49 protein-coding genes and 1 riboswitch (1 of these 50 running past the window's edge) are annotated in these 57671 nt (G+C 73.1%); of the genes, 28 read left to right on the top strand and 21 right to left on the bottom strand.

Features of this window, described 5'->3' with window-relative positions; all coding sequences use genetic code 11:
• Window positions 1–258 precede the first annotated feature (258 nt).
• The 6 genes from FHS13_RS00785 to ptsP all read left to right on the top strand — a co-directional run bounded on the left by FHS13_RS00785 (window position 259) and on the right by ptsP (window position 6121).
• On the top strand, window positions 259–1020 hold the full coding sequence (locus FHS13_RS00785) for a DeoR/GlpR family DNA-binding transcription regulator (RefSeq protein ID WP_184285796.1): 762 nt from the start codon (window positions 259–261) through the stop codon (window positions 1018–1020).
• Between the two features lie 121 nt (window positions 1021–1141).
• Entirely contained in the window at window positions 1142–2245 is a 1104-nt protein-coding gene (gene mtlA, locus FHS13_RS00780) for a mannitol-specific PTS transporter subunit IIC (RefSeq protein ID WP_184285793.1), read from the top strand.
• Between the two features lie 10 nt (window positions 2246–2255).
• Window positions 2256–2564 (top strand): PTS lactose transporter subunit IIB, encoded by a 309-nt coding sequence (locus FHS13_RS00775; RefSeq protein WP_184285790.1) that lies wholly within the window; start codon window positions 2256–2258, stop codon window positions 2562–2564.
• The gene (locus FHS13_RS00770) at window positions 2554–3012 is read left to right on the top strand and encodes a PTS mannitol transporter subunit IIA (protein WP_184285786.1); all 459 of its coding nucleotides are present in this window, start codon (window positions 2554–2556) and stop codon (window positions 3010–3012) included. Before FHS13_RS00775 ends, FHS13_RS00770 begins: the two co-directional genes overlap by 11 nt.
• A gap of 292 nt (window positions 3013–3304) precedes the next feature.
• A complete protein-coding gene (locus FHS13_RS00765) occupies window positions 3305–4345 on the top strand; it encodes a zinc-dependent dehydrogenase (protein ID WP_184285783.1) in 1041 nt (346 codons plus the stop codon).
• Window positions 4346–4423: 78 nt separating this feature from the next.
• A complete protein-coding gene (gene ptsP / locus FHS13_RS00760) occupies window positions 4424–6121 on the top strand; it encodes a phosphoenolpyruvate--protein phosphotransferase (protein ID WP_184285781.1) in 1698 nt (565 codons plus the stop codon).
• A 49-nt stretch (window positions 6122–6170) separates the two neighbouring features.
• On the opposite strand, the gene FHS13_RS21825 is transcribed toward ptsP, so the two are convergent.
• Window positions 6171–6500 (bottom strand): toxin-antitoxin system HicB family antitoxin, encoded by a 330-nt coding sequence (locus tag FHS13_RS21825; protein ID WP_184285778.1) that lies wholly within the window; start codon window positions 6498–6500, stop codon window positions 6171–6173.
• Between the two features lie 143 nt (window positions 6501–6643).
• Window positions 6644–7798, bottom strand: a complete 1155-nt coding sequence (gene argJ / locus FHS13_RS00750; RefSeq protein ID WP_184285775.1) for a bifunctional glutamate N-acetyltransferase/amino-acid acetyltransferase ArgJ — start codon at window positions 7796–7798, stop codon at window positions 6644–6646.
• A 153-nt stretch (window positions 7799–7951) separates the two neighbouring features.
• Between argJ and FHS13_RS00745 the strand changes: the two genes are divergently transcribed.
• Window positions 7952–8983, top strand: coding sequence for a serine hydrolase domain-containing protein (locus FHS13_RS00745; RefSeq protein ID WP_343064851.1), 1032 nt, complete (start codon window positions 7952–7954; stop codon window positions 8981–8983).
• 51 nt (window positions 8984–9034) lie between these two features.
• Here FHS13_RS00745 and otsB read toward each other — a convergent pair whose 3' ends face one another.
• Window positions 9035–9862 (bottom strand): trehalose-phosphatase, encoded by an 828-nt coding sequence (gene otsB, locus FHS13_RS00740; protein ID WP_184285772.1) that lies wholly within the window; start codon window positions 9860–9862, stop codon window positions 9035–9037.
• Window positions 9863–9996: 134 nt separating this feature from the next.
• Window positions 9997–10281 (bottom strand): DUF3263 domain-containing protein, encoded by a 285-nt coding sequence (locus FHS13_RS00735; RefSeq protein WP_184285758.1) that lies wholly within the window; start codon window positions 10279–10281, stop codon window positions 9997–9999.
• Window positions 10282–10489: 208 nt separating this feature from the next.
• Between FHS13_RS00735 and FHS13_RS00730 the strand changes: the two genes are divergently transcribed.
• Together FHS13_RS00730 and FHS13_RS00725 are read left to right on the top strand one after the other, a co-directional pair.
• A complete protein-coding gene (locus FHS13_RS00730; RefSeq protein ID WP_343064850.1) occupies window positions 10490–11623 on the top strand; it encodes a S8 family serine peptidase in 1134 nt (377 codons plus the stop codon).
• A gap of 184 nt (window positions 11624–11807) precedes the next feature.
• Complete coding sequence (locus tag FHS13_RS00725) at window positions 11808–12395, top strand: GrpB family protein (RefSeq protein ID WP_184285752.1); 588 nt, start codon at window positions 11808–11810, stop codon at window positions 12393–12395.
• 80 nt (window positions 12396–12475) lie between these two features.
• Here the strand turns inward: FHS13_RS00725 and FHS13_RS00720 are convergent, their stop codons facing one another.
• The gene (locus tag FHS13_RS00720) at window positions 12476–13912 is read right to left on the bottom strand and encodes a trehalose-6-phosphate synthase (protein ID WP_184285749.1); all 1437 of its coding nucleotides are present in this window, start codon (window positions 13910–13912) and stop codon (window positions 12476–12478) included.
• A 408-nt stretch (window positions 13913–14320) separates the two neighbouring features.
• Window positions 14321–14463, top strand: a riboswitch (SAM riboswitch).
• 13 nt (window positions 14464–14476) lie between these two features.
• Here FHS13_RS00720 and thrC point away from each other — a divergent pair.
• The 3 genes from thrC to groL all read left to right on the top strand — a co-directional run bounded on the left by thrC (window position 14477) and on the right by groL (window position 18046).
• Entirely contained in the window at window positions 14477–15736 is a 1260-nt protein-coding gene (gene thrC, locus FHS13_RS00715) for a threonine synthase (protein ID WP_184285746.1), read from the top strand.
• Window positions 15737–15787: 51 nt separating this feature from the next.
• Window positions 15788–16066, top strand: a complete 279-nt coding sequence (locus FHS13_RS00710) for a ubiquitin-like small modifier protein 1 (RefSeq protein ID WP_184285743.1) — start codon at window positions 15788–15790, stop codon at window positions 16064–16066.
• A 348-nt stretch (window positions 16067–16414) separates the two neighbouring features.
• Complete coding sequence (groL, locus tag FHS13_RS00705; RefSeq protein WP_184285740.1) at window positions 16415–18046, top strand: chaperonin GroEL; 1632 nt, start codon at window positions 16415–16417, stop codon at window positions 18044–18046.
• 86 nt (window positions 18047–18132) lie between these two features.
• On the opposite strand, the gene FHS13_RS00700 is transcribed toward groL, so the two are convergent.
• Both FHS13_RS00700 and FHS13_RS00695 read right to left on the bottom strand, forming a co-directional pair.
• Window positions 18133–19899, bottom strand: coding sequence for an ABC transporter ATP-binding protein (locus FHS13_RS00700; RefSeq protein ID WP_184285736.1), 1767 nt, complete (start codon window positions 19897–19899; stop codon window positions 18133–18135).
• The gene (locus FHS13_RS00695) at window positions 19896–21620 is read right to left on the bottom strand and encodes an ABC transporter transmembrane domain-containing protein (protein ID WP_184285734.1); all 1725 of its coding nucleotides are present in this window, start codon (window positions 21618–21620) and stop codon (window positions 19896–19898) included. The genes FHS13_RS00700 and FHS13_RS00695 overlap by 4 nt, the downstream gene beginning before the upstream one ends.
• Window positions 21621–21793: 173 nt before the next feature.
• Between FHS13_RS00695 and FHS13_RS00690 the strand changes: the two genes are divergently transcribed.
• Entirely contained in the window at window positions 21794–22624 is an 831-nt protein-coding gene (locus tag FHS13_RS00690; RefSeq protein WP_343064849.1) for a CPBP family intramembrane glutamic endopeptidase, read from the top strand.
• Here the strand turns inward: FHS13_RS00690 and FHS13_RS00685 are convergent.
• Window positions 22617–23033 (bottom strand): NUDIX hydrolase, encoded by a 417-nt coding sequence (locus FHS13_RS00685; RefSeq protein ID WP_184285731.1) that lies wholly within the window; start codon window positions 23031–23033, stop codon window positions 22617–22619. The two genes, FHS13_RS00690 and FHS13_RS00685, sit on opposite strands and share 8 nt — an antisense overlap.
• 171 nt (window positions 23034–23204) lie before the next feature.
• Between FHS13_RS00685 and FHS13_RS00680 the strand changes: the two genes are divergently transcribed.
• Window positions 23205–24548 (top strand): glycoside hydrolase family 6 protein, encoded by a 1344-nt coding sequence (locus tag FHS13_RS00680; protein ID WP_184285728.1) that lies wholly within the window; start codon window positions 23205–23207, stop codon window positions 24546–24548.
• 246 nt (window positions 24549–24794) lie between these two features.
• Here the strand turns inward: FHS13_RS00680 and FHS13_RS00675 are convergent, their stop codons facing one another.
• A complete protein-coding gene (locus FHS13_RS00675) occupies window positions 24795–25763 on the bottom strand; it encodes a R2-like ligand-binding oxidase (protein WP_246404266.1) in 969 nt (322 codons plus the stop codon).
• 178 nt (window positions 25764–25941) lie between these two features.
• On the opposite strand from FHS13_RS00675, the gene FHS13_RS00670 reads away from it, so the two are divergent.
• Complete coding sequence (locus FHS13_RS00670; protein ID WP_184285721.1) at window positions 25942–26178, top strand: hypothetical protein; 237 nt, start codon at window positions 25942–25944, stop codon at window positions 26176–26178.
• Window positions 26179–26184: 6 nt separating this feature from the next.
• On the opposite strand, the gene FHS13_RS00665 is transcribed toward FHS13_RS00670, so the two are convergent.
• The 5 genes from FHS13_RS00665 to FHS13_RS00645 all read right to left on the bottom strand — a co-directional run bounded on the left by FHS13_RS00665 (window position 26185) and on the right by FHS13_RS00645 (window position 31834).
• Window positions 26185–27831, bottom strand: a complete 1647-nt coding sequence (locus tag FHS13_RS00665; RefSeq protein WP_184285719.1) for a DNA repair helicase XPB — start codon at window positions 27829–27831, stop codon at window positions 26185–26187.
• A gap of 96 nt (window positions 27832–27927) precedes the next feature.
• Window positions 27928–28347, bottom strand: a complete 420-nt coding sequence (locus tag FHS13_RS00660) for a CD225/dispanin family protein (protein ID WP_184285718.1) — start codon at window positions 28345–28347, stop codon at window positions 27928–27930.
• Between the two features lie 44 nt (window positions 28348–28391).
• Window positions 28392–28841, bottom strand: a complete 450-nt coding sequence (locus FHS13_RS21820; RefSeq protein ID WP_343064848.1) for a hypothetical protein — start codon at window positions 28839–28841, stop codon at window positions 28392–28394.
• 89 nt (window positions 28842–28930) lie between these two features.
• Window positions 28931–29326, bottom strand: a complete 396-nt coding sequence (locus FHS13_RS00650; RefSeq protein ID WP_184285716.1) for a CD225/dispanin family protein — start codon at window positions 29324–29326, stop codon at window positions 28931–28933.
• Window positions 29327–29368: 42 nt separating this feature from the next.
• On the bottom strand, window positions 29369–31834 hold the full coding sequence (locus tag FHS13_RS00645) for a helicase-associated domain-containing protein (RefSeq protein ID WP_184285714.1): 2466 nt from the start codon (window positions 31832–31834) through the stop codon (window positions 29369–29371).
• A 107-nt stretch (window positions 31835–31941) separates the two neighbouring features.
• Here FHS13_RS00645 and FHS13_RS00640 point away from each other — a divergent pair, with 107 nt between their 5' ends.
• The 4 genes from FHS13_RS00640 (at window position 31942) to FHS13_RS00625 (ending at window position 37800) form a co-directional block, all read left to right on the top strand.
• Window positions 31942–32673, top strand: a complete 732-nt coding sequence (locus tag FHS13_RS00640) for a hypothetical protein (protein ID WP_184285712.1) — start codon at window positions 31942–31944, stop codon at window positions 32671–32673.
• Window positions 32674–33192: 519 nt separating this feature from the next.
• Window positions 33193–33576: a cold shock domain-containing protein gene (locus FHS13_RS00635; protein WP_184285710.1), complete on the top strand. Its 384-nt coding sequence runs from the start codon at window positions 33193–33195 to the stop codon at window positions 33574–33576.
• Between the two features lie 209 nt (window positions 33577–33785).
• Window positions 33786–34538: a DUF3027 domain-containing protein gene (locus FHS13_RS00630; protein WP_184285708.1), complete on the top strand. Its 753-nt coding sequence runs from the start codon at window positions 33786–33788 to the stop codon at window positions 34536–34538.
• A gap of 139 nt (window positions 34539–34677) precedes the next feature.
• A complete protein-coding gene (locus FHS13_RS00625; RefSeq protein ID WP_184285706.1) occupies window positions 34678–37800 on the top strand; it encodes a sacsin N-terminal ATP-binding-like domain-containing protein in 3123 nt (1040 codons plus the stop codon).
• Between the two features lie 18 nt (window positions 37801–37818).
• Here FHS13_RS00625 and FHS13_RS00620 read toward each other — a convergent pair whose 3' ends face one another.
• Genes FHS13_RS00620 through FHS13_RS00610 form a run of 3 tightly spaced genes read right to left on the bottom strand, consistent with a single transcriptional unit; the run spans window position 37819 to window position 40526 of the window.
• Complete coding sequence (locus FHS13_RS00620; protein ID WP_184285704.1) at window positions 37819–38679, bottom strand: MOSC domain-containing protein; 861 nt, start codon at window positions 38677–38679, stop codon at window positions 37819–37821.
• A 42-nt stretch (window positions 38680–38721) separates the two neighbouring features.
• Window positions 38722–40218 (bottom strand): DUF7059 domain-containing protein, encoded by a 1497-nt coding sequence (locus FHS13_RS00615; protein WP_184285702.1) that lies wholly within the window; start codon window positions 40216–40218, stop codon window positions 38722–38724.
• A gap of 50 nt (window positions 40219–40268) precedes the next feature.
• On the bottom strand, window positions 40269–40526 hold the full coding sequence (locus FHS13_RS00610; protein WP_184285700.1) for a DUF2530 domain-containing protein: 258 nt from the start codon (window positions 40524–40526) through the stop codon (window positions 40269–40271).
• A 219-nt stretch (window positions 40527–40745) separates the two neighbouring features.
• On the opposite strand from FHS13_RS00610, the gene FHS13_RS00605 reads away from it, so the two are divergent.
• The 3 genes from FHS13_RS00605 (at window position 40746) to thpR (ending at window position 44238) form a co-directional block, all read left to right on the top strand.
• Window positions 40746–42203 (top strand): solute carrier family 23 protein, encoded by a 1458-nt coding sequence (locus FHS13_RS00605; RefSeq protein ID WP_184285698.1) that lies wholly within the window; start codon window positions 40746–40748, stop codon window positions 42201–42203.
• Between the two features lie 155 nt (window positions 42204–42358).
• Window positions 42359–43636 (top strand): MFS transporter, encoded by a 1278-nt coding sequence (locus FHS13_RS00600; RefSeq protein WP_184285696.1) that lies wholly within the window; start codon window positions 42359–42361, stop codon window positions 43634–43636.
• Window positions 43637–43650: 14 nt separating this feature from the next.
• The gene (gene thpR / locus FHS13_RS00595) at window positions 43651–44238 is read left to right on the top strand and encodes an RNA 2',3'-cyclic phosphodiesterase (RefSeq protein ID WP_184285694.1); all 588 of its coding nucleotides are present in this window, start codon (window positions 43651–43653) and stop codon (window positions 44236–44238) included.
• Window positions 44239–44395: 157 nt separating this feature from the next.
• Here thpR and FHS13_RS00590 read toward each other — a convergent pair whose 3' ends face one another.
• Complete coding sequence (locus FHS13_RS00590) at window positions 44396–45115, bottom strand: 3-keto-5-aminohexanoate cleavage protein (RefSeq protein ID WP_184285692.1); 720 nt, start codon at window positions 45113–45115, stop codon at window positions 44396–44398.
• A gap of 90 nt (window positions 45116–45205) precedes the next feature.
• On the opposite strand from FHS13_RS00590, the gene FHS13_RS00585 reads away from it, so the two are divergent.
• Window positions 45206–46285 (top strand): hypothetical protein, encoded by a 1080-nt coding sequence (locus FHS13_RS00585; protein WP_184285691.1) that lies wholly within the window; start codon window positions 45206–45208, stop codon window positions 46283–46285.
• A gap of 6 nt (window positions 46286–46291) precedes the next feature.
• On the opposite strand, the gene FHS13_RS00580 is transcribed toward FHS13_RS00585, so the two are convergent.
• From FHS13_RS00580 to serC, 3 genes are all read right to left on the bottom strand, one after another.
• Window positions 46292–46900, bottom strand: a complete 609-nt coding sequence (locus FHS13_RS00580; protein WP_246404264.1) for a CGNR zinc finger domain-containing protein — start codon at window positions 46898–46900, stop codon at window positions 46292–46294.
• 41 nt (window positions 46901–46941) lie between these two features.
• The gene (locus FHS13_RS00575) at window positions 46942–47943 is read right to left on the bottom strand and encodes a glycerophosphodiester phosphodiesterase family protein (RefSeq protein ID WP_184285689.1); all 1002 of its coding nucleotides are present in this window, start codon (window positions 47941–47943) and stop codon (window positions 46942–46944) included.
• 109 nt (window positions 47944–48052) lie between these two features.
• On the bottom strand, window positions 48053–49183 hold the full coding sequence (gene serC, locus FHS13_RS00570) for a phosphoserine transaminase (protein ID WP_184285687.1): 1131 nt from the start codon (window positions 49181–49183) through the stop codon (window positions 48053–48055).
• A 217-nt stretch (window positions 49184–49400) separates the two neighbouring features.
• On the opposite strand from serC, the gene FHS13_RS00565 reads away from it, so the two are divergent.
• The 5 genes from FHS13_RS00565 to FHS13_RS00545 form a co-directional block, all read left to right on the top strand.
• Entirely contained in the window at window positions 49401–52916 is a 3516-nt protein-coding gene (locus FHS13_RS00565) for an ABC transporter substrate-binding protein (protein WP_184285685.1), read from the top strand.
• Window positions 52917–52972: 56 nt separating this feature from the next.
• Entirely contained in the window at window positions 52973–53626 is a 654-nt protein-coding gene (gene pdxH, locus FHS13_RS00560) for a pyridoxamine 5'-phosphate oxidase (RefSeq protein ID WP_184285683.1), read from the top strand.
• 401 nt (window positions 53627–54027) lie between these two features.
• A complete protein-coding gene (locus FHS13_RS00555) occupies window positions 54028–54729 on the top strand; it encodes an iron-dependent transcriptional repressor DtxR (RefSeq protein WP_184285681.1) in 702 nt (233 codons plus the stop codon).
• 324 nt (window positions 54730–55053) lie between these two features.
• On the top strand, window positions 55054–57321 hold the full coding sequence (locus FHS13_RS00550; RefSeq protein WP_184285679.1) for a SpoIIE family protein phosphatase: 2268 nt from the start codon (window positions 55054–55056) through the stop codon (window positions 57319–57321).
• Window positions 57322–57442: 121 nt separating this feature from the next.
• Window positions 57443–57671, top strand: the 5' portion of a protein-coding gene (locus FHS13_RS00545; protein WP_184285677.1) for an ABC transporter substrate-binding protein. Its footprint extends 644 nt past the window's final position; only the first 229 of its 873 coding nucleotides appear in the window; it begins with the start codon at window positions 57443–57445; the stop codon falls past the right edge of the window.

Below are 57671 nucleotides of genomic sequence, written 5' to 3'. Positions count from 1 at the left end.
ATTTGATTATGTGTGTTCTCCTGGATGTGTCAACATCGTCGCTCTCCGTCCCGGGGTCTTCGCCGGGGGTTGCCGCCGGGGGAGCGGGGGTGTGCGGTCTCCGGTTTCCGCTGCTCGCCGGGGTGGGGGCGGACATCTTGCCTGGTCGTGTGTGCTGCAGTGGGACTTCCTGGGATATTGGAGGGAGATACCCCTTGTGTGTCCTGGACAACACGACTAAACTCACTCAAAGCCACATCGAAACACAGGTGATCCAACATGTACGCGGAAGAGCGCCAGAAGGCGATCCTCGAACGCGCCCGCCGGGACGGCCGGGTCGACGTGACGGGGCTCGCCGCGGAGTTCGACGTCACCTATGAGACCATCCGGCGCGATCTCACGGCGCTCGAACGCCACGGGGTCCTGCGCAGGGTCCACGGTGGCGCGATCCCCGTGGAGCGCCTGGGCTTCGAGCCCACGCTCAACGTGCGCGACTCCGTCATGACCCAGGAGAAGGAGCGGATCGCCAAGGCGGCTCTGAGCGAACTCCCCGACGAGGGCGCCATCCTGCTCGACGCCGGCTCCACCACCGGACGCCTCGCCGAACAGCTGCCCACCGACCGGGAGCTCACCGTCGTCACCAACTCCCTCTCCATCGCCCTCACGCTCACGCCGCGCACCAACATCAACCTGATGCTGCTCGGCGGCCGCCTGCGCACCCGGACGCAGGCGACCGTGGACGCGTGGGCGCTGCGGTCGCTGGCCGAGTCCTACGTGGACGTCGCCTTCATGGCCACCAACGGTATCTCCGCGGACCGGGGGCTCACCACCCCCGACCCCGCGGAGGCCGAGGTCAAGCGCACCATGATCGCCTCGGCCCGGCGAGCCGTCCTCCTCGCCGACCACACCAAGGTCGGCAACGACCACTTCGCCCGGTTCGCCTCGGTCGAGGACCTCGACCTCGTCATCACCGACCAGGGGCTCGCCGGCGGGCTCGCCGACGAGCTGGAGGCGGCCGGACCCGAGGTCCGCGTGGTCTGACACCGCAGGCGCCCGGGCGGCGCGGGGCACACAGCCCGGCGACCCGCCGCCCGCCCGGGCCTTCGAACCCCTCTCTCCCACCCGCGCGGCAACCGTCCGCCGCATCCCCCCGGAGGTCCCCATGTCCACGACACAGGGCGGCGCGCTCACCGCGACGCGCTCCGCCATCCAGCGCTTCGGCGGATTCCTGGCCGGCATGGTCATGCCCAACATCGGCGCGTTCATCGCCTGGGGCCTGGTCACCGCCCTGTTCATCCCCGACGGCTGGCTGCCCAACGAGTACCTCGCCCAGCTCGTCGACCCGATGATCAAGTACCTGCTGCCCCTGCTCATCGCCTACACCGGCGGCACGCTGGTGTACGAGCAGCGCGGCGGCGTGGTCGGTGCGGCCGCCGCCATGGGTGTGATCGTCTCGGCCGACATCCCCATGTTCCTGGGCGCCATGGTCATGGGACCGCTCGCCGCGTTCCTGATGAAGCACTTCGACCGGCTCGTCCAGCCGCGGATCAAGTCCGGCTTCGAGATGCTCGTCAACAACTTCAGCGCGGGCATCCTCGCCGCGCTGGCGGCGATCCTGGGCGCCTACGCGGTCGGCCCCGTCGTGGGCAGGATCGCCGAGGCCCTGGGAACCGGGGTCCAGTTCCTCATCGACCACAGCCTGCTGCCCCTGGTGTCGGTCATCGTCGAGCCCGCCAAGGTGCTCTTCCTCAACAACGCCATCAACCACGGCGTGTTCACCCCGCTGGGCACGATGCGCGCCCTGGCCGACGGCAGGGCCATCGAGTTCCTCATCGAGACCAACCCCGGCCCCGGCCTGGGCATCCTGCTGGCCTGCATGTTCTTCGGACCCAAGGTCAGCCGCGCCACCGCGCCCGGCGCCATCGTCATCCACTTCTTCGGCGGGATCCACGAGATCTACTTCCCGTACATCCTCGCCCAGCCGAAGCTGATCCTCGCCGCCATCGGGGGCGGCATGTCCGGCGTGGCGACCTTCATGGTCCTGGACGCCGGCCTGATCTCGGCGGCCTCGCCCGGCAGCATCATCGCCCTCATGGCCGTCACCCCGCCCGGGGGCCACCTCCCGGTCCTGGCCGGGGTCACCGTGGCCACGCTGGTCTCCTTCGCCATCGCCTCGGCGCTGCTCGGCTTCGGCCGCGCGGAGCGCAAGGCGGAGAAGGCGGCAGCCGAGGCCGACACCACCGCCGACACCACCGCCGACAAGTAGGAGGCCGTCCGTGAACAGCATCGAAGGCTCTGACGTCAAGAAGGTCGTCGTCGCGTGCGACGCCGGGATGGGCAGCAGCGTCCTGCTCACCACCCAGCTCAAGGGCACCCTCAGCCGCTACGGGGTCACCGTCGAGCACTCGCCGGTCGACCGCATTCCCCAGGACGCGGACGTGGTCCTGTGCCAGACCGGTCTGGCCGACCGCGCCCGCAAGCGGGTGCCCGACACCGTCGTGGTGGGCTTCCAGATGTTCCTGGGCGACCCCGCGTTCGCCCGGCTGGAGCAGGCGATCCGGGACGGTGGGACCCTTGCCGGCTGAGCCCGCCCCGCTGGTCCTGACCGAGGAGGCGGTGCGCCTGGGCCGCACCGCCGCCGACCGGGCCGACGCCGTCTCCCAGTGCGGAGAACTCCTGCTGGAGCTCGGCGCGGTCGACCCCGGATACCTGCCCGCCATGCACGAGCGCGAGGCCTCCGTCTCCACCTTCCTCGGCGAGGGCGTGGCCATCCCGCACGGGACCGACCCCTCGCGGAAGTTCGTGAAACGGACCGCGCTGGCCGTCCTCCAGTTCCCCGACGGGGTCGACTGGGGCGGATCCACCGTGTACGTGGCCATCGGCATCGCAGCCTCCGGCGAGGAGCACCTCGGGGTGCTCACCGCGCTGGCAGGAGTCCTCACAGACCCGGACAAGGCAGCACGGCTGCGCGGCGCGTCCTCCCCCTCGGACGTCGTCGCGCTGCTCGCCCCTGAGCGGGAGGGGCCCGCCTAGGCCCTGTTTTTCGGATCATCTCGGGCTGCACGGCCGCCAGGCGCCCCCTTGCCGCGTCGGAGAGCTTGCGAAGCCACACCAGGCTGAGCTGCGCTCCCCGCCTCGCAAGGGAACACCTGGCCGACCGTTCGCCGGAGGATCGGCTCCGCCGCTACGGCGGGAGCATCCAAAAAACAGGGCCTGGTCCGGACAGCGGCCGGGGTGCCCCCCGCCCCGGCCGCCCTCCCCGCACCCCACCCCACGCAGGCCGTCCGGAAGAACCCGGACAGGACCGAACACGAAAGGCCCCGACATGCTCGTCGCCCGCTTCTACGCACCCGGTGACATCCGACTCGAGCAGGCCCCCGAGCCGACCGCCGGACCCGGTGAGCTCAAGATCGCCGTCGTCAACTGCTCCACCTGCGGCACCGACGTCAAGATCTCCCGCCACGGACACCACCACATCGACCCGCCCCGGGTCATCGGCCACGAGATCGCCGGCCGCGTGGTCGAGGTCGGGGACGGGGTCGAGGGCTGGGCCGAGGGCGACCGCGTCCAGATCATCGCGGCCATCCCGTGCGGCAGCTGCGCGGAGTGCACCGACGGCCGGTTCACGGTGTGCTCGCGCCAGACCTCCATGGGCTACCACTACGAGGGCGGCTTCGCCGAGTACATGATCGTGCCCGAGGCCGTACTGGCCGTGGACGGGGTCAACCGCATCCCCGAGAACGTCGACTACGCCGAGGCCTCCGTCGCCGAACCGCTGGCGTGCGTGCTCAACGGCCAGGAGATCGCCGGGGTCGGCGAGGGCGACACCGTGGTGGTCATGGGGGCGGGCCCCATCGGATGCCTGCACGTCCGCCTGGCGCGGGCCCGGGGCGCGGCCCGGGTGTTCCTGGTGGACCTCAACCGGGGCCGCCTGGACATGTCCGCCGAGGTCGTGCGCCCCGACGCGGCGATCTGCGGCGACGAGACCGATCCCGTCGCCGAGGTGCTGCGCCTGACCAGCGAGCGCGGCGCCGACGTCGTCATCACCGCCACCGCCTCCGGGAAGGCGCAGGAGGACGCACTGCGGATGGTCTCGCGCAGCGGCCGCATCAGCTTCTTCGGCGGCCTGCCCAAGGACGCGCCGATCATCCAGCTCGACTCGAACGCGGTGCACTACCGCGAGATCTCGATCTTCGGCGCCAACGGGTCCAGCCCCGACCACAACAAGCGCGCCCTGGAGCTGATCGCGAGCGGAGAGGTCCCGGTGGCGGACCTCATCACCGAGCGCATGCCGCTGACCGACGTGCACAAGGCGATCGAGACGGTCGCCTCGGGCACCGCGATCAAGGTGACCATCGAGCCCTGACCCGCTGCCGCCGGCCGGGTACCCCCCGGCCGGCCCGGGAAGGCTTTCGGCGAGTCAGCACCGACCCACGGAGAGACCATGGCGCAGACCGAACCCCTCACACCGGGAACCTTCCGCCTCACCGGCGTTCCGGCCGCCCCCGGCGCGGCCGTCGGCCCGGTGGCGCGGATGGCACCTCCGCCGAGGCTGCCCGACACCCGACCCGCGGCCGGGGACCCCGACGCGGAGGCCGCCGCGGCCCGCGAGGCGCTCGACCTGGTGGCGCGGCGGCTCGACGAGCAGGCCGCCGGCCTGGAGGGCGACGCGGCGGCGGTGCTCGGCGCCCAGGCGCTCATGGCCCGCGACCCCGAACTCGCCCGCCAGGTGGGCGAACGGGCCCGCGCCGGGGAGCCCGCGGCCTGGGCCGTGCACGCGGCCTGCGGCGCCTACCAGGAACTCCTGCTCGCCGCGGGCGGATACCTGGCCGAACGGGCCGCCGACCTCGCTGACATCCGGGACCGCGCCCTGGCCGTCCTGCTGGACCTGCCCATGCCGGGGCTGCCCGACCCCGGTGTCCCGCACGTGCTGGTGGCCGAGGACCTCGCCCCGGCGGACACGGTCCGGCTCGACCCGTCACGGGTGCTCGCCATCGTCACCCGTCAGGGAGGACCCACCAGCCACACCGTCATCCTCGCCCGCGGCCTGGGCATCCCCGCGGTCGTGGGATGCGCGACGGCAGGCTCCCTCCAGGAGGGCGTCGAGGTCGCGGTCGACGGCGACGCGGGAACGGTCGTCGCCGAACCCGGCGCGGAGGAGTCCGAGCGGATCCGCGGCCGCGCCGAGCGGCGGCAGGCCCTGCTCGCCTCCTCCACCGGCCCCGGACGCACCGCCGACGGGGAACCGGTGCAGCTGCTGCTCAACATCGGCGAGGGCGACCCCGGAGCCGCAGCCGTGCACGACAGCGAGGGCGTGGGGCTGATGCGCACGGAGTTCCTATTCCTGGACCGGGCCCAGCCGCCGACCGTCGCCGAGCAGACCTCCGCCTACACCCGGCTGTTCACCGCCTTCCAGGGGCGCACGGTCACCGTGCGGACCCTGGACGCCGGATCGGACAAGCCGCTGGCCTTCGTCGACACGGGCAGCGAGGACAACCCCGCGCTGGGCGTGCGCGGCTACCGGACCGCGCGGGAGCGGCCGGGCCTGCTCACCGACCAGCTGAAGGCGATCGCCGCCGCGGCGCGGGAGACGGGCGCGCGGGTGCGCGTGATGGCGCCGATGGTGTCCACGCCCGACGAGGCGGCCGGCTTCGCGGAGCTGGCGCGCGCGGCGGGGCTGGAAGAGGTGGGCGTGATGGTGGAGGTCCCCGGGGCCGCGCTGCTCGCCGACCACCTGATGCGGCGCGTGGACTTCGTGTCGATCGGCACCAACGACCTCGCCCAGTACACGATGGCCACCGACCGCACCCTGGGCACCCTGCCGGACCTGCTCGACCCGTGGCAGCCGGCACTGCTGTCACTGGTGGGGACGGTGGGCGCGGCGGGGCTCCACCACGGCAGGCCGGTGGGCGTGTGCGGCGAGGCCGCGGCCGACCCGCTGCTCGCCCTGGTCCTGGTGGGTCTGGGCGCGACCAGCCTGTCGATGGCCGCACCCGCCCTGCCCGCCGTGCGCCATGCGCTGGCCCGCCACACCCGCGACGAGTGCGCCCGTCTGGCCGGGCTCGCCCTGGCCGCCCCCGGCGCGGCCGCCGCCCGCAAGGCGGTGCGCGACGCCGCGGACCCCGAGATCGTCCGTCTGTGACCCGGCGAAGGCGCCCCGCCGACCACGGCGGGGCGCCTTCGTGCACGGTCTACACGCCTGCCAGGCGTGCGGAGACGAGCCGGTTGAGCGACACGTTCTGCTCGGCCGCCTCGAGGGCGAGCTGCCGGTGCACCTCGGGCGGCACACGCACCTGGAACCTGCCCGAGAAGGTGCGGTCGGCGATGGCCTCGGGCGGCTGCTCACCGTTTCTGACCATGTCGGCGACGACGTCGGCGGCCAGCTGCTGGATGCCCTCGAACGCCTCGGAACGGGTGTCGGCGATCCACGAGAGGGAGGGCAGCTCGGCGACGGTACCGACATAGGCCGAGTCCTCGGCCGACCAGAGGACACGGTAGGCGTAGTGGTCTGCCGTGCTCACGATTCCTCCTTCGATCTCACGATCGCGGCGAGGACCTGCCCCGCCCGGCAGGGCCCCGCCCGCCCCGTGCGGTTCCGGACGTCGACGCGGGGGTCCCCCGGCCGGGGGACATCGCCTCGGGGCCGGTTCCGTGTTCCTGCGGATCAGGTGGTGTAGTCGGCGTTGATGCGGATGTAGCCGTCGGTCAGGTCGCAGCCGTAGACGGTGAAGGCGCCGTCGGCGATGCCCAGGTCGACGCCGATGACGACCTCGTCGCCCTTGAGGTGCTCGGCGGCGCGGGCCAGGACCTCGTCGGTGGCCTCGGCGGGGTAGGTCTCCACGTCGCCGAAGAGGATGCGCACCTTCTCGGGGAGGATGTCGGTCTCGTCGGAGCACTTGCCCACGGCCATCGCCACGCGCCCCCAGTTGGGGTCGGCGCCGTGGACGGCGGTCTTGACCAGCGGCGAGTTGACGACGGCCTTGGCGACCCGCTTGGCCTGGGCGTCGTCGCGGGCCCCCGTCAGGCGCACCTCCAGGAGCTTGCCGGCGCCCTCGCCGTCGGAGGCGATCATGCGCACGAGCCGCAGCGCCACCCCGTACAGGGCCTCCTCGAAGGCGGCCGCGTCCACCGGCCCCGCCAGGCCGTTGGCGAAGATCGCCGCGGAGTCGCTGGTGGAGGTGTCGGTGTCGATGCTCAGCGCGTTGAAGGTGCGGTCCACCACCCGGCGGAACACCGCGTCCAGGACCGGCTGCTCCAGTTCGGCGTCGGTGAAGAACCACGCCAGCATGGTCGCCATGTCCGGCTCGATCATGCCGACGCCCTTGGCGATACCGGTGACGACCGCGTCGCCCACACGGGCCGAGGCGATCTTGGGGTGGGTGTCGGTGGTCATCATCGCCGCCGCCGCCCGCTCCAGGTCGGCCGGTGGGAACTCGTCGGGCAGCGCGTCCAGGTGCGCGCGGACCCTGTCCATCGGGTAGGGGCGGCCGATCACACCGGTGGAGGCCACGAGGATCTCGTCGGGCCGCACACCCGCCGCGCGGGCCACGCGCTCCTGCAGCTCCCGGGCGTTGTCCTCTCCCGTACGCCCCGTGGCCACGTTGGCGTTGCGGGCGATCACGGTGACGCCGCGGGCGCTGCCGTCGGCGGCGGCCTCCCGGCTGAGCAGCACGCTGGGACCGGCGAACCGGGACCGCGTGAACACGGCGGACACGTGTGCGGGAACCTCGGACACCACCGCGAAGAAGTCGTCGTTGGGGTCCTTGATCCCGATGTTTCCGGCGACGCCGCGGAAGCCTGCGGGTGTCTGGCTGCTCATCGTCCTCCTCAGGGGCCTGGTCAGCGCCAGCGTACTCCGCCTCCCCGTTCGGCCGCGGCCCGCACGGGTTTCGCGCCGGGGTGTTCCCACGGGGGTGAAAAGGAGGAGGTAACGGGGTATCCGCCGAGGTAGACGACCGGGGGGAGGCGTGTTGTGCGCGATGGTGACTGGCTCAGCGAGACCGGGACGCAGATCCGAAGGGTCCTGAAGGTGATGGTGGAGACCGGCTGCCTGCCGGGCGGGACCGCCGTCATCGGGAGCGGAGGCATGTGGGAGTTCGTCGCGGTCGGCCGGATCGACGGGGAGACCGACACCGCACCGGACACGGCCTACGACGTGGCGAGCCTGACCAAGGTCATGGCCTCGTGGCCGCTGGCCGGCCAGGCGGTGGCCGAGGGGATGCTGGACCTGGACGCGCCCCTGGCGGAGTACCTGCCGGTGGGCGGCCTGCCGGGCGGAGGGGTGACCACGAGGCAGATCCTCACCCACACGAGCAGGCTCAACCCGGTGTCCTGGCTGGAGCCGTACGCGGGCTCCGGCCGCGATCTGCTGGAGGAGATCCTCTCCGAGCCGCTGGAGGAGCCCGGCTACCGGTACATCGACAGGGGCTTCATCGTGCTCGGCCTGCTGATGGAGCGCCTGTACGGGACCGGGTTGGACCGCCTGGCGGGCGACCTGTGGGACGAGATGGGGCTGCGCTCCACGTCGTACGGCCCGCTGCCCCGCTCACCGGGGGTCGCCCCCACCGAGAGCCGCCTGGCCGGGGCCGCGCCCGCGTGGGGCGTGGTGCACGACGAGGCGGCCGCGCTGATGGGCGGGGTGGCCGGGCACGCCGGCGTGTTCACGACCGCGATCGACCTGGGTGCCTTCGCCCGGGCGGTGCTGGGCATCCACGACGGCGGGTGCGGCCCGATGACACCGTCCTACGTGCGGGCGAGCTGGCAGCCCCACGTGGACGCCGGGTCGGGTCTGTGGCGGGGGCTGGGGTGGCTGATCACCTCCGAGGGGGTCGTCCACCACAACGGGTTCACCGGGACGAGCCTGTTCCTCCATCCCGGCAGCGGCCGGTACGTGGGGGTGCTGACCAACGCGGTGCACCACGGGCGCGACCGGACGGGGCTGGTGGACCTGCGCGAGGCGGCCCGGTCGGCGCTCACGCCGCAGGCGCACGACTCGGCCCAGTAGGCGGTGCCGGCGGGACCGTGCCCCGGCCCGCCGGGCCGGGGCACGGCCGTCTCAGGACCGCTGTGCGCGGATCGCGCCGATGAGCGAGCCGAGGAGCTCCGAGAGCCCGGCGGGCCCCTCCACCAGCAGGTCGGTGACCTCGCTCAGGACGGCCACCTCGCTGGAGTGGACGCACACGGACAGGCCGGACACGCCCCGCTCGCGCAGCTGCGCGACGGCCTCGAAGGCGGGCAGGTCGCCCAGGTCGTCCCCGGCGAAGAGGACGGTGTCCGCCTGCCGCTCGGTGACCAGGGCGGTGAGCGCCTCGCCCTTGTCCACGCCCGACGGCCGGATCTCCATGACCAGGCGCCCCGGTTCGAGCTGGAGGTCGGCCCGCTCGGCCAGTTCCGACAGGTGGGGGATCAGCATCGCCAGGGCGGCCTCGGGCTCGGCGGCGCGCCGCGTGTGCACGGCCAGTGAGCGGCCCTTGTCCTCGATCCAGGTGCCCTCCGGGGCCCCGGTGCGCTCCAGCAGGCCCGGCAGCTCCTGGCGGACCAGGGAGACCCCGGGCGGCGGGTCGGCGGCCAGGAGGCGGCCGTCCACCCAGCGCTCGGCGCCGTAGTGGCCGAGCACGGTGATTCCCGGCACCCGCTCCAGTCCGCCCAGCCGGACGGCGGTGGCGGCGGGGCGGCCGGTGACGACCGCGACGTTGCCCACGAGGCTGGCCAGGTCGGTGAGCTGTTCGACGATCCCCGGGTAGGGCGCGGAGGCCTCGGGGTCCTCGACGACGGGCGCCAGCGTGCCGTCGAAGTCGAAGGCGGCGAGGAGCCCGGAGGGCTTCTCCAACAAGGCTTCGAGCGCGGTGCGCCCGGTGTCCGTGGACGGTTGCGGCAGGGACATGGTGAACCTTTCCGGATCGGGTCTCACCCGCCTTCTACCCCCTGCCCCGCCTCCGTGCTCCGGGAGGGCCGCCCGTTTCCGCGCCGGCCCTCCCGGCCGGGCGGCCCCGGCGGGTGCTCCGCGGGCAGGGGCCCTCAGAGCCGGATGCCCAGACGGCGCGCGTTGCGCTGGCGCCTGCGGTCGGCGCGCAGCCGGCGCAGCCTCTTGACGGTCATGGGGTCGAAGGCGAGCGCCTCGGGGCGGTCGACCAACCCGTTGAGCAGCTGGTAGTAGCGAGTGGCGGAGAAGCCGAACTCGTCTCGGATGGCCTGTTCCTTGGAACCCTCGAACTTCCACCACTGGCGCTCGAAGGCGAGGATCCGCTGATCGCGTTCGGCGAGGGCCGACCGCCCGTCCTCGGACGGACCGACATTCGGCATGGGACACCCCCTGAACGGGAAATTGGTTTGTCCGGATCGGACCGACTCATGCTAGCGACCCGACATGCCGGGCGCGGCGCGGAAAACCCATGACTGGCACGGGGGATACAGTTGCCTTTCCTGCCCCCAGGCCACTTGTCCCGGGCATGATCCTGTGCTCGTGAGACAATCGAGACGGTCCGAAGAGCAACATTCGAGGGAGCCTGCCGTGCTCTGGGGCAACAGCCACAACAGGAAACCCGCCAGGACCGTCGCGACCGGCGTGGCCGCCGTCCTCTTCCTGGCCGCGGCCCCGGCCGCGGCCGACCCGGTCCCCGACTTCCGCCCCGAGCAGTGGGGTCTGCAGTCCATCGACACCCAGCAGCTGTGGGAGGAGACCCAGGGCCAGGGCGTCACGGTGGGAATGCCGGGGTTCGCCGTCGACGAGGAGCACCCCGACGTGGACGGCAACGTCACCGTCGACACCGAGTTCGGGTCGGACGGCGACACGGAGACCGGCACCGCAGCGGCCTCCCTGGTCGCGGGCCACGGCCACGGGTTCGACGCCGACGCCGGTGTGCTGGGCGTCGCCCCGAGGGCGGAACTCCTGGTCCTGCCCACCGACAAGAGCCTCCCCTCGGCGATCCGCCGGGCGATCGACAGCGACGTGCAGGTCATCCTGCTGCCCGAGACCGACGGCTCGGTCAACCTCACCAACGCCACACGCGACGCGGCCGACGCGGGAATCCTCGTGGTGGGCCCGGCGGGCGGCGAGGAGTACCCGGACGTGCTCGCCGTCGGCGGCGTCGACGAGAACGGCGAGCTGGTCGACGGCTCGCCGGACGCGGAGGAGATCGACCTGCTCGCCCCGGGCGCCGACCTCGTCGCGGCCGGACCGGACCTGGGCCAGGAGGAGGTCACCGGGGCCGAGTACGCGGCGGCGATGGCCGCGGGTGCCGCGGCGCTGCTGCGCGCCGCCTACCCGCAGCTCTTCCCCGACCAGATCCGGTCCGCACTGGTCGACGGCGCCCAGCAGGGGACGGACGGTCTGCCGAGCCTGCACCTGCCCACGGCGCAGGCCCAGGCGGAGGGCGCCGCGCAGAACACGCAGCTCGTCGACGGAATCCTCGAGAACCGGGAGGAGCAGGACGCCCCGGTCCCGGTCTGGGTCTGGCTCCTGGTGATCGGCGCGGTCCTGGTCCTCGGCATCGCCATGGTGGTCCTGTGGGTGCGCCGCTCCACCAAGGACCCCTACGGGGTGCAGGCCGAGCGCGAGCTGGAGGAGGCCGAGATCGCCCGGGAGCGCGCGGCCACCGCGCCGCCGGCCACCCGCCGCAAGGGCGGCCGGCGCCGCAAGCGCTGAGTCGGGGAGGCCGCGGCGAGGACCGGCGGAGAGCGGAACCGGCGCATCGCGCCACTGTGCGCCGCGCATCGGTCACGCGACTCTCCGTAGGTTTTCTCGGGGATTTCCTCCCCTTGAGCACGTGCATATGTAAGCAACGACGAAAACTCTTGACTCTTCAGGGCAAGAGGTAAATCTTTGAGGAATGGCAGCCCTCACGACCTCTTCCCTGCCCTCGCGAGGCGGACCCCGGGCCGAGATCGCGCCCGAGCACCGCAACCTCGTCGAGGGGCGCGTCCACATCTCCGACTACGACCCCAAGTGGCCCTACCTCTTCGAGCGCGAGGCCGCCCGGGTCCGCGGCGCCCTGGGCGACCGGGTCCTGCTCTTCGAGCACGTCGGCTCCACCGCGGTGCCCGGCATGCCCGCCAAACCCTGCGTCGACCTGCTGCTTCTCGTCGCCGACTCCGCCGACGAGGCCTCCTACCTGCCCGACCTGGAGGCCGCCGGATACTCCCTCGTCATCCGGGAACCCGACTGGTACGAGCACCGCGTGTTCAAGGGCCGCGAGGTCAACATCAACCTCCACGTGTTCAGCCGGGGGTGCGAGGAGGCCGAGCGGATGCGCCGCTTCCGCGACCGCCTCGCCGCCGACGCCGGCGCGCGGGAACGCTACGCGGCGGTCAAGCGCGAACTGTCCCGCCGCACGTGGGAGAGAATTCAGGACTATTCAGATTCCAAGTCCGAAATCGTTCTTCAGATCCTGGCGGAGGCGGAGAAAACCCGCGCCTGAGCGCGCATTTCCCGTTTCCGTGCGCTCCCGGGCCCCGCGGGGGTATCCGGGGGCGCGTCCGCCGGACGCGCCCCCGCGCCTCAGCCCAGGGAACGCAGCTGGTCCTGGAACCACCGGCGCGGCGGCAGCGCCACCGCGGCCTCGGCCAGGCGCTCCCGGCGCCGCCTGCGCTCCTCGGCCGGCATGGACAGGGCCCGGTGCAGCGCCTCCGCGGTCTCCACGGTGTCGTAGGGGTTGACCAGCAGCGCGTGCTTGCCCAGCTCGTCGGCCGCGCCCGCCTCGCGCGAGAGCACCAGCACCGAGTCGCGCTCGGACAGGACCGGCCCCTCCTTGGCCACGAGGTTCATCCCGTCGCGGATCGGGTTGACCAGCAGTACGTCCGCCAGCTGGAACGAGGCCAGCGAGCGCGGGTAGTCGTCGTTGACCTCCAGGATCAGCGGCGTCCACTCGGCGGTGGCGAACTCCTCGTTGATCTCCTTGGCGGTCCGCAGCACCGAGTCCGTGTACTCCCGGTACTCCGGCACGTCGCCCCGGCTCGGGTAGGCGAACGCCAGGTGGGTCACCCGGCCGCGCCACTCGGGACGGGTGCGCAGCAGCTCCCGGTAGGCCTCCAGGCCCCGCACGATGTTCTTGGACAGCTCGGTGCGGTCGACCCGCACGATCAGCCTCGTGTCGCCCACGGCCTCCTGCAGCGTGGCGCGGCGCACCTCCACCAGCGGGTCGGAGGCGCTCTCCCGCAGGCTCTCCTCGTCGGCGCCGAGCGCGTGCACGCCGACCTCGACCACGCGGCTGCCGTACTCGACCGTGCGCCGCCGGAAGTCGACGTCCGCGCGCAGGATCTCGTGGCAGCAACGCAGGAAGGCATCGGCCCAGCGGGGGCTCAGGAAGCCCAGGTGGTCGGCTCCGAGCATGCCCGAGAGCAGCTCCCGGGCGATGTCGTCGGGCAGCATCCGGAAGTACTCCGGCGGTGCCCACGGGGTGTGCGAGAAGTGGGCGATGCGCAGGTCGGGACGGCGGGTGCGGAGGATGCGCGGCACGAGTGCCAGGTGGTAGTCCTGCACGGCCACCTTGGCGCCCTCGGCCGCGCCGCTCAGGAGGGCTTCGGCGAACGCCTCGTTGTAGGCGGTGTAGCCCTCCCACGTGCGCCGGAACTCCGTGCCGAAGGACGGCTTGTTCGGGGTGTCGTAGAGCATGTGCTGCACGAACCACAGGGTCGAGTTGGCCACCCCGGTGTAGGCGTCCCGGAAGGTCTCCGCCGGGATGTCCAGCATGTGGACGCGCATGCCGTCGAGGTCGTGGCTGCGGTCCAGGCGCGCACCGGGAGCCTCCGCGGCGGCCCGCCGGTCGGCGTCGGACAGGGCGGCGCACACCCAGATGCTGTCGATCTCACCGGCGACCGACATCATGCCCGAGACGAGTCCGCCTCCTCCCCGCCGGGGCTCCAGGGAGCCGTCGTCGGCGGTAGAGAAGGACACGGGTCCTCTGTTGGAGGCGATGAGGATCTGCGCCTTGTCCACGGTGGTCGTCCTCTCGAAGCTGCGGAAGCGGAACGGGGGTCGGTGCGAGGGTACGGGCCCGGGCCCGATCCGGTGGCCGCAGGTAGGATGTCATGGCTGGTCGTGGGCCCGCGGGCAGGGTGTGTCCCGGTTCGCCGCCTTCGGGGCGGTCGGCGACACGCGAGGGCGCACACCCCTATCTCTCGCCAGAGCGCACCGGCTCCAAACCCCTCCCCGGCAGGGGAAGGCGTGACGCGGCGCACCCGGACGGGGCCGCGTACGCGAGGAGGCGGCCCCCCGCCGCGTCTCACCATGTGGGAGAAATGGTGTTACCCGGGTCACCGTCCATGGAAAACCGGGCGGCATGTCCGTTACAGTGACCTTGCGAACCGACCGGGACACCGGAGGTCACCGCCGAAAACTTCATATTGCTCATCCAGAGGGGTGGAGGGACCGGCCCTGCGAAGCCCCGGCAACCATCTCAGCATGTGATACCCGCGGACGTCGCGGGGCTGCTGGGACAGGTGCCAACTCCGGCCTGGGGGCAGAGCGCCCGCCAGGAAAGATGAGGGGAGACGCCTCGCCATGGCGATTGCCGCCACCGAACCCACCTCCGTCCGCTCCTTCGGCCCCGCGACCGCGCTCTCCTGTCGCGAGTGCGGCGAGCGCTACGAACTCACCCCCCGGTTCGCCTGCGAGTTCTGCTTCGGCCCCCTCGAGGTGGCCTACGACTTCGGCACCGTCACCCGCGCCGAGATCGAGAGCGGACCCAAGAGCATCTGGCGCTACCGCTCCCTGCTGCCCGTCCCGGACAACGTGGCCGAGCTGCCCAACATGAGCCCCGGCCTCACCCCCCTGATCCGCGCCGACCGCCTCGCCGCGGAGCTCGGCCTGGACTCCCTGCACGTCAAGGACGACTCCGGCAACCCCACCCACTCCTTCAAGGACCGCGTGGTCGCCATCGCGGTCGAGGCCGCCCGCACCTTCGGCTTCACCACCCTGTCCTGCTCCTCCACGGGCAACCTGGCCGGCGCGGTCGGCGCCGCCGCGGCCCGGGCCGGGTTCGACTCCTGCGTGTTCATCCCCGCAGGGCTCGAAGAGGCCAAGGTCGTCATGGCCGCCGTCTACGGCGGCAAGGTCGTGGCGCTCGACGGCAACTACGACGACGTCAACCGCTTCTGCTCCGAGCTCATCGGCTCCCCGGAGGGTGAGGGCTGGGGCTTCGTCAACGTCAACCTGCGCCCCTACTACGGCGAGGGCTCCAAGACGCTCGCCTACGAGATCGCCGAGCAGCTCGGCTGGCGCCTGCCCGACCAGATCGTCGTCCCGATCGCGTCGGGGTCCCAGCTGACCAAGATCGACAAGGGCTTCCAGGAGCTGATCGCGGCGGGGCTGGTGGAGGACAAGCCGTACCGGGTCTTCGGGGCCCAGGCCACCGGCTGCTCCCCGGTCGCCCGGGCCTGGGAGCAGGGGCACGACGTCATCCAGCCCGTCAAGCCCGACACCATCGCCAAGTCGCTGGCCATCGGCAACCCGGCCGACGGTCCCTACGTGCTCGACATCGCCCGCCGCACCGGCGGGTCGGTGGAGCACGTGAGCGACGCCGAGGTGGTCGACGCGATCAAGCTCCTGGCCCGCACCGAGGGCATCTTCGCCGAGACGGCGGGCGGAGTCACCACGGGTGTGCTCCGCAAGCTGGTGCGCGAGGGCCGGCTCGACCCGAAGGCCGAGACGGTCGTCCTCAACACCGGTGACGGGCTCAAGACGCTCAACGCCGTCGACGCCGGACCGACGGCCACCATCGCGCCGTCCCTGGAGGCGTTCACCGCGGCGGGCCTCGCCTGACGCGTCCACCCCGCCCCCTGTTCCCGCCCGTACCGCAGAGGAGAACCACCCATGAGCGCCAGTGTCCGCGTCCCCACCATCCTGCGCACCTACACCGGTGACGCCGCCGAGGTCAGCGCCGAGGGCACCACCCTCGCCGAGGTCCTCGACGACCTGGAGGCGAACCACCCGGGCATCCGCGCCCGCATCCTCGACGACAGCGGCAAGGTGCGCCGCTTCGTCAACGTCTACGTCGGTGACGAGGACGTCCGCTTCGACAAGGGCCTGGAGACCGCGGTGGCCGACGGGGCCCAGATCTCGATCATCCCCGCCGTCGCCGGGGGCTGCTGAGCCGAAGAGGCGGAAGGGGCGGATGTCCGAGGACATCCGCCCCTTCGCCGTTCCCGGGGGCCGTTTCCTGTCCGCTGAGCGCGGAAAGCTTGGCCATATGCGCTGTTTGTGCAGGTAAATGGCGTTATGTGTGCTCCACAAAACGTCACCACGGCGTTTGCACTCTCCATGGGCGAGTGCTAAAAAGGGTCGTGGGTTAGCACTCGCCTCGGCGGAGTGCTAAACCCGGATCGAGGCTGCGAGGCCGCTGTCCCGGCAGCAGGGTTGCCGGAGGCGCAGTGGTCGTCCGTCGCGGGCGCACGCCTCGTCCTACTCGCGTATCGCCCGGTCACGGGAGGACATAACCCAATGGCAGCCAAACTGATCGCGTTCGACGAAGAGGCCCGTCGCGGCCTCGAGCGCGGCATGAACCAGCTCGCGGACGCCGTCAAGGTCACGCTCGGCCCCAAGGGCCGCAACGTCGTCCTGGAGAAGAAGTGGGGCGCCCCCACGATCACCAACGACGGTGTCTCCATCGCCAAGGAGATCGAGCTCGAGGACCCGTGGGAGAAGATCGGGGCCGAGCTGGTCAAGGAGGTCGCCAAGAAGACCGACGACGTCGCGGGTGACGGCACCACCACCGCCACCGTGCTCGCCCAGGCGCTCGTACGCGAGGGCCTGCGCAACGTCGCCGCCGGCGCCAACCCGGTCGGCCTCAAGCGCGGCATCGACGCCGCCGTCTCCCGCATCAGCGAGGAGCTGGGCAACCTCTCCAAGGACATCGAGACCAAGGAGCAGATCGCCTCCACCGCCTCGATCTCCGCCGGCGACCCCCAGATCGGCGAGACCATCGCCGAGGCCATGGACAAGGTCGGCAAGGAAGGCGTCATCACGGTCGAGGAGGGCCAGACCTTCGGTCTGGAGCTCGAGCTCGCCGAGGGCATGCGCTTCGACAAGGGCTACATCTCGCCCTACTTCGCCACCGACCTGGAGCGCATGGAGACGGTCCTCGAGGACCCGTACATCCTCATCGCCAACTCCAAGATCTCCAACAACAACGAGTTCCTCCCCGTCGTGGAGAAGGTCCTCCAGGCCGGCCGCCCGCTGGTGGTCATCGCCGAGGACGTCGAGCAGGGCGCTCTCCAGACCCTGGTCGTCAACAAGATCCGCGGCACCTTCAAGTCCGTCGCCGTCAAGGCCCCGGGCTTCGGTGACCGCCGCAAGGCCCAGCTCGGCGACATCGCCGTCCTGACCGGCGGCCAGGTCATCACCGAGGAGGTCGGCCTCAAGCTGGAGAACACCGAGCTCGACATGCTCGGCCGCGCCCGCAAGGTCGTCGTCACCAAGGACGAGACCACCATCGTCGACGGTGCCGGTGACGCCACCGCCATCGCCGGTCGCGTCAACGAGATCCGCAACGAGATCGAGCGCAGCGACTCCGACTACGACCGCGAGAAGCTCCAGGAGCGCCTCGCGCGCCTGGCCGGCGGCGTGGCCGTCATCAAGGCCGGTGCCGCCACCGAGGTGGAGCTCAAGGAGCGCAAGCACCGCATCGAGGACGCCGTCCGCAACGCCAAGGCCGCGGTCGAGGAGGGCATCCTCCCCGGTGGTGGTGTCGCGCTGCTGCAGGCCAGCGTCCCCGCGTTCGAGAAGCTGGAGCTGGAGGGCGACGAGGCCATCGGTGCCGACATCGTCCGCCGCGCCATCGCCGAGCCGCTGAAGCAGATCGCCGTGAACGCCGGCCTCGAGGGCGGCGTCGTGGCCGACAAGGTCCGCAACCTGGAGCCCGGTTTCGGCCTCAACGCCGCCACCGGCGAGTACACCGACCTGTTCAAGGACGGCGTCATCGACCCGACCAAGGTCACCCGCTCCGCCCTGCAGAACGCGGCCTCCATCGCCGGTCTGTTCCTGACCACCGAGGCCGTCATCGCCGAGAAGCCGGAGAAGCCGGCTGCCGGCGCCGCCGACCCGACCGGTGGCATGGGCGGCATGGACTTCTAGTCCACCTCGCCCGAGGTCCGGTACGCGACCTCGCCCGCGACGACCGGGCGGCTCCCCGTGAGCCGCCCGGTTTCGCCTTTCCGGGGTCAGGTGTCGCCGTGCCAGGCATGCCAGAGAGCGGCGTAGGAACCGCCGCGGGCGAGGAGCTCGGCGTGGGTACCGAGCTCGACGACGCGGCCCTCCTCGACCACGGCGATCCGGTCGGCGCCGTGGGCGGTGTGCAGCCGGTGGGCGACGGCCACGACCGTGCGGCCGGAGAGCACACCCGACAGGGAGCGCTCCAGGCGGCGGGCCGAACGCGGGTCCATCAGCGACGTCGCCTCGTCCAGCACCAGGACCTCGGGGTCGGCCAGCACCACGCGGGCCAGGGCGAGCTGCTGCACGTGGGCCGGGTCCAGGTCACGGTTGCCCGAGCCGACCCGGGTGTCCAGCCCCTCGGGCAGGGCGCGCACCCACTCCTCGGCCCCCACGGCGGCCAGGGCCTTCCACAGGAGGGCGGGGTCGGCCTCGGTCCTGTCCAGGGCCAGAGCCAGGTTCTCCGCGACCGTCCCCCGGAAGACGTGACTCTCCTGGCTCAGCAGAATCACCTTTTCCCGGCGTGCGCGCGGGGGCAGGGCGGCCATGTCGGCGCCGCCGACCCGGATCGTCCCCGCATCGGGCGCGTGGATGCCCGCGACCAGCTTGCCCAGGGTCGACTTGCCCGCACCGCTGGGCCCCACGACCGCCAGCCGCTCACCCGGACGCAGGACCAGGTCGATCCCGTGCAGGACCTCGGCACCGGTGTAACCGAAGCGGACACCCTCGATCTCCACCCTCCCGGGAGGGCCTCCGCCAGCGGCGGGCGGCCCCGTCTCCTCCTCGGCCAGCTCCACACCGAGCAGGCGGCGCAGGCTGGTGTAGCCCTGCATGAGGCTGTCCACCTCGTCGATCAGGTGCTCCAGGGGACCGGAGAGCTGCACGGCCAGGAACACCGCCGTGGCGACCTCCCCGGCGGACAGGGCGTCCCGGGCGTACAGGACCCCTCCGGCCAGGAGGGTGGCCGCGACCGGGAACATGTACGCGAAATCCAGGTTCGGGTACCACGCGCAGCGCAGCCACAGCGTGTAGCGCTCGGCGAGGTAGGCGCGGCGCACCCGCTCGTCGGTGCGCGCCACCTGGCGGTCCTGGCGGCCGAGCGCCTCCAGGGTGCGGGCCCCCTCCACGGTGTCGGTGACGCCCTGGGTCAGGTCGGAGTAGGTGTTCAGCTCGCGGAGGTACCCGTCGGGGGCCCGCCGCACGTACCAGCGGGTGGAGAACCAGATGAGCGCGGCCGACGGGACCCAGGCCAGGAGCAGGGCGGGGTGCAGCACGCCGATCGCGCCGAGGAAGACGGCCACCGTCACCCCGCTCACCACCATGACCGGCACGGACTCGCGCACGGTGTGGCTCAGGTGGCCGATGTCGCGCCCGGCACGGGCCACCAGGTCCCCCGTCCCCGCGCGCTCCACGGTGCCCACCGGCAGGTGCAGCACCGCGCGGACGAAGCCCTCGCGCAGCTCGGCCAGCACCCCCTCACCGAAGCGGACCGACAGCGCCACGGACAGGAGGGTGAACACGGCGTGGACGACCAGGGCGGCCACGACCAGCGCCGCCGCCGTGTCGACACGGCCGGGCTCCGCACCCGCGCGGACGGCGTCGACGATCCGCCCGAGCATCCACGGGGGCACGAGGGCGGCCAGCGCGGCGACCCCGTAGAGGGCGACGACCCCGGTCAGCGCGGCTCCGTGCCTGCGGCCGATCCGCCGCAGCCGCCGCAGGACCGTCTCCCCGGAGGCGATCGGCAGCCGGGCGGCGTCCTCGGTGGCCGGGATCATGGCCCCTCCTCGTCGAAAGCGGTGCGCAGGACGGTCTCCGCGTAGCGCGGCACGGTGGCCAGGAGTTCGCGGTGGGTGCCCTCGGCGACCACCCGGCCGCCCTCGACGAACTGCACCCGGTCGGTCCGGTCCAGCAGCAGCGGGCTGGTGGTGAGCAGGACGGTGGTGCGGCCCGCGCGCTCGGCGGCCAGGCGCTCGGCGACGGCGGCCTCGGAGTGGGCGTCCACCGCGGAGGCCGGTTCGACCAGCACCAGGATCTCGGGGTCCAGCGCGAGCGCCCGGGCCAGGCGCAGGCGCTGCTGCTGACCGCCGGAGTACTCGCGCCCGCGCTCGGTGAGCACCGCGTCCCACCCCTCGGGGGAGCGGCGGACGACGTCCTCGGCCGCGGCCGCGTGCACCACCTCGGCCAGGCGCTCCTCGGACAGGCCGCCGTCCGGGGAGAGCTCCTCGCGCAGCGGACCGGAGAACAGGTGGGCGGTGTTGTCGGCCACCAGGACGCGGCGGCGCACCTCGCGCAGCGGCAGGTCGCGCAGGTGCACGGCGTGCCCGGCGCCGTCGACCAGCAGGGTGTCCCCGTCGCGGTAGCGGCCCAGGCGGTCGGCGGTCGCGGTCGCGTCCGCCGGGTCGGCGCACACCACACCGGTGACCAGCCCGGCGGGGGCGCTCACCCCGCCGGCCGGATCGCTCAGGCCGCAGAGGCCCGCGGGAGCCTCGGCGGGCTCGTCGGGGTCGGGCAGGTCGTGGACCAGCCCCAGGATCCGCACCACGCGTCCCGCCGCGACCCGCGCCGAGATGTAGCGGGACGTGAAGTACATGAGGTGGCGCACGGCCGCGGCGAGGTTGAGGGTGTAGCCGTAGAACGCGACGAGCTGCCCCACGGTGATCTCCCCGGCGAGGGCGAGCCGGGCGCCGTACCAGACGATGCCGATCAGCAGCAGCCCCGGATACAGCTCGCGCAGGGCGCTCAGCGCCGCGTCCATCCAGCCGACCCGCACCCCGGCGGCGCGCACGTACTGGGACTCGGCGCGGTAGCGCTCGCCGACGGCGTGCTCGCCGCCCACGCCCCGCAGGACGCGCAGCCCCGCCACCAGGTCGGTGGCCCGTGTGGTGAGTTCCGCCTGCCGGGTGCGCTGGTGGTCCTGGCGGCGCGCGAGGGGACGCAGCACGGGCACGACGCCCAGCATGATGAGGGGGACCGCGACGAGCACGACCAGCCCGAGGTCGGTGTGCGCGGTGAGCATGAACGCGCCGGCCGCGACGGTGCCGGCGATTCCGGCCGCACCGAAGACGGCGTCCTCGTAGAGGGCGGCGACCTGGTCGATGTCCTCCGTGCCGACCGCGACGACCTCGCCCGAGGGCAGGCGCCGGGTCAGGGTCGGCCCGAGGTCCACCGAGCGGCGGGTGACCACCTGGACGGTCCGGTACGCGGAGGCGTACCAGTTGAAGCAGGTGGCGCGATGCAGGACCGGGGTGATGGCGGTACCGACCGCGATCAGCGCGGTCAGGATCCCGAACCAGGTGAGGAGGGAGCGAGGGTCGCCGATCCCCGCGTCCAGGGCGGCGCCGACGGAGGCGGAGAGCAGGACGGTGCCGACGGTGTAGGTGCCCAGGAGAAGGCTCGCCCACAGCAGGGACCGCCACTCGCGCCGGGCGAGCCAGAGCAGGTAGCGGTCGGCCGAACGGGAGTCGGGTTCGCCCGGAGGCTGTGGAAGGCTGCGCACAGTACGGGGACCTTAACCGCGGGAACACCGCGGCGGCCACCGGTTTTTCCGCGCCGGGCCCGGTCGGGGGCGGTACGGGCCCGGTTCAGGGTCGATTCAGGGCCTTCCCCGAGTGAGGACGGCGCTGCCGGGGGAAGGCCTGGGGGCACACCCCCCCGAACGGAGACACCCCCGTGGACGAACGCAGGCCCCACCTCCTCCTGCGGATCGCCGCCGTCATGGCGGCGTCCGTGCTGATCTGGCAGCTGATGGCCCGGATCGGCGAACTGCTTCCCGAAGGTCCGCAGGGCGGACCGCGGCACTGGGTCAACGCCCTGGTGGTGTGCGCCCTCGCCGTTCCCATGGTGTGGCTGGCACGCCGGTACCTCGACCGGCGGCCGTGGAGCGGGCTCCGCCTCACCGGACCGCGCCGCGGATGGCGTCCGTTCCTGGTGGGCGCGGTCTCCTGGCTGCTGCCCGGAGCGGCGGGGCTCGCGCTGGTCCTGGTGCCGGGGTGGGTGGCCGTCGTTCCCGAGCGGTCCGCCGCCGGAACCGCGGCGGGGCTGGCCGTGCTGGCGGTCCTGGTGCTGCTGTTCGAGGCCCTGCCCGAGGAGCTGATCTTCCGCGGCTACCTGTACCGCAACCTCAACACCGTCCTGTCCGGTTGGCTCACCGTCCTCGCCCAGGCCGCGCTGTTCACCGTCTTCGGCCTCGTCCTGTGGGTCCCCACGGCCGGGTGGGAGGTCCTGCCCGAGCGGCTTCCGCTGTTCCTCGGCATGGGTGTGGTCCTCGGATGCATCCGGCTGGTCACCGGGAACGTGTGGGCCTGCGTGGGCTTCCACACGGTCTTCCAGACCGCGGCGCAGGCGCTGCTGGCCGGAGAGCTGTTCACGGTCGGGGGAAGCCAGGAGCTGCTGATGGCGGGGGCGTTCCTCGGCCCCTTCGTGTTCGGTGTGCTGGTGACCGTGCTGCTCACCCGAGCCGAGGGCGACTGGGGCGCGCGCGTGCCCGACCCGGTCAGCTGACCATGCCCCGCTCGTGGAGGATCTCGACGAGGCGGCGGGTGGCGGGTGCGCAGCGGTGGCGCTCCCCGTGGGAGATCCAGGCGAGCTCGCGGATCTCGGCGGAGGCCGCGGGCTCGCCCTCGTGGTCGGCGGTGTAGCAGGTCATGCGCACCAGGGTGCCGGGCGGGCGGCCGTGCGCGGCTTCCTCGAACACGGTGACCAGGCGGAAGGTGCCCGGGACGAGCCGGACACCGACCTCCTCCAGGGCCTCGCGGGCCACGCCCTCCTCGTCGCTCTCCCCGGGCTCGCGCTTGCCGCCGGGGGAGTACAGGAGGTCGGACCGCTCGGGGAGGACGCACAGCACCCTGCCGTCGCGGACGTGCACCCAGACCAGGGCGTCGATCACGGAGGGGGCGGAGGACTGCGGCATGCTCCCACCCTACGCGCGTGCGGAGCGGGGGCGGAAAGATAACCATTGGGAAACGCAAGCGCCGACCCCTCTGGGCGGAGTGTCGCCGCCGGGTTACAGTCCGCTGTGACTGGGAGCGCTCCCAGACGGTGGGGGCCGTCCGAAGCACACACATCGACCAAGGAACAGCGCATGTCCCGCACTTCCCGCACACGCAAGGTCCTGGGGGCCTTCACCGGGCTTGTCGCGGCACTGGCGACGGGAACGGTGGCCCTCACCGTGCTCCCCGCCTCCGCCGCGGAATCCGAGTTCTACGTCAACCCCGACATGGCCTCCGCCCAGTGGGTCCAGGAGAACCCCGGCGACCACCGCGCCGGCGTCATCCGCGACAAGATCGCCTCCGTCGGCCAGGGCAACTGGTTCACCCAGCACAACCCCTCCGAGATCCGCGGCGAGGTGTCCGCCCTGACCGCGGCGGCCGCCGCCGAGGGGCAGATCCCGATCATGGTGGTCTACAACATTCCCGGCCGCGACTGCGGGAACCACAGCGGCGGAGGCGCTCCCGGCCACGACGCCTACCGCGCGTGGATCGACGAGTTCGCCGCCGGGCTCCAGGGGCGGCCCGCCACCATCGTGGTGGAGCCCGACGCCCTGCCGCTGGTGAGCAACTGCAGCAGCGCCTCCGACCGCCAGGCCCTCCTGGACTCGATGGCCTACGCGGGCAAGGCGCTCATGGCCGGGTCCTCCCAGGCGCGCGTGTACTTTGACATCGGCCACTCCGCGTGGCTCACCCCGAGCGAGGCGGCCGGACTGCTCCACGGCGCCGACATCGCCGACAGCGCGCACGGGGTGTCCACCAACACCTCCAACTACCGCTGGACCGCCGACGAGGTCGCCTTCGCCGAGGCGACCATCGCCGCCACCGGCGTGCCCGGCCTCAAGGCCGTCATCGACACCAGCCGCAACGGCAACGGGCCCTCTCCCGACGACGAGTGGTGCGACCCCTCCGGGCGGATGATCGGCACCCCCAGCACCACCGACACCGGAAACCCCGCCATCGACGCCTTCCTGTGGGTCAAGCTGCCGGGCGAGGCGGACGGCTGCGCCGGACGGGCGGGCCAGTTCATCCCCGAGCTGGCGTACCAGATGGCGGTCGACGCCCCCGACCAGCCGGGTCCCGGCGAGCCGGAGGAGCCGGGCGAACCGGGTGAGCCCGGGGAACCGGGGGAGCCGGGCGACGGCGACTGCGAGGCCGTGTACCGGGTCGTCAACGACTGGGGCAGCGGATTCCAGGGTGCGGTGGAGGTCACGGCCGGCACCGACCTCGACTCCTGGACCGTCGAGTGGACCTTCCCGAACGGCCAGGTGATCACCAACGCGTGGAACGCCGAGGTCTCCACCAGCGGCTCCCGGGTCACCGCGCGCAGCAACGCCTGGAGCGGCGGGCTCGCCGCGGGGCAGAGCACCGAGTTCGGCTTCACCGCCAACCACAGCGGTACCAACGGCGTCCCGGAGCCGACCTGCTCCGGTAGCTGATCCGCCGTTTCCGCGAACCGGACCGGGGCGGAGGGCCGATGCCTTCCGCCCCGGCCCGTACACCTCGGTCCTGTTTTTTGGATGCTCTCGCCGTATCGGCGGAGCCGATCCCCCGGCGAACGGCCGGCCAGGCGTTCCCGTGCAAGGCGGAGAGCGCCGCTCAGCCTGGCGGGCTTCGCAAGCTCTCCGACGCGGCAAGGGGGCGCCTGGCGGCCGTGCAGCCCGAGACGATCCGAGAAACAGGGCCTAGCTGCGCCCCGCCACCCCCTCCAGCGACGCGCGGTCCTCCTCGCCGAACTCCTCCTCCAGCTCCTCGGGGGAGGTGTCCAGGTCGATCCGGGCCACGGGCACACCGCGCGCGGACCCGATCGCGCCCAGGCGGCGCAGCGCGCGGTCCCCCGCGTAGTCGACCAGCTCTCCCGGCGTCAGCTCGTAGCGCATGGTCTCGGGGGTGGCCTCCGCGACGGCCTCCCCCACCTCGACCGTGGCCGTCACGTGCGGCAGCAGTTCCTCCAGCCGCTCCTGCACCGTGTCCCAGAGGGAGTCGTCGGCGGCGACGTGGCGGCGGCAGGTGAACGTTCCCCAGGCCATGTGGCGGCGCTCGTCGTCGGCGATGTGGGCGATGATCCTGCGCATGCCCGGGAAGATGCCCCGAGACGTGCAGATGTGGTTCCAGGCGTGGTAGCCCGTCAGCGCGAGGGAGCCCTCGATGACGTGGTTGTAGGTGACCGAGGCGCGCACCTGGTTGCGCGGGCCCGGGTCCTCCAGGAGCGCTTCCAGGGACCGGGGCAGCTCCTCGTAGAACAGCGCCCGGTAGCCGGGGTTGGAGTCCACGTACGAGTGCAGGTCGTCCCGGACGCCCACGGCGTCCAGCCACAGCCGGAACGCCTGTACGTGGCGGGCCTCCTCGAAGGCGAACTGGGTCAGGTACATCTCGTCGCCGAGCCGGCCCTCGGCCGCCATCGCCCGCAGGAAGGGCTGGAGGTCCTCGGTGACGGCCTCCTCGCCCGCGGCGAAGAGGGCGCACAGGCGCAGGATCCGCTTCCGCACGTTCTCGTCGAGCGCCTCCCAGTCCTCGGCGTCGCGGCCGAGGTCGATGTCGGCGGGGTTCCAGAATTTCGCGTTGCCCTTGGCGAACAGCCTGAGCGGGAGGGAGTCCCAGTTCAGGCCTCCGTCGCGGAGGGAGGAGAAGCCGGTGCGGCGCTGGTCGGTCATGGGGGCCTCCATGGGGGGGTGTCGCCCCCCATCATTGGACGCCGGTCCGCTCCGTGTAAAGGGTGGTGCGCCGGAGTGTGGACGGGAGGTGCACGCAGCGCAGCCGTGGCGGGCCGCCTCCCGCCGAAACGGTACGGTCTGGGGGTACCGTCCACACGAGTTCCGATCGGGGTACGACGTGTTCTGTGGTGATCCGGGATCCCCGGGCTACGCCGCGTGCGCCGCACAGACCCAGCTGTTCGCACTGGCCTCCGCGGTCCCGGCGCTCCTCGGCCTGGCCCTCCTCGCCGCCGCCTTCGCCGCTCCGGGGATCCGCGACGACAGCGCACTGCGCACGCGGGTCCTCAGCTACTCGCTGGTCGCCTGGGGCATCGCCGCGGGCACGTACGTGATGGGCGGACTGCCCTCCTTCTGACCCGGTTCAGATCTCCTCGCCCGCGAGGACGTCCGCGGCGTCGATGATCCGGTACGCGTACCCCTGCTCGGCCAGGAAGCGCTGCCGGTGCGCGGCGTAGTCCTGGTCGACGGTGTCGCGCGCCACCACGGCGTAGAAGCGCGCGGCCCGCCCGTCCGACTTGGGCCGCAACACCCGGCCCAGCCGCTGCGCCTCCTCCTGCCGGGACCCGAACGACCCCGACACCTGCACGGCCACGCCCGCCTCGGGCAGGTCGATCGAGAAGTTGGCGACCTTGGACACCACCAGGGTCCGCAGCTCCCCGGCGCGGAACGCGTCGAACAGGCGCTCACGCTCCTTGTTGCGCGTCTCGCCCTTGATCACCGGGGCGTCCAGCGACGCGCCGAGCTCGTCCAGCTGGTCGATGTAGGAGCCGATCACCAGCACCTGGTCGCCGGCGTGCCGCTCCACCAGTGCGCGCACCACGGCGGTCTTGGCCTCGGAGGAGGCGCAGAAGCGGTAGCGGTCCTCCGGTTCGGCGGTCGCGTACGCCAACCGCTCGGACTCCGACAGGTCCACGCGGACCTCCACGCAGTCCGCGGGGGCGATCCACCCCTGGTTCTCCATGTCCTTCCAGGGGGCGTCGTAGCGCTTGGGGCCGATCAGGGAGAACACGTCGCCCTCCCGGCCGTCCTCGCGCACCAGGGTCGCGGTCAGCCCCAGGCGGCGGCGCGCCTGGAGGTCGGCGGTCATCCGGAAGATCGGTGCGGGCAGCAGGTGGACCTCGTCGTAGACCACCAGCCCCCAGTCGCGGGCCTCGAACAGCTCCAGGTGCGTGTACACGCCCTTGCGGCGCGCCGCCATCACCTGGTAGGTGGCGATGGTGACCGGGCGGATCTCCTTGCGGCTGCCCGAGTACTCGCCGATCTCGTCCTCGGTGAGCGTGGTGCGCCGCAGCAGCTCCGTCCGCCACTGGTGCACCGAGACGGTGTTGGTCACCAGGATCAGCGTGGTCGCCCCCGCCAGCGCCATCGCCGCCGCGCCGACCACGGTCTTGCCCGCGCCGCACGGCAGCACCACCACGCCGGACCCGCCCGCGTGGAAGCTCTCGGCGGCCTCCTTCTGGTAGGGCCGCAGCTCCCAGCCGTCCTGGTCGAGCGCGATCGGGTGCGCCTCGCCGTCCACGTACCCGGCCAGGTCCTCGGCGGGCCAGCCGATCTTCAGCAGCGCCTGCTTGAGGTCGCCGCGCCGGCTCGGGTGCACGGCCACCGCGTCGTCACCGATCCGCTCGCCCAGCATCCCCTTGAGCTTGCGCGCGCGGACGACCTCCTCCAGGACCGCGCGGTCGGAGGACTCCAGCACCAGCCCGTGCGCGGGGTCGCCGACCAGCCGCAGCCGCCCGTAGCGGTCCATCGTCTCGGCGATGTCCACCAGGAGCGAGTGCGGCACCGGGAACCGGGAGAACCGGAGAAGGGCGTCGACGACCTGCTCGGCGTCGTGGCCCGCGGCCCGGGCGTTCCACAGCGCCAGCGGGGTGACCCGGTAGGTGTGGACGTGCTCGGGGGCGCGCTCCAGCTCGGCGAAGGGGGCGATGGCGCGCCGGCACTCGCCGGCGAGCTCGTGGCCGACCTCCAACAGGAGCGTCTTGTCGGACTGGACGATCAGGCAGGACACACGGACCTTCCTTCGGGCTCGGGGCGAGGGGGCGGCTCAGGGTGCAACGCGCGGGAGGCCCCGATCATGCCCGGCGCGCCCGGATCCCGGGAAGGGCTACATGTCGCTGAGGATCACCACGAGGACGAACAGGGCGGCCAGCAGGACGAAGCCGATGTTGGCCCAGTTGAAGACCCACGCCGTACGGGTGTGGCGGGCGGCCTTCTCCGCGTCGTACTTCTCGCCGAGGGCGAGAGCGCCGAAGACGATGCCGGGGATCGCGAACACTCCGCAGCAGAGCACCAGCTGGACGCAGGCGATCACCAGGGCCGTGATCGCGCTGCCGCTGCCGGCCTGCTGCGGGGGCGTCCCGTGGTGCGGCTGGAGCGGGACGGGAGGGCCGTACTCGACGGGCGGGGGCCCGTAGCCGACGTACCCGTCGGAGGCGCCCTGGTAGGGCGTGCCGTATCCGCCGGGGGTGCCTTGGTGGGGCGTGCCGTACCCGTCGCCGGGGTGGTCGGGGTTCCAGTTGTTCATGTGTGTGCCTTGTGCAGAGGGGAAAGGAGGGGTCGGCGCCGCTGTCAGGTGCCGAGGAGGACGAAGAACACCGCCAGGGCCGCGAGCGAGACGAGGAAGACCGCGAGCACCGCCATGTAGGCGAAGTTGCAGGCCCAGGTGTAGCGGATGTACCGCTCCACCTCCGGGGCGTCGGGGATCTTCAGCAGGGCGGTGATCCCCAGGGCGACACCGGGGGCGTTCGCCGCCAGGAGGAGGAACCACAGCTCCGACCAGACGGTGAAGGCGACGAGCGCCACCAGGCTCAGGACCGCCACCACGAGCGAGGCGACGGCCCCGCCCACCCGCGCGGGGGGACCGGCGGGCGGCGAGCCGTACTCGGGGTGGGACGCGGAGCGGGTACCTGCGGGCGGCGGGGAGCCGTACGGACCGCGCGGCGGAGAGGGCAGCCCGGGCCGGGGGACGGGGCCCTGCTCCCGTTCCCAGAAGGCCCGAGGGCCACCTGAGCCTCTCACCGGTCGGCACTCCCCCCGCTCGTCGTCCTGTGTCGTCTACCTGTTCTACCCGCCGGCAGCGACCGACGAGGCGCCCGCACCGCGAGAGGTCAGTAGTTGGTCACCGGGACCACGCCCTGGACCCAGGATCCCGCCTGGGTGAAGACCACCACCGTGAGGACCAGCATCACGAACACCATCACCCCTGCGGCACCCAGGCAGTACCAGGAGTACCGGGTGAGCACCTCGGCGCGGTCGGGCAGGCCCCGGTCGCGCGCGTGCGCGGCCCGCACGGCGAAGACGATCCCGGCGATTCCGAAGATCCAGTTCGCGCAGCACAGGAACGTGAGCGCGTGCAGGATCAGTGCCATCGTCGAGCTGCCCGCACCGCCGCCCGCGGGTGCCGGGCGCTCCGGCTCCCCGCGGTCGCGTTCGTCCCCGCGCGGCTCCTCGCGGCCGTGGTCGCGGGGGGACGAGGCTCCAGGGGGCAGGGATGCGTTGCTCATCGGGGGTGTCTCCCACTGTCGGAGGGTCGACCGTGCACCACCCTAGCGGGCGCCTCCCGCCTCCGGGCGGGCCTCCGGTCCTCCGTCCTCGCCGAGGTCGGCGACCGACGTGATCCGGTGCACGGCGAACCGGTGCACGGCCGCGCGGGTCGTGTCGTAGGCGGTGACGAAGCCGCCGTCGGCCTGGGAGGGCTCGATGATCCGGCTCACCCGGCGCCCGTCGGTGTCGGTGTAGCCGATCCACACCCGGCGCCCCTCCCGGGCGGCGGCCGAGAGCACGTCGAGCACGGCCGCGGCCCGGGACCCGGGCGGCCCGTCCTCCGGCAGCGGCACGGGCCGCCGCTCCGCGGTGGCGGCCTCGTCGCCCGCGCGCACCGCGCGCACCGCCGCGAGGGCCAGTTCCTCGCCGCGGACCTCCCGGGCCGGCGGCGGGGGCGCGTCCGGGGGATCGGCGCGGCGCACCTCGGGGCGGCCGAGGTGCATCGCCCCGTCCCCACCCTCGGGGACGGGGTGGTAGCCCAGCTGCCGCAGCCGCTCCACGAGGACGGCACGGCCGACCCGGGCCGCCACCACGGTCGGGGCGAGCCGGACCAGCCCGAGGTCGCGGGTGCGCCGGTCGCCCGCCAGCTCCTCCAGCAGGGCGGGCTCGTCGCAGCGCAGGTAGCTGGAGGCCGAGCCGGCCCGCAGCCGCCCGTGCCGCCGCCCCACGTCCGCCACCAGGTACCGCAGCGCCTGCGGCAGCGGGGTGAGCGAGTGGCGCTCCAGCAGGTCGGTGATGTCGTCGATGCCGCGCCCGGCGTCCAGCGCCCGGCGCACGGAGTCCTCGGTGAACCGGTAGACCGTGGCACCGCCGGTCGACTCCACGTCCGCCACCAGGGCGAGCTCGCGGGCCAGGTCCGCCACGAGCGGCCCCGGGGCGACGGCGGTCATGTCGCCCTGGACGAGCACGTGGTCGAGAGGCCGGGGCAGCTCGGCCGCGAGCACGCGGGCCGCGCCCTCCTCGTCCCCCTCCAGCAGGGGCCGCACGTATCCGGCGAGCGCCCCCAGACCGGTGACCCCGAGCACGGCGGCCTCGGCCGAGGCCGCCGCCACGAGCTCCGCGCGGACCGGGGACTGCCGACGCGGCCGGCACCAGGCCAGATACTCGGACAGGGACTCCGGCCGGGGGGCCGTGCCGGGCTCGGCCGCGGCGAGCGCGCGGAGCACGTCGCGCCGGGCCTGCGGGGCGGCGGGGCGCTCCAGTCCCGGGCCGAGCAGGTTGCGCACCCTGCCCCCGGCGTCCCGCGACCCGCCGAGCGAGGCCACGCGGCCCGATTCCAGCCAGGCGGAGGCCAGACGCAGCCACCGGCGCTCGGGAGGGTCCTCCCGCCACAGGTCGTACGCGCGGGTGGGCAGCCACTCGCCCCCCACGCGGTCGTCGGTGCCGAGGAGCCCGGCGGCGGAGGCCGTCTCGACGATCAGCGCGGCGGTGTCCTCGTCGGTGTCCATGGCCCGGGCGGCCCGGCGCAGGTCGCGCACGCCGAGACCGCCGTTGCGCAGGACGGCGGCGGGCTCGCGCGACCACTCCTCGAGGAGCTCCTCGACGGCGCGCAGCACGGTGAAGGCCTGTCCGGCCGCGGCGCGGGTGACGGCCTCCTCGGGACGCACGGTCCCCTCGAGGGGCGGAGGAGCGGTGCGGACCTCGCGGAACAGGGGACCGCCGCGCAGGTGCAGCGCCACCTCGCGGGGCAGGGTGAGGGTGTCGTCGCCGCTGGGCAGGAGCAGGGCGCGGGACAGGAGCTCCTCCACGGGGGAGGCCGCGGTGGCGGTGGTGACCTCGCGCCGGGCGTCGGAGACCGTGCCGCGGGGAGGCCCCCACACCATGCCCTCCAGCAGCCGCCGCGCCTGCGGCCCGGTCTGCCCGAGCAGCTCCGACACCCGGCAGGGGTCGGCCAGGAGGACGGCGACCGCCTCGACGGGAGAGGCCTCGGCAGTGTCGGGGGAGAGGTCGTCGGCCAGCCGCCGGACGGCGCCGTGCGGCATCGCCGCGAGCAGCACCCGGGCCGGCGGTCCGAGCCGCGCCGGCTCGGGGAGCAGCTCGCGCAGGACCTGGACGGGGCGCAGGCGGCCCCGGTCGGTCCACACCAGGGCCAGGCCCAGGAGCTCCTCCAGGACCCGGGGGAGCGGCGCCTCGCCCGGATCCTGGCGCAGAGCGGCGGCCAGCGCCTCCGGCTCCGCCCCGACGGGGGCGGGGAGGCGGTCGTCGCCGAGGGCCACGACCGCCTCCAGGACCTGGAGCGAGTAGCTGTCCAGGTGCTCCAGGGCGCGCAGGACGGCGTTGCGGGCGGTGGCCCGCGCGGCCAGGGCGCCGATGTCGGCGGGAACGGGCCGGGCGAGGTCGGGGCGGGCGGAGAGCAGGGCGGCCAGCTCCCCGTCCGACCGGCCGCGGAGCCAGGACGTGAAGGTCGGCGGGCGGCCGGCGGGCGCCGTGCCGGGTCCGGGCCGGTCGGGTGGTGCGTTGTCGGTCATCGGGGACCACGCTAGGCGATACCGGGGACGGTACAAGCGGGAATTCCTCCGACCGAAAAGGTGAAGAGGGATGAAAAGGCAGGTTGTCCTCGGCCACTATGGGAGCCATGACCCAGCGCTCGGAACAACTGGTTCTCGACTATCTGTCCGAGGTCGGTCTGGAGCTGCACGGCCGCCTGACGGCCAGGGAGCGCACCCTCTTCCTCGCGGACGTGCGCTCGCGGATCGACGCCCGCCGCGCCGCCGCGGGCCGGGACGACCCCGCGACCGTCCGGGACATCCTCCTCGGCCTCGGCACCCCCCGGGACCTGGTGGAACGGGAGGTCACCGGCCGCGACCTCGACCTGGAGGACGAGGAGCTCCTCCCGCCCCGGCCGCGCCAGGCGGACCGGCCGCCGCCGCCCTGGCGGGGCGGCCCGCCGGCCGGGGGCTTGGCATCGCTGCTGGAGGGTTCCCGGTCCAAGGGCGCGGGCACCCGCACCGCCCGGCGAGGCGGGTCCCTGCGGGGGGTCGCCGCGGTGGTGCGGCGCCACCCCGCCGAGGCCGCGGCCCTGCTCCTGCTTCTGGCCGCGGTGCCGTGGGGATGGGGGCTGTCCTTCCTCTGGGTGCTCGGCACCGTGCTGGTCCTGCTCAGTCCGGTGTGGAGCGCGGGCGACAAGCGGATCGCCGTGCTGGTCCCCGTACTGGGCTGCCTGGCGGGCATGGCGCTCTGGGAGGGCGAGGCGGACTTCGTCGACGAGTACGTGCAGCAGTCCCTGGCCGCGACGGGCGTCGCCGGCCTCGGACTGGGATCCCTGGTGTGCGTGCTCCACCTGTACCTCCGGCTGGGGCGCGCCTGACGGGAAGTCGCTGCGCCGGGCACCGGGCCGGCGGCTCCGGGCCGGCGGCTCCGGGCCACAGGTCATCACTCGGCAAAAACAGGGGAACGACCTTTTCCGGAACGCCTGCCCGGCGCGCGCGGGCACGCTCTTCGGGGTAAGCCTGTCCGTACACGCCGCCCTCGGCGGCTGCATCGGAACCGGTGGCCCGGCCTCCAGCCCGGCCGCCGCACCGCGTTCGGGGCGTCCCGCGCCGCCGAGTTCCGTCCCGTACTCCGCATGGCAGCGGTGGCGGGCCGCCCCGACGCGCGGGGCCCGGCCGGACCGCGTCCGGGTCCCGTCCACCGGGGCCCGAAGCGCCGACACGAGGGTGAATTATGCCCTCGCGCCGGTAACCCCTGGGTATTAGCCTTGATTGACCACCCCACACCCATGGCAACCAGTGGCGGCTCCGGAGCGGAGCGGGACGCGCGAGGGCGGAGCCGACGGCGCCCGCAAGCGGTTCCGGGGCGCCCGTCAGTGAAAGCATGAGGTCACTACGTGCCCACCGGCAAGGTCAAGTGGTACGACGGCGACAAGGGTTTCGGTTTTCTCACACGTGACGACGGCGGCGAGGTCTTCGTGCACTCCTCCGCCCTGCCCCCGGGGACCGCGGCGCTGCGCCCCGGGCAGCGGGTCGAGTTCGGCGTGGCCGAGGGGCGCAAGGGCGCCCAGGCGCTCCAGGTGAAACTGCTCGACGCGCAGCACTCGGTGGCCAAGGCGCGCCGCAAGAAGCCCGACGAGATGGTGGTCATCACCGAGGACCTCATCAAACTGCTGGAAGGGCTGTCCAACGGCTACCGCAGGGGCCGCCAACCGGAGAGCCGCGAGGCCGCCCGGATCGCGGCCGTCCTCAGAGCCGTCGCCGACGACCTGGAGGCCTGAGGCGGCGAAGGCGCACGTCCCGCCGCTCCTGGGAGGGTGTCCGGACCGGGCAGGTCCGGGCGCCCTGTGCCAGGGCAGCCGATCAAGAGCTTGTATCGGGCGAACCTTGACCGGCGTTATGGTCAAATCGGTGCCCGCGATCAGTGAGAATGGGGGGCGTGAGACCTTCTCGACGTTCTCCTGCACCGGACAAGGCATGTATCGAGGCCGTGGATCTTGCCCGCTCGGTCGCCGCCGAGATCGGGCGGCCCGAATGGGTGGGTGAGCACCTCACCCCTCAGGTCGAGGACACGCGCCTGGTCACCCACTACTTCACCTGCCTGGACCCCGCATACCCGGGGTGGAACTACGCCGTCACCGTGGTGCGCGCCGCGCGCGCCAAGAAGGTCACGGTCAACGAGGTGGTCCTGCTCCCCGGCGAGGGGGCCCTCGCCGCACCCGAATGGATTCCCTGGAAGGAGCGTCTGCGCCCCGGCGACCTCGGGGTGGGCGACCTGCTGCCCACCGACGAGGACGACGAGCGCCTCGTCCCCGGATACGCCCAGGTCCCCGAGAGCGACCTGGCCGACGAGGGCGTGGACAAGCAGATGCTCTGGGAACTGGGGCTGGGCCGCAAGCACGTACTGTCGGAGATCGGCCGCGAGCAGGCCGCCGAACGCTGGTACAACGGCGAGTCCGGACCGCGCAGCCCCATCGCCGCGGCCGCGCCCGCCCGCTGCGCCACCTGCGGATTCATGACCCCGCTCGCGGGGGAGCTGCGCCAGATGTTCGGCGTGTGCACCAACGAGTACGCCCCCGACGACGGCCGGGTGGTCTCGCTGGACCACGGCTGCGGCGCCCACTCCGAGGTGCGCGCACCCGAGTCCGCCGAGCCGGCCTCGCCCGTCGTCGACGAGATGGGGTACGACCACATCGTCTTCGACGACACCACCGAGCTCGAACTGGTCACCTCCGACTCCTGACGGCCGCCCGGTCCGGACCCGCCCGCCCGGGCAGGTCCGGACCCGGGACGCCGGCCGGGTCGGCTAGGGTCGGTCTACCGCACCCCTGCTCCGTGCCGGGGTGCCCCGTCCCGGGCCGTGCCCGCAGGAGGAAACCACCATGGCCGAGTCCGTGACCGCTCCGGTGGCCGATCCCTACAACACCGCCGAGCTGCGCCGCCGCGTCCTCGCGGCGTGGGCGGACGCGCCCGCCCGCTTCCGGGAGGACGCCAACGCCGAGGAGGACCTCGCGCTCGGCGGCTACCGCGACCGGGTCGTCGTCGAGCTCGCGCAGAACGCGGCCGATGCCGCCCGCCGCGCCGGGGTACCGGGCCGGCTGCTGCTGTCCCTGAGAGGGGACGTGCTCACCGCCGCCAACACCGGGGCCCCGCTCACCCCCGAGGGGGTGGAGTCGCTGGCGACCCTGCGCGCCTCCACCAAGCGCGACGACTCCGGAACGGCGGGCCGCTTCGGCGTGGGCTTCGCGGCCGTGGCCTCCCTCAGCGACGACATCACCGTCTCCTCCGGCGGCTCCGCGATCCGCTTCGGTGCGGAGCCGGCCCGCGCCGCCGTCGCCGAACTGCTCGCCGGCGGCACCGCCCGCAACGGCCTGGCCGAGGAGGTGGAGCGCCGCTCCGGGCACGTGCCCCTGCTGCGCCTGCCCTTCCCCGCGCCCGCCCTCCCCGGCGACACCGCCGAGGGCTACGACACGGCGGTCGTCCTCCGACTCCGGGACGCCGCGGCCCGCGACCGGGTGCGCGAACTCCTGGAGCGCACCGGCGAGGCCCTCCTGCTCGCCCTTCCCGGCCTGGAGGAGGTCCGCGTCGACGTCGACGGCGACGCGTACCTCCTCTCCCGCGAGGAGCCGGCCGGCACCGAGACCGCCGACCTGGTGACGAGCCGCACCGGGGCGGAGGGGACCCGGACGACCCTGTGGCGGGTGCTCGGCCGCTCGGGGGAGTTCGACCCCGCCCTGCTCGCCGACCGGCCCACCGAGGAGCGCGGCCGCACCGCGTGGTCCCTCACCTGGGCGGTCCCCGTCGACGCCGACGGGGCGGTGGCGGCCCTGCCCGCCGACGTGGAGGGCGTCGTGCACGCGCCCACGCCCACCGACACCGAGCTCGACCTGCCCGCCGTCCTCATCGGCACGTTCCCGCTCGGCAGCGACCGGCGCGCGGTGCAACCGGGAGCGGCCACCGACCTGCTGCTCGCGGAGGCCGCCGAGGCCTACTGCGCGCTGCTGCGCCGCCTCGACCCGCGCGCCGCACTCGAACTGGTGCCCGGCCCCCGGGTGGGCGGCGGCGCCGTCGACGCGGCGTTCCGCGCCCGGGTCGCCGAACCCCTCCGGGACACGGCCTTCCTGATCACCGAGAACGGGGCGCCGATCGCCCCGCGCGAGGCCGTCCTGGTCGACACCGGGGGAGCCGCCGGCTCCCCGGGCCTGGTCGGCGCCCTGGCGGAGCTCGTCCCCTCCCTGCTGCCCGGTTCCTGGGGCCCGCGCCACCCCGCCCTGGCGGCCCTGCGCGTGCGGCGCGTCGGCCTGGCCGACGTCGCCGACATGCTCGCCGACACCGACCGGCCGCCCCGCTGGTGGGCGGACCTCTACACGGCCCTGGCCGACGCCGGCAGCGGCGGCGCCGACCTCGACGAGCTCGGCGCCCTGCCCGTGCCCCTCGCCGACGGCCGGCTCGTGCGCGGTCCGCGCTCCCTCCTCGTCCCCGCGGGGGACTGGGCACAGGCCGGCGGGGAACTCGACCCGGCCGCTCTCGCCGCGCTGGGGGTGCGCGTCGTCCACCCCGAGGCCGCCCACCCGCTGCTGCTGCGCCTGGGCGCGATCGAGGCGGGGACCGCCGCCGTCCTGGCCGACCCGCGCACCGAGGCGGCCGTCCGCGGCTCCCTCGACGCCGACGACCCCGACCCCCTGGCCGAGGCCGTCCTCGACCTCGTCGCGGCCTCCGGCACCACCGCCGCCGACCTGCCCTGGCTCGCCGAACTCGCCCTGCACGACGACGAGGACGGGTACTCGGTCGCCGCCGAGCTCCTCGTCCCCGGCGCGCCGCTGGCCGAAGTCCTGGACGGCGACGCCCCGTTCGGCACCGTGCACGCCGACCTGGTGGAGCGGTACGGCACCGACACCCTGCGCGCGGTCGGCGCCCTGTGGGAGTTCCCCGTGCTGCGCGCCGAGGAGACCGTGCTCGGCGAGGACGCCGCATCGGCCTTCGACGGCTCCGTGGACGCCCCCGACGGCCTGGAAGAGTGGGCCGAGGAGATGCTCGAACGCGTCGGCTCGCCCGAGCTGCCGCCGGTCGTCCCCGAGCTGGTGTGTGTCGCCGACCTCGACTACGTGGCCGACGACCGCTGGCCCGAGGCCCTGACCATGCTCGCCCGGGGAGAGCTGCGCGAGGCGGTCGTCGCCCCGACGCGGATCGTGCTGCCCGACGGCCGTACGGCCGACGTGCCCTCCTACACCGCCTGGTGGCTGCGCGACCGCGCCCTCCTGGGCGGTCGCGCGCCCGCCGAGCTGCGCGCCCCCGAGGCCGACACCGCGCTGGCGGGTCTGTACGACGAGGTGCCGGCGGACGTCGACCCCGAGTTCGCCCGCGCCCTGGGGGTGCGCACCACCCTCGAGGACCTGCTGGCCGACCCCGGCGGCCCCGACGATCTGCTCGCCCGCCTGGCCGACCCCGACCGGCACGTCGAGCGCGCGGCCCTGCTGCGGATCTGGACCGCCCTGGCCGGGGTGGACCCCGAACTGGTCACGCCGCCCGAGCGCGTCCGGGCCGTGCTCGGCGGCGCGGTCGTGATCGCCGACGCCGAGGACGCCGTGGTGGTGGACTCCCCCGACCTGCTGCCGCTGGTGGAGGACCGGCCGCTGCTGCTCGTCCCGGCCGCGTCGGCGGAGGCACTGGCCGACGTGCTCGACGTGGACCTGGCGAGCGAGGTCGTCGAGGGGGAGGTGGAGTCGGAGGGGCGCAACCGCCGGGTGCCCGGCGTGGCCGGCCTCTTCCTCGACCCCGAGGGCGAGCCCGACCGCACCTACCTGCACCACGAGACGCTCACCGTGGACGGTATCGAGGTGGAGTGGTACGTCGGCGACGGCGCCGTGCACGCCTCGACCGACGACGGGTTGGCCCGGGCCCTGTGCTGGCGTGCGGAGCAGTGGGAGCGGCGCCACCTGGTGGCCGCGGCCCTGCGTGTGCCGGAGGCCGCCGCCCGGCTCCTGGCGGAGGCCGACCTCCAGTAGCCCGCCGGGGGAGCGGCCTCAGCGCAGGGCGGCGGCGAGGCGCTCGCCCAGGCCCTGCTCGGCTTCGCCCCAGGCGGTGACGTCGAGCCCGTCGCCGACGGCGAGGGTCCCGGGGCGGGTGACGGCGAACTTGGCGCCGAAGGACACCCCGCCCCCGTCGGCGCGGCGGTACCCGGCCAGCGTCCGCAGCGGTTCGGGACCGCGCCCGGCACCGGTCTCCTGGTCGACGGTGGTGACCGCGCAGCGGATGCAGACCTTGGCGTAGCCCAGTTCCGCGGTGCCCAGGCGGACGGTGCGGACACGGTCCTCGGTGTGCGGCTCTTCCCAGCCCGACACCACGATGTTGGGCCGGAAGCGGCTGATCGGCACGGGTTCGGCCCCCGCGGCCGCGATGCGCCCGTTGAGCAGGTCGAGGGAGGCGGTCGAGGCCATCAGTACGGCGGTGCTGTCGGCGAAGCCGGCGGTGCCGGGCGTGAGCCCGCCGGTCACCCGGCCGTGGTCGTCGGGCACCCGGACCAGGCGGCAGCGCACGCGGAGGACCTCCGACAGCCAGTCGGCGGCCTCCTCGCCCTGGTCGATCCCGGTGAGCGGCTGCTTGTGCACGAGCACGTCCAGGCGCGGCCCCTGCGGGTCGGCCGCGACCGCCAGCGGTTCGATCCCGTCGAAGGCCAGGTCCAGGCGGGTGCCGCCGTCGTCGATCCCGGCGCGGATGCGCGCCATGCGGGGGTCCTTGCGCTGGCTGAGGAAGCCGCCCGCGTCGTCGACCACCATGAACGCCCGGTCGTGCCGGATCCCCGCCGGGGTCAGCTCGGCGGAGCGCAGCGGGGTGCCGGAGCACCCCTTCACGGGGTAGCGGACGAGTTCGCGGATGCGGGCCATGGAACGACGCTAGCGCACCGCTCCCCGGCGTCCGCGGGCCGGTCAGCGGGCGACGCGGAAGAAGCCCTCGGAGATGAGGGTGCGCAGGGCCTCGGGGGTGCGTTCGCGGATGACGGCGGGGTCCTCGTGGATGAGCTCGGCGATCGCGTCCAGCAGGGGCGCCACCGGCATGGTGCCGTCGCACACCCCGGCCAGGGCGGCCTCCACCGTTCCGACCCGGGCGACCCGGCGCAGGCCGTCGCGCTGGCGCAGCAGGATCTTCTCCGGGTCGGGGGCACCGGGGCGGCTCACGCGCTCCTCGACCACGCCGGGGGCCAGGGACAGGCGCGTGGACAGCAGGGCGGCGTCGGTGAGGCGGTGCGCGGTCATCGCACCGTCCACGACGTCGGGAAGGTAGGGGCCGACCGGCTTCTCCAGGTCGTGTGCCAGCTCCTCCACTCGCACGGTCGCGTCCTGGGCGACGTCGTTGCGCAGGCTGATCCACCCGAAGCCGATGCCCTTGATGCCCTCGCGCTCGAAGTAGTCCAGCCAGGCGTCGTAGCGGCGCGTGTACTCGGGGGTCCCCTGCTCGCAGGAGTCGCGCAGCCACAGCTCCACGTACTCGGCGGGGTCCTGCACGTCGCGCTGGACCACCCAGCCCGAGCAGCCGGTGCCGGCCACCCAACCCCCGACGCGGTCCTTCCAGTCGTCGGTGTCGGAGTGCACCCAGTTCGCCAGGATCTGGCACCAGCCGCCCTCGGTGAGGTGGGCGGGCGCCTGCCGGACCAGTTCGGCGCACACGTCGTCGCCGGGCAGGTCGGACTCGCGGTAGGTGTAGCGGGAGGCCTCGGGGGTGATGACGAACGGCGGGTTGGACACGATCAGGTCGAACCGCTCGCCCTCGACCGGCTCGTACAGCGAGCCCTGTTCCAGCCGGGTGCCGAAGATGCCCGAGAGCGCGAGGCTGATCCCGGCCAGCCGCAGGGCGCGGGGGTTGAGGTCGGTGGCCACCACCTCGCGGGCCCGCGAGGCCAGGTGGAGCGCCTGCACGCCGCAGCCGGTGCCCACGTCCAGGGCGCGGTCGAAGGGGCCGTCGACGATCAGCTGGGAGAGGGTCGCCGACGCCCCGCCGGCGCCGACCACGTGGTCGTGCCGGGGCACGGCGCCGCTGCCGGGGCGCACCTTCGGGTCGGAGACCACGAAGCCGGGGCGGCCCTCCTCCAGCTCCCACGGGCCCAGGTGCACGAGGGCGCGCACGTGCGGACCGCCGGGGAGTTCGTCCACGGTGACCATGCCCGCCTCGACGAGCTCGTCGACCGGCAGTATGGCGCGGGCCGCCTTGGCCGGGATGGGCGACCGGAGCCACCACAGGCGCAGCAGCAGGCCGAGCCGCTCCTCACCGCCGGTGGCGCGCAGGGCGGGGACCAGCTCCTCGCGGGCCAGCGCCCGCGCCGCCGCGTCGCCGAGCCGGTCGCGGACGCCGGACACGGTGTAGTCGGCGTCGATGAGGGTGCCGCGGAGGCGTTCGGCGAGCCCCCGCGGGAAGTTCGTCTCAGGCACCCGCCCATTATCGGGCACGGCGCGGGGGCCGCCGCTGGCGGGAGCGGTGGTCAGGAGTGCGGTTCCCCGTCGGAGCCGCCGGAGGCGGACCGCCTGCGCAGCAGGCGGGGGATGTAGAGGAAGCCGAAGACCCCCAGGGCGATCCCGGTGACGCAGACGCCGATCCACCAGCGCTCGGACTCGGGGAGCCCGTCGCCCATGGCGAGGAGCACGACGAGCGCCACCGTCCACGCCAGGGTGCCGAGCGCGGCGGGTACGCGGTAGTCGGTCTCGTGGACTTCGGGATCGGGCTGTCGGGGTTTGCGCACGGCTCCAGGCTATCCGGGGAGTGCGGGGCACTTCACGGAGGCGGCGACCGGGGAGGTCGGCCGACGATGCGTTGGTCACATTCGCCGAGCGGATCATCCGACGGTATGGCGTTTTCTATGAAGGCGAGGCCGGGAGCCGCCTGACGCTTGTAGAAAGATGCAACTAACCTGGCGCAGAATCCTTGTTGTCCGGTAACACGACCAGGTCAGGCTGACAGCGTGAACGCACCGTCTTCATCCCCCTCCGGCGTCTCCACGGAGCCCACGGGCGCCCTGGACCGCTTCTTCCGCGTCTCGGAGCGCGGTTCCACCCTCGGAACCGAGATCCGGGGCGGTCTGGCGACCTTCTTCGCCATGGCCTACGTCATCGTCCTGAACCCGCTGATCATCGGTACCGCGGAGGACGTCAACGGCGACACCCTCGGCATTCCGCAGGTCGCCGCGATGACCGCACTGGTCGCCGCGGTCTCCTGCGTCCTCATGGGCGTGGTCAGCCGCTACCCGTTCGCCATCGCGGCGGGCATGGGCCTCAACGCCGTGGTCGCCTACGGCGTCGCCCCGCTCATGCCGTGGTCGGACGTCTTCCTGCTCATCGTCGTGGAGGGCGTGCTGCTGCTCATCCTCGTGATGACGGGCTTCCGCACCGCGGTCTTCTCCGCCATCCCGGCGGGCCTCAAGACGGCGATCGCCGTCGGCGTGGGACTCTTCCTGGCCCTGGTCGGCCTGGTCAACGCCGGCTTCGTCCAGGCCGGTGACGGCACGCCGGTCCAGCTCGGCGACGGCGGTCTCAACGGCTGGCCGATCCTCGTCTTCGTCGTGGGCCTGCTCGTCACCATCGCCCTGTACGTGCGCAAGGTCCCGGGTGCGATGCTCATCGGCATCGTCGTCTCCACCGTCCTGGCCCTGGCCCTGGAGACCTTCCTGGGCGACGGCGAGAACGGCCTCGGCTGGAGCCTGACCGTTCCGAGCCTGCCCACGGGTGTGGGCGACCTGGTCTCGGTCCCCGACATCTCCCTGCTCGGCCTGTTCCTCCAGGGCGGGTCCGACGTGCTCTCCCGGTGGTCCGAGATCGGTGTGGCCACCGTGGTCACGCTGATCTTCACCCTGCTGCTGGCCGACTTCTTCGACACCATGGGCACCATGGTCGGCGTCGCCCACCAGGGCGGTCTGACCGACGAGGACGGCAACCTGGAGAACACCCGGGGAGTCCTGGTCGCCGACTCCATCGGCACGGTCCTCGGCGGTGTGGGCTCGGCCTCGGTGGCCACCGTCTACGCGGAGTCGGCCGCGGGTGTGGGCGAGGGCGCCCGCACCGGCATCGCTCCCATCGTCACGGGTGTGCTGATGCTGCTGTCGGCGCTGTTCACCCCGCTGGTGAGCCTGGTGCCGTTCGAGGCGGCCACGCCGATCCTGGTCATCGTGGGCTTCATGATGATGACCCAGGTCACGAGCATCGACTTCCAGGACCCGGCGCTGGCTCTGGGCTCCTTCACGACGATCATCATGATGCCCTTCACCTACTCGATCTCGAACGGGATCGGCATCGGCCTGCTGACCTACGCGTTCGTCAGCCTCGTGCTGGGTAAGGGGCGCCAGGTCCACCCGGTGCTGTGGGTGATCTCCGCGGTGTTCCTCTTCCACTTCGCGGAGGCACCGATCCTGGCCCTGTTCGGCTGATCCGAGGGCGGGAATTTCCGCCGATGCGGACGGCGTTGACTCCATTGATGGAGTCAACGCCGTTTACTTTTGTGAGCTTCGGTGGGTCTTTTGGGTAATTTGTTACTTTATGTATCGGGATGTTCCGCGACTGCCGACCCGGCAGGGTGAGGCCGGTGCGCAACATCGCCATGTTCAGGTCCCTGGCCGTGCGCAACTACCGCGTCTACGCCATCGGCCAGCTGCTCTCCAACCCCGGCACCTGGATGCAGCGCATCGCCCAGGACTGGCTGGTCCTCCAGCTCAGCGGCGGCAGCGGCATCGCGCTGGGCGTCACCACGGCGCTCCAGTTCCTCCCCCTGCTCTTCCTCAGCCTGTGGGGCGGCGCCCTGGTCGACCGGCTGAACAAGCGCCGGCTGCTCATCCTCACCCAGAGCGCCATGGGCGTGCTCGCCGTCGGACTGGGTGTCCTGGCCACCGCCGGGGCCGCGCAGGTCTGGCACGTGTACCTGTTCGCCACGGCGCTCGGCCTGGTCACCGTGCTCGACAACCCCGCACGGCAGTCGTTCGTGCCCGAGATGGTCGACCGCGAGCTGCTCACCAACGCCATCGCGCTCAACAGCGCCAGCTTCCAGCTCGGCCGGGTCACCGGTCCCGCCGTCGCCGGCCTGCTGGTCGGCCTGATCGGCAGCGGACCCGTCTTCTTCATCAACGGCGCCTCGTTCCTCTTCACCATCGGCGCGCTGATGATGATCCGCACGGACGAGCTGAACCGCACCGAGCCGGTCGCACGGGCCAAGGGGCAGGTCCGGCAGGGCCTGCGCTACGTCGCCGGACGGCGCGACCTCGTCCTCATGCTGGTCCTGGCCGCCTGCACCCAGTTCTTCGGCGCCAACGTCCAGAACCAGATCGCGCTCATGGTCAACAACGTGTTCGAGACCGGGGCCGAGGCCTACGGTGTGGCCGCCGCCGCGATGGCCGTGGGCGCGCTCGCCGGAGCGCTCCTGGCCGCCCGCCGCGAACGCCCCCGGATCCGCTACGTCCTCGCGGGGACGCTGATCTTCGGCGTGTCCCAGGTCGTCGCCGGGATGGTGCCCGCCTACGTGGCCTTCGTCCTCGTGCTGGTGCCCATGGGCATGGCCTTCATGACCTACGTGACCACCCTGAACGCCACGTTCCAGCTCACCGTCGAGCCGACCATGCGCGGACGGGTGATGAGCATGTACCTGCTGGTGTTCATGGGCGTGGCCCCCCTCGGCGCGCCGGTCGTGGGCTACCTCGCCGACGCCTTCGGCCCCCGGACCAGCCTCGTCCTCGGCGGCCTGGCCACCCTGCTCGTGGTCGCGGTCCTGGCCGGGCCCCTGCTGCGCGCCCGAGGGGTCGATGTGCGGAACGTCCTCGACCGCAGGCGCGGCACCTCCCCCGCGGTGAAGGAGACGGAGGAGGCCGCCTGAGCGAGGATGGGCGCATGAGACTCTTCACGGCACTCGTACCGCCCGCCCGGGCCCTGGAGGCCGTGCGGACCGCCGTCGACGGCGGGCGCCGCACCGCGCCGGGGCTCCGGTGGGCGCCGGAGGCCGAGTGGCACATCACACTCGTCTTCCTCGGCGAGGTCGGGGAGGAGCGCGTCCCGGACCTCGCCGACGCCCTCGGGGACGCCGTGGCCGCGCACGGGCCCCTCTCCCTCGCCGTCCGGGGGTGGGGCGCCTTCCCCGTCCCGGAGCGGGCCTCCGTCCTGTGGGCGGGCGTGGACGGTGACACCGGCGCCCTCGGAGATCTGGTCCGCGACCTGCGGGAAGCCGCCGGGAGCTGCGGTGTCCGGGTCGAACGGCGCCCCTACACCCCGCACCTGACGGTCGCCCGCAGCAGCCCGGCCCGCGACCTCACCGGCACCGTCCGGGGAGCCGGAGCCCCGCACGGCCGGGGGTGGCGGGCGCGCGAGGTGCACCTGCTGGAGAGCCGCCCCGGAACCACCGACCGCTACCGAACTGCCCGGACCTGGGCATTAGGCTGGAAACCGAATCCCGATCCACATTCCGAGCGGAGCACGTCATGAGCATGCTCACCAACAACCGCAAGCAGCGCTGGCTGCTGCCCGTGGTGCTGGGCTTCATCATGCTCGCCGTCGTCCTCGGCGCCTTCCTCGGCTGAGGTACCCCGGCCGGGGCGGTCGCCGGGCGACGGCGGAGGGCGGGACGGGGCACGCCCCCGGGTCATCCCGCGGCGAGCGCCACCGCGTGCGCGACCAGGGCCGCGTTGTCGTGGGCCTCGGAGCCGTCGGGCATGCGCATGGTGTCCTCCAGACCGATCCGGATGTCCAGCCCGGCCGCCACGGCGTCCTCCAGGACCGGCCACGACGTCGCGTCCGTCCCGTGCAGGAGCCGGGGCACGGTCACCCCGGCCCGGTCCAGCAGGGACATGATCGCCCTCGCGTTGTCCCGCGCGTCCTCCACCGCCATCTGCGTGGGCTCCACCAGCACCGACTCCACGTCGACCCGCGTCGCGACGAGGATGCGCGCGGCCTCCGGGGTCCACACGCCCGCCTCCACCCCGATCCGGCGGTCGTTCAGCAGGTGGATCAGGTCCACCGAGCCCGGTTCGTGCATGTTCACCGTCACCGAGTGCGGCAGGGCCGAGGACGGCCACCTCTGCACCAGGTCGTAGCGCCGCCAGGGGTCGGGCTGCGCGGACAGCGCCGTCGTCAGCGACACGGGGACCTGCGGCCCCTCGGCGTACAGCCGCTCCATGAGCGGGGCGACCACCTGAGGTTCCAGCGACTCGGCGCCCGCGGCGTCGCGCGGGTGCACGTGGATCGCGGTCGCACCGGCGGCCACCGCCTCGTGGGCGTCGGCCACGATGTGCTCCACGGAGACGGGCAGGGCCGGATGCGCGCCGGGACGGCGGTCCCCGTTCAGACATGCGACGATCTTCATAGGCTCTCCTCAGGGCGCTCGCTACGCTGAATGTGCCCCCCAGGACCCGGGTACACGCGCGGGTCGCCCTTCCCTGGCAGGATGTCCGCCATGGGAAGACCTCTCTCGTGCTCGGCCGCGGCCCTGGCCGCGGCGCTCCTGACGGCCCTGGCGCCGCTCCCGGCGGCGGCCGACCCGCTGGAGCCGGGAGGCACGGGCCCGGACTACCCGCGCGGCGGCGAGGGCCCCGAGGGCTCGGAGATCGCCTTCACCTTCCAGGACGAGCGGATCTCCGAATCGAGCGGCATCGCGCCCTCCCTGCGCCACGAGGGGGTGTGGTGGACGCACAACGACAGCGGCGACCACCCCACCCAGGTGTTCGCGGTCGACAGTGAGGGCCGCACGCTCGCCACCGTCACCCTCGACCTGCAGCGGCGCGACTGGGAGGCGATCGCCGTCGCCCCCGGACCCGACGGGGAGCCCGCCGTGTACGTGGGCGACATCGGTGACAACTTCGGCGGCTCCTGGAGCGAGGTGCGGGTGTACCGGTTTCCCGAACCCGGGACGCTCACCGACCTGGTGATCGCCCCCGACGTGCTCACCTTCGCCTACGCCGACGGCGGCCGCGACGCCGAGTCGATGCTGGTCGACCCGCGCGACGGGCGCATCCACGTGGTGTCCAAGGAGTTCGCCGGCGGACTCTATTCGGCCCCCGAGGAGCTCGACCCGCAGGGGGTGAACACCCTGGAGCGCGTCGACTCCGCACCCCTGTTCGCCACCGACGCCGCCTTCAGCGCCGACGGCACCCGCTACGCGATCCGCACCTACTGGGGCGTGACCGTGTACGACTCCTCCGACGGGGTCCCCGGCCGCTCGATCGGCTCCTTCGACCTGCCCGAGTCCGAGCAGGGCGAGTCGATCGCCTTCACCCCCGACAGCACCGCCCTCATGGCGGGGACCGAGGGCACGGCGGCCCCGGTCTGGCGCGTCCCGCTGGCCGAGCACCTGCGCCCTGGAAGCGCTGCGGAGGAACCGGCCGAGGAACCCGGGGGAGAGTCGGCCGAGGAGAGCCCGGAGGAACGGGAGGAGGCGACCGAGGAGTCCGGCGGCGCGGCCCCCTTCGTCCTGGCAGGGGCCCTGGTCGCCGCACTCCTCATCGGCGGCATCGTCCTCCTGGCCCGCAAGGGCTGAGCGGGCTCAACCGGTGCCCCCGGTCTCGCGGCGGGCGCGCAGCGAACGGACCTTCTGGCGGTTGCCGCAGCGCTCCATGGAGCACCAGCGGCGCCTCCCCGGACGTGAGGTGTCGACGAAGACCAGCCCGCAGTCGGAGGCGGCGCACTCGCGGACGCGCTCGGCGAAGGGTCCGGTGAACAACTCGACCGCGTCGCGCGCGAAGGCGGACAGCACCTCCGAGGCGGTGGCGGGCAGGACCCAGGCGCGGGTGCCGTCCGCGGAGAGCGCGGGAGCGAGCGGGGGCCGGGCCGCGGCCCGGTTGACCGCGGCGACGTCCTCCTCGGGGAGGACACCGCCGCGGGCGCGGGCCAGGGCCAGGCGCCACAGCGCGTCCCGGGTGGCCCTGACCTCGGCGAGCTCGGCCGCGGAGACCGACATCTGCCCCGGATCCAGGCGCAGGCGGCACAGGGCCAGCCACTCGGCGAACCGCCGGGGCTCGTGCAGCACCTCGTGGACGGCGTAGGGGCCGGGGCCGCCGGTGAGGAGCAGCTCCAGGCAGAGGGTCCCCGGGTCGAACACGTACGGCGCTCCGTGCCGGGGACTCATCGGCAGGCCGGTCGTGCGCGGCGTCATGCGACCAGGGTAGGCGGAACCGGCGGGGCACCCCCGGGCGGCTACTGCCCGCCTGCCTCCAGGAAGTACTCGCGGGCCAGGAAGGCGTGCCGGGAGAAGTCCGTGAACACCCCGTCCACACCCGCCTCGAAGAACGCCTCGTACTCCGCGGCGAACCCCCCGTACTCGTCGGGGCCGCCGTCCGAGCGCAGCGGCGCCGGCAGGAAGTGGTTCTCGCTGCGGAACGTCCACGGGTGCACCAGCAGGCCCGCCTCGTGCGCGGCCTCCACCAGGCCGGTAGGCTCGTCCAGGTCGCCGTCCTCGGCCAGGGGCAGGACCATGCTCTTCTCCGGGCCGATGGCATGGGCGAACGACGCGACCTCGGCCAGGCCCTCGGGGGTGGTGTACTGCGTCCACGGCTCCCTCGGGGCCATGAGGAACACCAGCGGCAGCTCCGTCTCGGCGAGCCTGCGCAGGCTCTCGGCCTCGAACGACTGCAGGAACACCGGCACCTTCGGCTCGGGACCCGTCAGCCCCGCCTCGCGCAGCGCCTCGACCAGGACCGGCTCCAGATCCAGTCCCTGCGACACGTGGTAGGACGGGTGCTTGGTCTCCGGGTAGATCCCGATCGGCCGCTTCAGCTCCTCGGTCAGGGACAGCGCCAGCTCGACGACCTCCTCCAGGGTCGGGATCCCGTAGGTCCCGTCCATCACGGTGTTGGCCTTGCGCACGTCCTGCAGCCGCTCCACGGCACGCAGCGTCCTGATCTCCTCCAGCGTGAAGTCCTGCGCGAAGAAGCCCGTGACCTCGCGGCCGTCGATCGTGCGGGTGGTGCGGCGGTCGGCGAACTCCGGGCGCGAGGCGACGTCCGTGGTCCCGCCGATCTCCTGCTCGTGGCGGCAGATCAGCCTTCCGTCCTTGGTGGAGACCAGGTCCATCTCGATGAAGTCGCCCCCGTGGCGCGCGCCCAGCTCGTAGGACGCCAGCGTGTGCTCGGGCCGATGGCCCGGCGCACCCCGGTGCGAGATGATCTTGATGGGGAGTTCCTTCTTGTTCCTGCGCACAGTCGAACCGTTCTGAGAATCCGGGATGGGAAAAGGGGGAGGCCGCCCCATGTGAGCACGGGCCGGCCTCCGTCGTGCGGCCCCGCCGCGGAGGCGGGGGCGGCTGGGGTCAGGACAGCTTGTCGAGCACGAAGTCGATGCACGCGGTCAGCGCCCGCACGTCCTCGGGCTCCACCGCCGGGAACATGGCGACGCGCAGCTGGTTGCGGCCCAGCTTGCGGTAGGGCTCGGTGTCCACGACGCCGTTGGCGCGCAGCACCTTCGCCACCGCGGCGGCGTCCACGTCGTCGCTGAAGTCGATGGTCCCCACGACCTGCGAGCGCTTGGCCGGGTCGGAGACGAACGGCGTCGCGACGGGGGACTTCTCGGCCCACTCGTACAGGATCCCGGAGGACTCGGCGGTGCGCGCCGTCGTCCACTCCAGCCCGCCCTGGGTGTTCATCCACTCCAGCTGCTCGGCCAGGAGCAGCAGCGTGGCCACGGCCGGGGTGTTGTAGGTCTGGTCCTTGCGCGAGTTGTCGATCGCGGTGGTCAGCGAGAAGAACTCGGGGATGTACCGGCCGCTGCCGGCGATCTCCTCGGCCCGGGCCAGAGCCTTGGGCGACATGACGGCGATCCACAGACCGCCGTCGGCGGCGAAGCTCTTCTGCGGGGCGAAGTAGTAGACGTCGGTCTCGGCGATGTCGACCGGCAGGCCGCCCGCACCGCTGGTGGCGTCGACCAGGACCAGGGCGTCCTCGTCCGCGCCGGCCACGCGCCGGATCGGCATCGCCACGCCGGTCGAGGTCTCGTTGTGGGTGAGCGCGTAGGCGTCCACACCGGCCTCGGCGACGGCCTCGCCGTGGCTGCCCGGGTCGGTGCCGACGACGGTGGGCTCCTCCAGCCACGGAGCGCCCTTGGCGACCTTCGCGAACTTGCTCGAGAACTCACCGAACGACAGGTGCTGGGACTTGCTGCGCAGCAGACCGTGGGCGGCGATGTCCCAGAAGGCGGTGGTGCCGCCGTTGCCGAGGACGACCTCGTACCCCTCGGGGAGGGAGAACAGGTCGCTCACCCCGGAGCGGACCCGGGAGACGAGAGACTTCACCGGCTTCTGGCGGTGCGAGGTCCCCATGTACCGGGAGCCGGAGGAGGCGAGGGCCTCCAGCTGGGCGGGGCGCACCTTGGACGGTCCGCTGCCGAAGCGGCCGTCGGAGGGCAGCATGTTCGCGGGAATCTGAATCTGGTCGGTCACGGTCACCAGAGTAGTGGCGGGAGGGGCGGTACCGCCGGTCAGGGGCGGGGTTCGGTGCCGCGGAATTCGGCGGCAGGGGAGCAGGCTGCGGGGGTTCCGGAGGTTCTGGCCGGTTTGGGCCAGTATCAATTTCTGCATTTTTGATGAAACTTCGGTTCCGCCTGTTGTCTAATAAGCCTGATTCGGGGGTGGAACACGCAAAACGTGCATCGAGGGAGTGCCTGTGGTCGAGGACGAGAACGGTCGGCGGCCTCCGGCCGGCCCCGGTGACACGGCCTTCCTCAGGGCCTTCGACGCCCTCCGGGCCAGACCGGGCGCCTCCGAGGTCCGGCAGTCGGCGCGCATGGCGAAGCGGGCCGCCCGCAGGCGATCGCTCGGCAACAGGGGCGGCCTCCAGCGCGGTGACACCGACGACCCCCCGCCCGTGCTCGACCTGGTGCTGGAGGACCCCGGGGACCGCAGGGCGCTGCTCTCGGTCCTGGAGGCTCGCTGCGGGGACCAGCCCTGCTGGCGGCTGTCCTCGGAGAGCAGGAGGCCTCCCGGGGAGGAAGCCTGGGCCACCACCGACGAGCTCTACGGCCTCATGTCGGAACTGGTGGCCGGGGCCGACGCCGCCGCGCCCCGCGGCGGCCGGCGGCGCGGATGGCGCAGGCCGCCGCCCTGGCCCTCCTTCTCCCGGTTGCGCTCCCTGCTGTGGCTGTACCTGTGCGACCTGGGCAGGATCAAGACCGCCGTGTCCGGTGAGGAGGTCACCCCGGAGGGGGACGACCTCGAGGGCAGCCTCAAGGCGCAGGTCTACCTGGTGGCGGAGCTGAGCCGGGTCAAGCTCGCACCGGCGGGCAGGGACACCGCGGGCACCGGTCGGCGGCCCCAGCGCATCCGCACCGGCGTCAAGGGTCTCTACGAGAGAAACTTCCAGCGGGTCGCGGGCCTGGTCGCCCGCATGTCCGGCCGGATCACCTTCGGCAAGGCCGACGAGCGCGTACTCACCCCCGGCGGGTTCGTCGTCAACTGCCTCACCTACGGCGCCCCGATCATCCTGGGCACCGTGGTGGCCGGCTACTCCATCCTCGCCCTGCAGACCATCAACAACCTGGTCACCATCGGCACCGGACTGCTGCTGGTCGCCTTCTACGTCGTGCTCGGTCTTTTCCTCGTCCTGCCCTGGCGCTCCTACCGGTGGCTCGGACACCACCGCTACGTGGTCGGCCCCGGGGAGGCCGGAGGAGGCCGGGGCGGCGAGCTGCGCAACCACCGGGTCCGCGGGGTCCACGTCCTCAACCAGCTCAAGAGGGAGGGCGGCCGCCTCACCGGCAGGTTCGCCTCCCGGCCCGGGCCGGACCCGGCGCCCGCGGCGGACGGCGGGCGCTTCGCGTGGATGCTCCACCAGCTCTCCGGTGCCCGGGCCGGGAACCGGGGCACCGGAACCGGGGAGGGCAGCCGGGACGAACCGCGGACCGACCCCCCGCCCGGGGTCCACCGCCTCGCCGTCAACGCCTTCCTCGACGACCTCGCCCAGACGCACGGAGCGCGTTCCCCGCGGCGCCTGCCGAGGTCCCGGCGCGGCCGCCGCCACCGCCCCGTCCTCGTCGTCGACCAGGAGAACCTGGACCGGCGGGGCCGCTACCTCGTCCGTCTCATCGAGGACGAGCGGCTGCGCCGCGCCTTCCCCGACCCCCTGCTGATCGTCCAGGTGCGCGCCGCCGAGTCCGAGCCGCTGCTCGGCGGCACCGACGTCCTGCGCTACCCCGTGCTGCCCGAGGCCGAGAACGGCAGGCGCCCCGAGGAACCGGTCTCCCTGTGGCTGCGCCACCGCTACACCGCCGGCGTGCTCGGCCGGGAGCGCCTCCTCACCCTGCCGGTGCCCGCCCGCGCGCCGGTGCCCGGGGGCGACGGCCGCGACCGCTCCTGGCGCTCCAACCCCGAACCGCCCGCGCCCGTCACCGTGTGGAGCGGCGGGGCCCTCGCCGCCATGGCGACGGGTGCGCTCGCCGCCCTCACCGCATCCGCCGTCCTGGTCGTCGGTGTCGCCGGTCCGGTCGTCACCGCGCAGTTCAACCCGTGCACCGGAGGAGGGCTGTGGACGCCTCGGGGCATCGAGCGGCACGGCCAGGACTGCGTCGGCCTCACCTTCGGCGACTTCGTCTTCCACGACCGCCTCGAGGAGGTCACCGACCGCATCCACGACCAGAACGAGGCCGTCGGGGACAAGGAGAACCACGTCACCGTGGTCTACGTCGCCTCCCTCAGCCTGACCTCCGGGGACGCGGGCGCCCTCGACCTGGCAGGCGTGCAGGGCGAGCTCCTCGGGCTCGCGTACCAGCAGCACGTGCACAACTCCTCCAGCAGCCGGACCCTGCCCAGGCTCAAGATCCTCCTCGCCAACACCGGGGACGACTGGGCGCACGCCGCCGAGGTCGCGGAGCAGATCGTGGAGCGCTCGCGCAACGAGCGGCTCGGCATGGACCGGCCCGTCGCGGCGGTCGGCTTCGGCCACAGCGTGCAGCCCAACAGCGAGGCGATACGCGTGCTCAGCGCCGCCCAGATCCCCATGATCGGCACCACGGCCACCTTCGACGGCGTCGCCCGGGAGGCCTCCGGCAAGTACAGCCAGTACTTCTTCCCCCTCGCCCCCTCCAACAGCCGCCTGGCGGAGCAGGCCGCGGCCTGGGCCTACGAGGGCGTGGCGTGGGAGGGGGACACGGACGCGGAGGGCGCTCCCGCGGAGCTGGGGCCGGCCCGCACCGCGGTCGCCGTCGCCAACAGCAACGAGGGGGAGAGCTACGGACCCCACCTGGCGGTGGAGTTCATGTCGGCCTTCCGGGCCCTCGGAGGCCGGGCGTGGGAGGGAGAGGGGGAACCGCCCCCCATCGCCCTCGCCGACGAGCCCGCCGCTCCGGCCCCGGGGGTGGTGCCCTACCAGGAGGGCGGCACGAGCCAGAGCGAGATCCTCCGGGAGGTGTGCGCCGAGGACCCGCCCGACCTCATCTACTTCGCCGGGCGCTCCGTCGACTTCGGCGAGTTCCACGCGCAGATCCAGAAGGAGGGCAGGTGTGTGGACTCGGGCGTGGACGTGCTGGCCGGCGACGACGTCGCGAAGTTCGTCACCGACCACGCCGAGACGATCGGCCACGCCGCCGGGTACCCGGTGTTCTACACCCCGCTGGCGGCCAGCGGGACGTGGGGCCTCAACACCGACAGCAGCGAGCGCGCCTTCTACCCCGAGATCGCGGAGCTCGCCCGCGAGCTGGAGGACGCGAAGGACGACGGGGACGACAAGGACGACGAGGACGGCGAGAACGGCGAGAACGGCGGGGAGACCGCCCAAGGGACGGACGCGGCCATGGTGGAGGCGGACGGCGGCAGGCCCTCGATCGCGCACGCCGCCCTCGCCTCGGACGCCCTCGCCGTCCTCTCCCGGGCGCTGAAGGACATCGCCCACCCCGCACCCGCCGGTGCCGCCCCGTCCGCGCCGCCCTCGCCCTTCCTGGGCACCGACACCGGCTACGAGGAGGAGCGGCACGCACTGGTGGAGCGGATCCAGAACACGTCCGGACTCTCCGCCGTCTCGGGCCACATCGGCTTCGGTGAGCCCTCGGAGGGCAACTGGTACCCCGAGCGCATGGTGCAGCTCGTCGTGGTGGGCCCGCTCGGGGAGGACGGGCAGCGCCAGCACGTCGTCGCCGCCTGCGGCAGGATCACCCCGGACACGGCCGACCCCGGACCGGGGTGCGGGTGAGCCACGCGCCGCGCCGGGGTGGCGCCGACCCGGGGGGACGCGAGAGGATGCCGTCCGTGAACCGTCGAGACCCCGCCGAACTGCGCAGACCCTATCGGGGCGAGCCCCTGCGCCGGGAGGACCTGGAAGACCACCCCATGGCCCAGTTCCACCTGTGGTTCGAGGACGCCTGCGGGGAAGGCCTGGCCGAGCCCAACGCCATGGTGCTGGCCTCGGTGGAGCCCAGCGGCATGCCCCGCGCCCGGACCGTGCTCATGAAGGGCTACGACCGCACGGGCCTGCGCTTCTTCACCAACTACACCTCTCGCAAGGGCGCGGCCCTGGCGGAGGATCCGCGGGCGAGCGCGGTCTTCCCCTGGCACGCGATCCGGCGGCAGGTGCTGTTCGCCGGCCGCGTGGAGCAGCTCACCGACGAGGAGAACGACCGCTACTTCGCCTCCCGGCCGCGCGGCTCCCAGCTGGGCGCCTGGGCCAGCGAGCGCCAGTCCACCCCCGTCGCCGACCGCGAGGAGCTGGACCGGCTCTACCGCGGGTTCGAGACCGTCTGGAGTGCGGGCGAGGAGGTCCCCCGGCCCTCGTACTGGGGCGGCTTCCGGCTGATGCCCGAGGAGGTGGAGTTCTGGCAGGGCGGAGCCGACCGCATGCACGACCGCTTCCGCTACCTCCTGGAACCCGGCGGCTCCTGGCGCATCGACCGCCTGGCCCCCTGACACCCGGCTCCGGGTGTCAGGGCTGACGCGGGACGGGCCCCCTGGTGTGACCTTGGCCGCTTCGTACCGGTGTACGGAGCATTGTCCGCCGAGCGGACAGGGGTGGCAAGGAGAGGCAGGCCCGGCCGATGCCGTCGAAGGTCCCGAGGCAGGAAGGCCGGAAAACCCTTGTGCAGGGGGATTGTCGCACCCGAGAGGCGTCCGTATGGTGAGACGGTACAGAAATGCATGTCGGCGTTATCGCGATATGCTTACGGCATCGGTGGTCGCTCCCGCGGTCATGTGGATGCGCCCGGCCCCCACTCGGCTCCCGGGAATCACGTCACCCCGACCTGTGTTGTGAGAGACCCGCCGTGCCCGCCGTGACCGTACGACGGGTGCAGAGCCATGGGAGGGGAGCCTTGACCGCACACGGGCTGATCGATACCACGGAGATGTACCTCCGGACGGTCTTCGAACTGGAGGAGGAGGGAATCGTCCCCCTTCGGGCGCGCATCGCCGAGCGCCTGCACCAGAGCGGCCCGACGGTGAGCCAGACCGTGGCCCGCATGGAGCGCGACGGCCTGCTGCGCGTCGAGAACGACCGGCACCTCGTCATGACGCCCGAGGGCCGAAGACTCGCCACCCACGTCATGCGCAAGCACCGCCTGGCCGAACGGCTCCTGGTCGACGTCATCGGACTCCCCTGGGAGGACGTCCACATCGAGGCCTGCCGCTGGGAGCACGTCATCTCCGAGGCGGTCGAGGAGCGCCTGGTCGGGCTGCTCAACGCACCCTCGGTGTGCCCGCACGGCAACCCGATCCCCGGACTCGACGAGCTGGGGCTGGAAGACTACTCTCCCGAGCCCTTCACGGACGACTCCATCGTGCCGCTGGCCGACGCCGCGACCGGGACGGAGACCACTGTCACCGTCCGCCGCATCAGCGAGCAGCTCCAGTCCGACGCCGACATCATGCGGGCACTGTGCGAGGCCGGCGCCAAGCCCGGCCGGGAGGTCGCGGTGCGCGCCTCCGACGACGGGATCCGGGTCTCCGGCGAGGGCGCCGGGTCCGCCGAGTTCTCGGCCGCCGTCGCGGGCCTCATCTTCGTCGCCAAACCCTAGGCGCGTTCGATGGACATCCGCCTCGCCGCGCGGCGCCCCGGCACGTCTCCCGCTGCGTTCTCCCCGATCGGCGGAGGACCCGCAGCGGCCCCTCCCCGCCCTTGCGGGGAGCGCGCCGGGGCACCGCCGGCGACGGGCGGTACCCGTCGAACCACCCCGGTGATCAGCACGGACACGGGATGTGCAAGGATCTGTCGTCCATCGGGATTGTCACATTGCGCTGCGGGAACGTTGACGGTGTTGCTACGCTCACTTCAAGGTGCGGTCGTACGGGGTACCCGGAGCGGGCATGTCTGCAGCTCATGACGGCGAGGTGGCGGCTAGATGACACGGTGGGGTGAGCCCTTCCGGGAGGGCGACTCGCTCGCCACGGCGGCGGTCGTCGACCAGGCGCAGATCGCCATCGTCGTCATCGACCGCTTCAGTCGGCTGCGCTACTGGAATCCCTTCGCACGCGAACTCTTCGGCTTCGTCGGAGGGCGCGACTACGTCGGCAGGTCCCTCCTCGACATCGGGATCCACGAGTCCGACCGCGAACACGCCTCCCAGCTGGCCCGGCGCGTCCTGCGCGGCGACCCGTGGGAGGGCACCTTCGCCGTGCTCCGGGGCGACTCCACGTGGATCCACGTGCGCGCCCAGGCCGTGCCCATGCGCGGCGAGGACGGCGAGATCGACGGCATCACCCTCATCGCGCGCGAGGCCCTGCGCAGCGGCCGGGTGGAGGAGCAGTACGGCCTGATGGAGCGGATCGGCACCCGCCTGGCCGGCTCCCTGGAGTTCGACTCCACCGTCGAGGGCGTGGCGGGCATCCTCGTCCCGCAGTTCGCCGACCACTGCTTCATCGACCTCTACGAGGGCGAGCGGCTCATCCGGCGGGTCTCGGTGCACGCCGAGGGCTGGACCCCTCCGCCCAACACCTGGTTCGGCGTCGGCGACGAGGTCCGCTACCCCGAGCGCCACTTCGTCACCCAGGCGCTGCGCCGCCTGGAGACCTTCGTCAGCAGCGACCACCTCTTCGCGAACTCCCCGAACGTCCGCTCCGACCAGGTCTCCCGCCAGGTCGGCGTCACCTCCGCGATCGCCGCCCCGCTGCGGGCCCGCGGCGAGGTGCTCGGCGTGCTCACCCTCGCCCTGTCCGGCCTCTCGCCCCGCCACAAGAGCACCTACGGCGGGTTCGACCGCGACCTCGTGGGCGCCATCGCCTCCCGGGTCGCCCTGGCCATCGACAACGCCCGCCTGTTCGAGGAGGAGCGCCGCACGGCCGAGGCCTTCCAGCGCAGCCTCCTGCCCAGCCGCTTCCCGTCCCTGGACGGGCTGTCCCTCTCCCACCGCTACCTGGCGGCGGGTCCCTTCCATCCGCACCACGGGCACGGTGCCCAGGTCCAGGCGGGCGGCGACTTCTACGACGCCATCCCGCTGTCGGCGGGACGCGTGGGCCTGGTCATCGGCGACGTCGAGGGGCACGGCCCCTACGCCGCCGCCGTCATGGGCCAGCTGCGCGCCGCGCTGCGCGCCTTCGCCCAGGCCGACCGGGAGCCCGCCGACATCCTCCAGGAGCTCGACGAGTGGGTGCGCCAGCTCGGTGAGACCGACGAGGAGGGCGAGACCTGGGTCCCCAGCGTCAGCTGCCTCTACATGGTCTACGACGCCTGGTCGCGCGAGCTGTCCTACGCCAACGCCGGGCACGCTCCGCCGCTCCTGGTCACCTCGGACTCCGTCGAGAAGCTCGACCTGGAGGTCACCGACCGCCTGCTCGGCGTGCGCGCCAAGGGCGGCGCGGGCGAGGACATCGTCTACCACCAGGCCAACCTGCAGCTGCCCGCCGGCGCGACCCTGCTCCTGTACACCGACGGCCTGGTCAACCGGGCCCCGGGCGGGGAGGCCGACCACGAACGCGCGATGGCGCGCCTGGTGGAGCGGGTCGCCGAGGTCGCCGACAAGGACGTGGAGCAGATCGCCGAGGCGGCCCTGCACAGCGTCCCGGGGGACCGGGTCGACGACACCGCGCTGATGGTCGTGCGGGCCGACTCCGAGCGGCTCGCCCTGCGGGAGGGCTGGTTCCGCTCCGAGGCCTCCACCGTGGGCGAGGCCCGCCACCTGGCGGCGAGCACGTTCAAGGACTGGGAGATGGACCGGGACCAGGCGGAACTCGCCTGCCTGCTGGTCTCGGAGATCGTCACCAACGTGGTCATCCACGCCACCCCGCACCCCGTGCACCGCGAGTTCACCTCCGGGGGCGTGCGCGACTCCGAGCTGCCCTTCGACCAGGGAGGCGCGGACGACGAGTTCGACGAGGACTGGAGCGACCTGCTGGAGGCGGTGGCCGAGACCGAGGAGGGCGAGGCCGAGGACCCGGAGAAGAAGGAGTTCCTGCTGCGGATCCGGCGGGGCGCCTCCCGGGTGTGGGTGGAGGTCTTCGACAACGACCTGCGCCTGCCGCGCATCCGCAGCGCCGCCGCCGACGACGAGGGCGGCCGGGGACTGTACCTGGTGGACCAGCTGGCCAGCAGGTGGGGAGCGCGGCCGACCCCGGACGGCAAGGCGGTCTGGTTCGAGATGCCGATGCACAGCCCCGAGGGCGAGCAGGAGTAGCGCCGGGGACGCACCGTCACCTGCCGTCTGCCGGGAGTACCGGGGCACCCCCGGCCATGGGTATGCGGTGACCTGCATAGATAATTGAGGGAAAATCCCCTGAGTCTCCGGAGTGCCAGGAATGTCCCTCAATCCCCGTGCGCGTCGCCTGTTCGCCGCGGCAGCCGCCGGCACCGTCCTCGCCGCGACCGCCTGCGCCCCCGAGGAGGAGCAGACCGCCGCCGGCGGCGGTGAGCCCGTCGAGTGCGCTCCCGACTCGCTGCCCACCCTCGCGGAGGGCGTCCTCACCATCGGAACCGACAGCCCCGCCTACCCGCCGTGGTTCGTCGACGACGACCCCTCCAACGGCG

It is taken from the genome of Nocardiopsis algeriensis (genome assembly GCF_014203695.1).
Taxonomy (GTDB): Bacteria; Actinomycetota; Actinomycetes; order Streptosporangiales; family Streptosporangiaceae; genus Nocardiopsis; species Nocardiopsis algeriensis.
The sequence above is the reverse complement of the archived record's forward strand: the minus strand, read 5'-3'. Positions and strand labels throughout refer to the sequence as shown.

Bases quoted from the DNA above. Each gene is read 5' to 3' on its own strand.
- FHS13_RS00785 (WP_184285796.1), top strand. From the start codon at position 259: ATGTACGCGGAAGAGCGCCAGAAGGCGATCCTCGAACGCGCCCGCCGG.
- mtlA (WP_184285793.1), top strand. From the start codon at position 1,142: ATGTCCACGACACAGGGCGGCGCGCTCACCGCGACGCGCTCCGCCATC.
- FHS13_RS00765 (WP_184285783.1), top strand. From the start codon at position 3,305: ATGCTCGTCGCCCGCTTCTACGCACCCGGTGACATCCGACTCGAGCAG.
- ptsP (WP_184285781.1), top strand. From the start codon at position 4,424: ATGGCGCAGACCGAACCCCTCACACCGGGAACCTTCCGCCTCACCGGC.
- argJ (WP_184285775.1), bottom strand. From the start codon at position 7,798: ATGAGCAGCCAGACACCCGCAGGCTTCCGCGGCGTCGCCGGAAACATC.
- otsB (WP_184285772.1), bottom strand. From the start codon at position 9,862: ATGTCCCTGCCGCAACCGTCCACGGACACCGGGCGCACCGCGCTCGAA.
- FHS13_RS00735 (WP_184285758.1), bottom strand. From the start codon at position 10,281: ATGCCGAATGTCGGTCCGTCCGAGGACGGGCGGTCGGCCCTCGCCGAA.
- FHS13_RS00725 (WP_184285752.1), top strand. From the start codon at position 11,808: ATGGCAGCCCTCACGACCTCTTCCCTGCCCTCGCGAGGCGGACCCCGG.
- thrC (WP_184285746.1), top strand. From the start codon at position 14,477: ATGGCGATTGCCGCCACCGAACCCACCTCCGTCCGCTCCTTCGGCCCC.
- FHS13_RS00710 (WP_184285743.1), top strand. From the start codon at position 15,788: ATGAGCGCCAGTGTCCGCGTCCCCACCATCCTGCGCACCTACACCGGT.
- groL (WP_184285740.1), top strand. From the start codon at position 16,415: ATGGCAGCCAAACTGATCGCGTTCGACGAAGAGGCCCGTCGCGGCCTC.
- FHS13_RS00700 (WP_184285736.1), bottom strand. From the start codon at position 19,899: ATGATCCCGGCCACCGAGGACGCCGCCCGGCTGCCGATCGCCTCCGGG.
- FHS13_RS00685 (WP_184285731.1), bottom strand. From the start codon at position 23,033: ATGCCGCAGTCCTCCGCCCCCTCCGTGATCGACGCCCTGGTCTGGGTG.
- FHS13_RS00680 (WP_184285728.1), top strand. From the start codon at position 23,205: ATGTCCCGCACTTCCCGCACACGCAAGGTCCTGGGGGCCTTCACCGGG.
- FHS13_RS00675 (WP_246404266.1), bottom strand. From the start codon at position 25,763: ATGACCGACCAGCGCCGCACCGGCTTCTCCTCCCTCCGCGACGGAGGC.
- FHS13_RS00660 (WP_184285718.1), bottom strand. From the start codon at position 28,347: ATGAACAACTGGAACCCCGACCACCCCGGCGACGGGTACGGCACGCCC.
- FHS13_RS00650 (WP_184285716.1), bottom strand. From the start codon at position 29,326: ATGAGCAACGCATCCCTGCCCCCTGGAGCCTCGTCCCCCCGCGACCAC.
- FHS13_RS00645 (WP_184285714.1), bottom strand. From the start codon at position 31,834: ATGACCGACAACGCACCACCCGACCGGCCCGGACCCGGCACGGCGCCC.
- FHS13_RS00640 (WP_184285712.1), top strand. From the start codon at position 31,942: ATGACCCAGCGCTCGGAACAACTGGTTCTCGACTATCTGTCCGAGGTC.
- FHS13_RS00625 (WP_184285706.1), top strand. From the start codon at position 34,678: ATGGCCGAGTCCGTGACCGCTCCGGTGGCCGATCCCTACAACACCGCC.
- FHS13_RS00620 (WP_184285704.1), bottom strand. From the start codon at position 38,679: ATGGCCCGCATCCGCGAACTCGTCCGCTACCCCGTGAAGGGGTGCTCC.
- thpR (WP_184285694.1), top strand. From the start codon at position 43,651: ATGAGACTCTTCACGGCACTCGTACCGCCCGCCCGGGCCCTGGAGGCC.
- FHS13_RS00590 (WP_184285692.1), bottom strand. From the start codon at position 45,115: ATGAAGATCGTCGCATGTCTGAACGGGGACCGCCGTCCCGGCGCGCAT.
- FHS13_RS00585 (WP_184285691.1), top strand. From the start codon at position 45,206: ATGGGAAGACCTCTCTCGTGCTCGGCCGCGGCCCTGGCCGCGGCGCTC.
- FHS13_RS00580 (WP_246404264.1), bottom strand. From the start codon at position 46,900: ATGACGCCGCGCACGACCGGCCTGCCGATGAGTCCCCGGCACGGAGCG.
- FHS13_RS00550 (WP_184285679.1), top strand. From the start codon at position 55,054: ATGACACGGTGGGGTGAGCCCTTCCGGGAGGGCGACTCGCTCGCCACG.